General features: G+C 71.2%; 59 protein-coding genes and 1 pseudogene (1 of these 60 cut by a window edge). 31 read left to right on the forward strand and 29 right to left on the reverse strand.

Annotated elements, in window-relative coordinates:
* Positions 1-506: alpha/beta hydrolase family protein (locus E1291_RS00955; protein WP_370770917.1), on the forward strand; the 506-nt coding region annotated here is incomplete at its 5' end.
* 20 nt (positions 507-526) lie between these two features.
* Here the strand turns inward: E1291_RS00955 and E1291_RS00960 are convergent.
* From E1291_RS00960 to E1291_RS00970, 3 genes are all read right to left on the reverse strand, one after another.
* On the reverse strand, positions 527-1,129 hold the full coding sequence (locus tag E1291_RS00960) for a septal ring lytic transglycosylase RlpA family protein (RefSeq protein WP_242613863.1): 603 nt from the start codon (positions 1,127-1,129) through the stop codon (positions 527-529).
* Positions 1,130-1,589: 460 nt separating this feature from the next.
* Positions 1,590-2,750, reverse strand: coding sequence for a hypothetical protein (locus E1291_RS00965; RefSeq protein ID WP_131735589.1), 1,161 nt, complete (start codon positions 2,748-2,750; stop codon positions 1,590-1,592).
* A 950-nt stretch (positions 2,751-3,700) separates the two neighbouring features.
* Complete coding sequence (locus tag E1291_RS00970; RefSeq protein ID WP_131735590.1) at positions 3,701-4,804, reverse strand: ferritin-like domain-containing protein; 1,104 nt, start codon at positions 4,802-4,804, stop codon at positions 3,701-3,703.
* Between the two features lie 188 nt (positions 4,805-4,992).
* Between E1291_RS00970 and E1291_RS00975 the strand changes: the two genes are divergently transcribed.
* Positions 4,993-6,225: a sensor histidine kinase gene (locus E1291_RS00975; RefSeq protein ID WP_131735591.1), complete on the forward strand. Its 1,233-nt coding sequence runs from the start codon at positions 4,993-4,995 to the stop codon at positions 6,223-6,225.
* Here E1291_RS00975 and E1291_RS00980 read toward each other — a convergent pair.
* Complete coding sequence (locus E1291_RS00980) at positions 6,182-6,778, reverse strand: LURP-one-related family protein (RefSeq protein WP_242613864.1); 597 nt, start codon at positions 6,776-6,778, stop codon at positions 6,182-6,184. The genes E1291_RS00975 and E1291_RS00980 overlap by 44 nt on opposite strands.
* 97 nt (positions 6,779-6,875) lie before the next feature.
* Positions 6,876-7,499 carry a TetR/AcrR family transcriptional regulator gene (locus E1291_RS00985; protein ID WP_131735593.1) on the reverse strand — a complete coding sequence of 208 codons (624 nt, stop codon included), beginning with the start codon at positions 7,497-7,499 and terminating at the stop codon, positions 6,876-6,878.
* A gap of 263 nt (positions 7,500-7,762) precedes the next feature.
* On the opposite strand from E1291_RS00985, the gene E1291_RS00990 reads away from it, so the two are divergent.
* The 3 genes and pseudogenes from E1291_RS00990 (at position 7,763) to E1291_RS41705 (ending at position 9,903) form a co-directional block, all read left to right on the forward strand.
* Positions 7,763-8,071, forward strand: a complete 309-nt coding sequence (locus E1291_RS00990; protein WP_131735594.1) for a chorismate mutase — start codon at positions 7,763-7,765, stop codon at positions 8,069-8,071.
* A gap of 52 nt (positions 8,072-8,123) precedes the next feature.
* A pseudogene (locus tag E1291_RS43655) lies at positions 8,124-8,897 on the forward strand (serine/threonine-protein kinase); the annotation flags it as partial.
* Between the two features lie 562 nt (positions 8,898-9,459).
* Complete coding sequence (locus E1291_RS41705) at positions 9,460-9,903, forward strand: peptidylprolyl isomerase (protein WP_242613865.1); 444 nt, start codon at positions 9,460-9,462, stop codon at positions 9,901-9,903.
* A gap of 27 nt (positions 9,904-9,930) precedes the next feature.
* Here the strand turns inward: E1291_RS41705 and E1291_RS01005 are convergent, their stop codons facing one another.
* Positions 9,931-10,296 carry a MerR family transcriptional regulator gene (locus E1291_RS01005; protein ID WP_131735596.1) on the reverse strand — a complete coding sequence of 122 codons (366 nt, stop codon included), beginning with the start codon at positions 10,294-10,296 and terminating at the stop codon, positions 9,931-9,933.
* Positions 10,297-10,360: 64 nt separating this feature from the next.
* Here E1291_RS01005 and E1291_RS01010 point away from each other — a divergent pair, with 64 nt between their 5' ends.
* The 5 genes from E1291_RS01010 to E1291_RS01030 all read left to right on the forward strand — a co-directional run bounded on the left by E1291_RS01010 (position 10,361) and on the right by E1291_RS01030 (position 13,433).
* Positions 10,361-10,675, forward strand: coding sequence for a putative quinol monooxygenase (locus E1291_RS01010; protein WP_131735597.1), 315 nt, complete (start codon positions 10,361-10,363; stop codon positions 10,673-10,675).
* 18 nt (positions 10,676-10,693) lie between these two features.
* Positions 10,694-11,317 (forward strand): VOC family protein, encoded by a 624-nt coding sequence (locus E1291_RS01015; RefSeq protein ID WP_131735598.1) that lies wholly within the window; start codon positions 10,694-10,696, stop codon positions 11,315-11,317.
* Positions 11,318-11,410: 93 nt separating this feature from the next.
* Positions 11,411-11,785, forward strand: coding sequence for a VOC family protein (locus tag E1291_RS01020; protein WP_131735599.1), 375 nt, complete (start codon positions 11,411-11,413; stop codon positions 11,783-11,785).
* Between the two features lie 17 nt (positions 11,786-11,802).
* The gene (locus tag E1291_RS01025; protein ID WP_131735600.1) at positions 11,803-12,198 is read left to right on the forward strand and encodes a YciI family protein; all 396 of its coding nucleotides are present in this window, start codon (positions 11,803-11,805) and stop codon (positions 12,196-12,198) included.
* Positions 12,195-13,433: an RNA polymerase sigma factor gene (locus tag E1291_RS01030; RefSeq protein WP_131735601.1), complete on the forward strand. Its 1,239-nt coding sequence runs from the start codon at positions 12,195-12,197 to the stop codon at positions 13,431-13,433. The genes E1291_RS01025 and E1291_RS01030 overlap by 4 nt, the downstream gene beginning before the upstream one ends.
* Here E1291_RS01030 and E1291_RS01035 read toward each other — a convergent pair.
* From E1291_RS01035 to E1291_RS01045, 3 genes are all read right to left on the reverse strand, one after another.
* Entirely contained in the window at positions 13,430-14,854 is a 1,425-nt protein-coding gene (locus tag E1291_RS01035) for a M1 family metallopeptidase (RefSeq protein ID WP_207400486.1), read from the reverse strand. The two genes, E1291_RS01030 and E1291_RS01035, sit on opposite strands and share 4 nt — an antisense overlap.
* Positions 14,855-14,935: 81 nt before the next feature.
* Positions 14,936-15,493 (reverse strand): P-loop nucleotide/nucleoside kinase family protein, encoded by a 558-nt coding sequence (locus E1291_RS01040; protein WP_131735602.1) that lies wholly within the window; start codon positions 15,491-15,493, stop codon positions 14,936-14,938.
* Between the two features lie 77 nt (positions 15,494-15,570).
* On the reverse strand, positions 15,571-16,797 hold the full coding sequence (locus E1291_RS01045; RefSeq protein WP_131735603.1) for a low temperature requirement protein A: 1,227 nt from the start codon (positions 16,795-16,797) through the stop codon (positions 15,571-15,573).
* Positions 16,798-17,058: 261 nt separating this feature from the next.
* Here E1291_RS01045 and E1291_RS01050 point away from each other — a divergent pair, with 261 nt between their 5' ends.
* Positions 17,059-17,805, forward strand: coding sequence for an SDR family oxidoreductase (locus tag E1291_RS01050; protein ID WP_131735604.1), 747 nt, complete (start codon positions 17,059-17,061; stop codon positions 17,803-17,805).
* Positions 17,806-17,851: 46 nt separating this feature from the next.
* Here E1291_RS01050 and sigJ read toward each other — a convergent pair whose 3' ends face one another.
* The gene (gene sigJ, locus E1291_RS01055) at positions 17,852-18,766 is read right to left on the reverse strand and encodes an RNA polymerase sigma factor SigJ (protein WP_131735605.1); all 915 of its coding nucleotides are present in this window, start codon (positions 18,764-18,766) and stop codon (positions 17,852-17,854) included.
* A gap of 616 nt (positions 18,767-19,382) precedes the next feature.
* Here sigJ and E1291_RS44470 point away from each other — a divergent pair.
* Positions 19,383-19,517, forward strand: a complete 135-nt coding sequence (locus E1291_RS44470; RefSeq protein WP_278045218.1) for a hypothetical protein — start codon at positions 19,383-19,385, stop codon at positions 19,515-19,517.
* 70 nt (positions 19,518-19,587) lie between these two features.
* The gene (locus E1291_RS01065) at positions 19,588-20,358 is read left to right on the forward strand and encodes a hypothetical protein (protein ID WP_131735606.1); all 771 of its coding nucleotides are present in this window, start codon (positions 19,588-19,590) and stop codon (positions 20,356-20,358) included.
* A 91-nt stretch (positions 20,359-20,449) separates the two neighbouring features.
* Here the strand turns inward: E1291_RS01065 and E1291_RS01070 are convergent, their stop codons facing one another.
* A complete protein-coding gene (locus E1291_RS01070) occupies positions 20,450-20,767 on the reverse strand; it encodes a hypothetical protein (protein ID WP_131735607.1) in 318 nt (105 codons plus the stop codon).
* The gene (locus tag E1291_RS01075) at positions 20,760-21,122 is read right to left on the reverse strand and encodes a hypothetical protein (RefSeq protein ID WP_131735608.1); all 363 of its coding nucleotides are present in this window, start codon (positions 21,120-21,122) and stop codon (positions 20,760-20,762) included. Before E1291_RS01075 ends, E1291_RS01070 begins: the two co-directional genes overlap by 8 nt.
* Before the next feature lie 263 nt (positions 21,123-21,385).
* Here E1291_RS01075 and E1291_RS41710 point away from each other — a divergent pair, with 263 nt between their 5' ends.
* From E1291_RS41710 to E1291_RS01090, 3 genes are all read left to right on the forward strand, one after another.
* The gene (locus E1291_RS41710) at positions 21,386-22,678 is read left to right on the forward strand and encodes a helix-turn-helix transcriptional regulator (protein ID WP_165494907.1); all 1,293 of its coding nucleotides are present in this window, start codon (positions 21,386-21,388) and stop codon (positions 22,676-22,678) included.
* 141 nt (positions 22,679-22,819) lie between these two features.
* The gene (locus tag E1291_RS01085; protein WP_503108231.1) at positions 22,820-23,869 is read left to right on the forward strand and encodes an NsdA family TPR-like regulatory protein; all 1,050 of its coding nucleotides are present in this window, start codon (positions 22,820-22,822) and stop codon (positions 23,867-23,869) included.
* Positions 23,870-23,974: 105 nt separating this feature from the next.
* Positions 23,975-24,598, forward strand: a complete 624-nt coding sequence (locus E1291_RS01090) for a hypothetical protein (RefSeq protein WP_131735610.1) — start codon at positions 23,975-23,977, stop codon at positions 24,596-24,598.
* A 145-nt stretch (positions 24,599-24,743) separates the two neighbouring features.
* Here E1291_RS01090 and E1291_RS01095 read toward each other — a convergent pair whose 3' ends face one another.
* Positions 24,744-25,574 (reverse strand): helix-turn-helix transcriptional regulator, encoded by an 831-nt coding sequence (locus tag E1291_RS01095; protein WP_242613866.1) that lies wholly within the window; start codon positions 25,572-25,574, stop codon positions 24,744-24,746.
* 120 nt (positions 25,575-25,694) lie between these two features.
* Between E1291_RS01095 and E1291_RS01100 the strand changes: the two genes are divergently transcribed.
* The 3 genes from E1291_RS01100 (at position 25,695) to E1291_RS01110 (ending at position 28,824) form a co-directional block, all read left to right on the forward strand.
* The gene (locus E1291_RS01100) at positions 25,695-26,759 is read left to right on the forward strand and encodes an aldo/keto reductase (RefSeq protein ID WP_131735612.1); all 1,065 of its coding nucleotides are present in this window, start codon (positions 25,695-25,697) and stop codon (positions 26,757-26,759) included.
* Between the two features lie 83 nt (positions 26,760-26,842).
* Positions 26,843-27,559: a TetR/AcrR family transcriptional regulator gene (locus E1291_RS01105; protein WP_131735613.1), complete on the forward strand. Its 717-nt coding sequence runs from the start codon at positions 26,843-26,845 to the stop codon at positions 27,557-27,559.
* A 284-nt stretch (positions 27,560-27,843) separates the two neighbouring features.
* On the forward strand, positions 27,844-28,824 hold the full coding sequence (locus E1291_RS01110) for an NAD(P)-dependent alcohol dehydrogenase (protein WP_131735614.1): 981 nt from the start codon (positions 27,844-27,846) through the stop codon (positions 28,822-28,824).
* Positions 28,825-28,829: 5 nt separating this feature from the next.
* Here the strand turns inward: E1291_RS01110 and E1291_RS01115 are convergent, their stop codons facing one another.
* Positions 28,830-29,129, reverse strand: coding sequence for a hypothetical protein (locus tag E1291_RS01115; RefSeq protein WP_131735615.1), 300 nt, complete (start codon positions 29,127-29,129; stop codon positions 28,830-28,832).
* Between the two features lie 56 nt (positions 29,130-29,185).
* Here E1291_RS01115 and E1291_RS01120 point away from each other — a divergent pair, with 56 nt between their 5' ends.
* The gene (locus E1291_RS01120; RefSeq protein ID WP_131735616.1) at positions 29,186-29,911 is read left to right on the forward strand and encodes a MerR family transcriptional regulator; all 726 of its coding nucleotides are present in this window, start codon (positions 29,186-29,188) and stop codon (positions 29,909-29,911) included.
* A 48-nt stretch (positions 29,912-29,959) separates the two neighbouring features.
* On the opposite strand, the gene E1291_RS01125 is transcribed toward E1291_RS01120, so the two are convergent.
* The 3 genes from E1291_RS01125 to E1291_RS01135 all read right to left on the reverse strand — a co-directional run bounded on the left by E1291_RS01125 (position 29,960) and on the right by E1291_RS01135 (position 32,387).
* Positions 29,960-30,373, reverse strand: coding sequence for an SgcJ/EcaC family oxidoreductase (locus E1291_RS01125; protein WP_131735617.1), 414 nt, complete (start codon positions 30,371-30,373; stop codon positions 29,960-29,962).
* Positions 30,374-30,500: 127 nt separating this feature from the next.
* A complete protein-coding gene (locus tag E1291_RS01130) occupies positions 30,501-31,487 on the reverse strand; it encodes a sigma-70 family RNA polymerase sigma factor (RefSeq protein WP_242613867.1) in 987 nt (328 codons plus the stop codon).
* Between the two features lie 213 nt (positions 31,488-31,700).
* Positions 31,701-32,387: a TetR/AcrR family transcriptional regulator gene (locus tag E1291_RS01135; RefSeq protein WP_207400488.1), complete on the reverse strand. Its 687-nt coding sequence runs from the start codon at positions 32,385-32,387 to the stop codon at positions 31,701-31,703.
* A 158-nt stretch (positions 32,388-32,545) separates the two neighbouring features.
* On the opposite strand from E1291_RS01135, the gene E1291_RS01140 reads away from it, so the two are divergent.
* Positions 32,546-33,409 carry an NmrA family NAD(P)-binding protein gene (locus E1291_RS01140; protein ID WP_131735619.1) on the forward strand — a complete coding sequence of 288 codons (864 nt, stop codon included), beginning with the start codon at positions 32,546-32,548 and terminating at the stop codon, positions 33,407-33,409.
* Positions 33,410-33,422: 13 nt separating this feature from the next.
* On the opposite strand, the gene E1291_RS01145 is transcribed toward E1291_RS01140, so the two are convergent.
* On the reverse strand, positions 33,423-34,394 hold the full coding sequence (locus E1291_RS01145) for a GlxA family transcriptional regulator (protein WP_131735620.1): 972 nt from the start codon (positions 34,392-34,394) through the stop codon (positions 33,423-33,425).
* 72 nt (positions 34,395-34,466) lie between these two features.
* On the opposite strand from E1291_RS01145, the gene E1291_RS01150 reads away from it, so the two are divergent.
* Positions 34,467-35,858, forward strand: coding sequence for an MFS transporter (locus E1291_RS01150; protein WP_207400489.1), 1,392 nt, complete (start codon positions 34,467-34,469; stop codon positions 35,856-35,858).
* A gap of 47 nt (positions 35,859-35,905) precedes the next feature.
* Positions 35,906-36,139 (forward strand): hypothetical protein, encoded by a 234-nt coding sequence (locus tag E1291_RS01155; RefSeq protein ID WP_131735622.1) that lies wholly within the window; start codon positions 35,906-35,908, stop codon positions 36,137-36,139.
* On the opposite strand, the gene E1291_RS01160 is transcribed toward E1291_RS01155, so the two are convergent.
* The 5 genes from E1291_RS01160 to E1291_RS01180 all read right to left on the reverse strand — a co-directional run bounded on the left by E1291_RS01160 (position 36,136) and on the right by E1291_RS01180 (position 41,539).
* A complete protein-coding gene (locus E1291_RS01160; RefSeq protein WP_242613868.1) occupies positions 36,136-37,857 on the reverse strand; it encodes an SDR family oxidoreductase in 1,722 nt (573 codons plus the stop codon). The genes E1291_RS01155 and E1291_RS01160 overlap by 4 nt on opposite strands.
* A gap of 69 nt (positions 37,858-37,926) precedes the next feature.
* Complete coding sequence (locus tag E1291_RS01165; protein WP_165494908.1) at positions 37,927-38,466, reverse strand: GyrI-like domain-containing protein; 540 nt, start codon at positions 38,464-38,466, stop codon at positions 37,927-37,929.
* Positions 38,463-39,221, reverse strand: a complete 759-nt coding sequence (locus E1291_RS01170; protein ID WP_131735625.1) for a MerR family transcriptional regulator — start codon at positions 39,219-39,221, stop codon at positions 38,463-38,465. Before E1291_RS01170 ends, E1291_RS01165 begins: the two co-directional genes overlap by 4 nt.
* 42 nt (positions 39,222-39,263) lie before the next feature.
* Positions 39,264-40,358, reverse strand: coding sequence for a CapA family protein (locus E1291_RS01175; protein ID WP_131735626.1), 1,095 nt, complete (start codon positions 40,356-40,358; stop codon positions 39,264-39,266).
* 122 nt (positions 40,359-40,480) lie between these two features.
* The gene (locus E1291_RS01180; protein ID WP_131735627.1) at positions 40,481-41,539 is read right to left on the reverse strand and encodes a CapA family protein; all 1,059 of its coding nucleotides are present in this window, start codon (positions 41,537-41,539) and stop codon (positions 40,481-40,483) included.
* 160 nt (positions 41,540-41,699) lie between these two features.
* Between E1291_RS01180 and E1291_RS01185 the strand changes: the two genes are divergently transcribed.
* From E1291_RS01185 to E1291_RS01210, 5 genes are all read left to right on the forward strand, one after another.
* Positions 41,700-42,161, forward strand: a complete 462-nt coding sequence (locus E1291_RS01185; RefSeq protein WP_131735628.1) for a Fur family transcriptional regulator — start codon at positions 41,700-41,702, stop codon at positions 42,159-42,161.
* A 47-nt stretch (positions 42,162-42,208) separates the two neighbouring features.
* Positions 42,209-43,663 (forward strand): catalase, encoded by a 1,455-nt coding sequence (locus E1291_RS01190; protein WP_131735629.1) that lies wholly within the window; start codon positions 42,209-42,211, stop codon positions 43,661-43,663.
* Between the two features lie 454 nt (positions 43,664-44,117).
* On the forward strand, positions 44,118-44,705 hold the full coding sequence (locus E1291_RS01200; protein WP_242613869.1) for a DUF6879 family protein: 588 nt from the start codon (positions 44,118-44,120) through the stop codon (positions 44,703-44,705).
* A gap of 12 nt (positions 44,706-44,717) precedes the next feature.
* Positions 44,718-45,578 carry a helix-turn-helix domain-containing protein gene (locus E1291_RS01205; protein WP_131735630.1) on the forward strand — a complete coding sequence of 287 codons (861 nt, stop codon included), beginning with the start codon at positions 44,718-44,720 and terminating at the stop codon, positions 45,576-45,578.
* Between the two features lie 241 nt (positions 45,579-45,819).
* Positions 45,820-46,179 carry a hypothetical protein gene (locus E1291_RS01210; RefSeq protein WP_131735631.1) on the forward strand — a complete coding sequence of 120 codons (360 nt, stop codon included), beginning with the start codon at positions 45,820-45,822 and terminating at the stop codon, positions 46,177-46,179.
* A 115-nt stretch (positions 46,180-46,294) separates the two neighbouring features.
* On the opposite strand, the gene E1291_RS01215 is transcribed toward E1291_RS01210, so the two are convergent.
* Positions 46,295-47,335 (reverse strand): SPFH domain-containing protein, encoded by a 1,041-nt coding sequence (locus tag E1291_RS01215; RefSeq protein WP_131735632.1) that lies wholly within the window; start codon positions 47,333-47,335, stop codon positions 46,295-46,297.
* Complete coding sequence (locus E1291_RS01220) at positions 47,332-47,787, reverse strand: NfeD family protein (RefSeq protein ID WP_131735633.1); 456 nt, start codon at positions 47,785-47,787, stop codon at positions 47,332-47,334. Before E1291_RS01220 ends, E1291_RS01215 begins: the two co-directional genes overlap by 4 nt.
* Positions 47,788-47,937: 150 nt before the next feature.
* Here E1291_RS01220 and E1291_RS01225 point away from each other — a divergent pair, with 150 nt between their 5' ends.
* A complete protein-coding gene (locus E1291_RS01225) occupies positions 47,938-50,160 on the forward strand; it encodes a molybdopterin-dependent oxidoreductase (RefSeq protein ID WP_131735634.1) in 2,223 nt (740 codons plus the stop codon).
* 578 nt (positions 50,161-50,738) lie between these two features.
* Positions 50,739-51,656, forward strand: coding sequence for a Rieske (2Fe-2S) protein (locus E1291_RS01230; RefSeq protein ID WP_131735635.1), 918 nt, complete (start codon positions 50,739-50,741; stop codon positions 51,654-51,656).
* 31 nt (positions 51,657-51,687) lie between these two features.
* Here the strand turns inward: E1291_RS01230 and E1291_RS01235 are convergent, their stop codons facing one another.
* From E1291_RS01235 to E1291_RS01245, 3 genes are all read right to left on the reverse strand, one after another.
* Positions 51,688-51,936, reverse strand: a complete 249-nt coding sequence (locus E1291_RS01235; protein WP_131735636.1) for a DUF8836 family protein — start codon at positions 51,934-51,936, stop codon at positions 51,688-51,690.
* 100 nt (positions 51,937-52,036) lie between these two features.
* The gene (locus E1291_RS01240) at positions 52,037-52,807 is read right to left on the reverse strand and encodes a sulfite exporter TauE/SafE family protein (RefSeq protein ID WP_131735637.1); all 771 of its coding nucleotides are present in this window, start codon (positions 52,805-52,807) and stop codon (positions 52,037-52,039) included.
* A 103-nt stretch (positions 52,808-52,910) separates the two neighbouring features.
* A complete protein-coding gene (locus E1291_RS01245) occupies positions 52,911-53,699 on the reverse strand; it encodes an ABC transporter ATP-binding protein (RefSeq protein WP_131735638.1) in 789 nt (262 codons plus the stop codon).
* 146 nt (positions 53,700-53,845) lie between these two features.
* Between E1291_RS01245 and E1291_RS01250 the strand changes: the two genes are divergently transcribed.
* Entirely contained in the window at positions 53,846-54,631 is a 786-nt protein-coding gene (locus tag E1291_RS01250; RefSeq protein WP_370770919.1) for an Rv1486c family protein, read from the forward strand.
* 49 nt (positions 54,632-54,680) lie between these two features.
* Here E1291_RS01250 and E1291_RS01255 read toward each other — a convergent pair whose 3' ends face one another.
* Positions 54,681-54,853, reverse strand: the 3' portion of a protein-coding gene (locus E1291_RS01255; protein WP_131735639.1) for an RDD family protein. It continues 583 nt past the right edge of the window; only the last 173 of its 756 coding nucleotides appear in the window; its start codon lies beyond the right edge, outside the window; its stop codon occupies positions 54,681-54,683.

A 54,853-nucleotide genomic window follows, 5' to 3' on the forward strand; every position in this document is an offset into this window, starting at 1 on the left:
CCGCGGTCGTCGCGCCCGTCGTCGCGCCGTCGCGGGCGGCCCGCGCCGTGGAACAGCGGGCCGGCCGCGAACGGGGCTGGTCCGAGCGGGGCCGCGCGCTCGCCGAACGGCTCGACCTCGGGCCGCTGGCCGCCGACATCGCCGGCCGGGACACCGCGCTCCTGCTCATCGCCGGCGCGAAGGACCGCGTCGTCCCGCCCAACGAGGTCACCGCGCTGTACGACCTCATCCGCCGCACCCGATCCGCGGACGGCGGCTTCGCCGTCGAGTCGGTCACCTTCCGGATGGGGCACGCGCTGGCGCCGGAGCCGGGCACCGAGGCCCGCCCGCCGATCACCGAGGCGGTGCGCGTGGACGGCGTCCTCACCGACTGGTTCCGCGAGCACCTGGCGGGGATCCGCCCCGCCGACGACGGGCCGTCCGACGGCGTCCGGCTCACCGAACCGCCACCGGACGAGGCGCAGCGCACCCCTCCGGCGGCCCACACGGCGGCCCACACGCTCTGACGGCGCGGCCGCGCGGGACCTCACCTGCGCGACAGCACCTCGTAGTGCACGGGGATCACACCCGAGCCGGTCCCGCCGACCTTGACCATCGCCGCCTTGGACAGGTCCAGGCAGCGGCCGCCCGCGTACGGGCCCCGGTCGTTGATGCGGACGATGACCGACCGGCCGTTGTTGTCGTTGGTGACCCGCACCTTCGAGCCCATCGGCAGCGTCTTGTGCGCGGCGGTCAGCGCGTTCGGGTCGAAGGGCTCGCCGCTGGCCGTCATCTGCCCCTCCCAGTAGTAGGAGGCCTCGCAGGAGCCCGACTTCAGCACCTTGTAGGAAGGCGCCTTCTTCACGGGCTTCGCCTTCGCCTTCGGCTTCTGCTTCGGCTTGGCCGCCTTCGTGTGCGGGGGCTCGGGGGCACGGGTCCGGCCGCGGCTCGCGCGCGTCGGGGTGGCGAGAGGCGGGTCGGGAAGTGGCGCGGCGGCCGGCGGCGGTGTCCGCGGCGCGGTCTGCGCGGCCTGGGCGGACTCGGCGGAGCCGCCGCTGTTGACGAGGGTGAACACGCCCGCCGCGATGACCGCGGCGGCGATGCCGGAGACGAGCAGGACGGTGCGAAGGCGTGCGCGACGGCTACCCACAGAGGAGTCCTTTGTTCGGGGACAGGGCCCCGGACGCCCGGCGTTCTCGCGGCGTGGTCAGGTGACGGCGTCGTCCCTGGCACCCTGGCCGCGCGCGGGCCTCATCACCCGCTTTCGCGCCGTTCTCGAAGGCGCGTCCGCGTCATCGCGGAACCGGCGTCCGGCAGGTGCGGCGGGTCGCTTCTTCACTTTTGATCTCAACTGCGCCGCACAAGTCCCTGACCGTACGACGCCGCGGAGTCAAAACGGGCACCGGACCCCTTATTTGTGGGGTTTGTCACTACGTTTTTTGCCCTCCGACACTGATCCACTTCACCCGGTCACCACCATTGAAGATCATTTTGCGTGTTCCATAAGATGCCATCTCGGTCAGATAACAGGCACTTGGAAGTAAGGAAAACGGGGCGTTCCACTGGATGTGGAACGCCCCGTTCGGCCCGTCCGGCGGGTGTGCGCGGGCTCAGAGGAGCTGCGGCAGCTTCACGCCCTGAACGCCCTGGATGGGCAGGCCGCGGAGACCGGAGAGGGCGGGCAGGTTGCGCAGCGTCTCGGTGAGCGGGTCGGCGGCGGGCCGCGCGGCACGCCGCTCCGACGCCGTCCGGGACACGGCCGGAAGGTGCTTCTTGGCGACGGCCTTGCCGGTCTTCACGACGGGACGGCCGAGCGTGAAGGCGTGCTTGCCGGGCCGCGCCGCGTGCTTGCGGGGCCGGACGGGGCGGTCGTCGGTCTTCAGCACCTCGGCGATGTGGCCGATGCCGGACTGGGCGTCGTCGATGCCGTCACCCGTCGTGTCGATGGCCCGGCCCGTGGTGTCGATGACCCGTCCGGTGGTGTCGATGACCCGGCCCGCCGAGGTGACGATCCCGCTGGCCACGCCCGGACGTCCGACGCGGTGATGGGCCGCGGGGGCGCGACCGGCGTGGCGCCGGGCGGGCGGGAACAGCAGCTTGGACGGCAGGGGCACGCCCGCGGCCTCCAGCGTGCGGACGGCGCTCGGAATACTGGGCAGGCCGAGCGTGGCGGCGCTGCCCAGCGGGAGGCTGCCGCCCGGTTCGGGGGCCGCGTGCCGGCCGGTCGCGGCATGCCGCTCGGCGAGGGTCCGCCCGACCTTCTTGGTGACCGCGCCGAGCTTGCCGAGGTGGCCGCCCTTGAGGTTCCGGATGCCCTTCAGGACGCCCCCGGTCACCTTGCTCGGCCGGATCGGGGCGGGCAGTGCCGCGCGTCCGCGCTTCTTGCCGAGGCAGTCGTCGCCGACCGCGCGCCGCTCCGGGACGCTGAGCGTCATCTTGGCCTTGCCGGGCAGGGGCGTACCGGTGCCCTTCAGGGCCTTGCCGCTGTCCAGGGTGCACCGGCGCGGCGTCCGGCGGTCCGCCGCGGCGCCGGTGCGCAGGGCGGACGCGTCCCGGGCCTCGCGCAGGACCCCGTCCACGGCGTCGGCGGCCTTGCCGACCGGCTTGGGCACCGGCCGGGCGGCGATACGGCCGAGCGGCGCCCCGGCCGCCTGGCGGACGGGTCCGGCGGCCGGCCCCTGAACGGCGTTCGCCGGCAGCGCGGCGGCGAGGGCGGTGGCGAGCGGGACGAGGACGGAGACGCCCAGCAGGCTTCTAGCGGATCGGTTCATTTCTTGATTCCCCCGGGTTTTTGCGGATTGATCCGGCACGTGCGTGTGCGCCCGCGCGGGCAAGCGGCATTCCGGCGCACCGTCGAGCGGGGACAGTAGTACAAGCCGGGCCCGCGCACCCCCGATACGGGAACCAATTGGGAGAGAAAATAAAGATCGAGTGCCCAGATCAACGACATTCCCAAGGGCACCATATTGCGATAAAACTCAGTAAAACCGAACCCCGAATCCACCCCGCCCTCGCCGACAGCGCACCCACAACCACCCCAGAGACCAAGCCCCCAAGCACCCCACCCGACCACCGAGGCCAAAGCCGGAGGCGAGCCCCTCCACACAAGACCGCGAAGCAACACCACGCCACACGAGCACGGCACCCCCGAGAGCGAGGAACGCTTGTTCCAGCGCACGCGAAGGTCACCCCAAACAAGCGCCAGCGAAGCCCCTGACCTACCTCACGCGACGCTCAGCCGTCACGCGAGCGCCCTGCGGAGCGGCGGGGCAAAGCCGGAGGCGAACCCCAGGGAAGAGCGCGAAGCAATGCCACGCCACGCGAGCACGCCCGCCGCGCCGCACGGTCACGGCACCCCGCAGCTAGACGGGCGCCAGTGGAGGCTCCGGGGGTGCCTCACGCGACGCTCAGCCGTCACGCGAACGCCCCACCTGAGCGGCGGGGCAAAGCCGGAGGCGAGCGCCTTCCAGGGGAGAGCGCGAACGGTGCCGCGTCGCACGGTCACGGCACCCCGCAGCTAGACGGGCGCCAGTGGAGGCTCCGGGGGTGCCTCACGCGACGCTCAGCCGTCACGCGAGTGCGCTACCTGAGCGGCGGGGTGATGCCGGAGGCGAGCCCCGCCGGGAAGATCGCGAAGCGATTCGCGCTCGCACAAGGACGGTCACGGTCCGAGCCGCCAGGCGAGGACTGTGGGCCGGGCTTGCAATCAACACAGCCTGGGTTAGGCATCGCCTAGGGTGATGACTTCGTCGATCTCGTCTTTGCGGGCGGCCAGTTCGGTGGCGTAGCGCTCCTCGTCGACCTTGTCGGCGATCTCCTCGTCCTGGCGCATGAGTGCTTCGAGGTCGGCTTTGGCGTTGTCGAGGACGCCCATGTCGGCGTAGGCGGCCTGGACCTTGTCGCCCCACAGGCCGACGTCCCGGACACAGGGGACGATCCGGCTGAACAGCAGCGACTGATAGAGCTGGTACATCTCCGAGTTGTCGACATATTCCATGCACTTGTCGACCGGCATGTCGAGCTGCTCGAAGATCTCGCTGCCCTTGAAGCGGTCGCGCATGAGGTAGCAGCCCTCGACGACGAACTCCTCGCGCTCGGCGCGCTCCCGGTCGGTCAGTTCCGCGTAGTAGTCCTTGAGGGCGAGCCGGCCGAACGCGACGTGCCGTGCCTCGTCCTGCATGACGTACGCGAGGAGCTGCTTGACCAGCGGGTTCGTGGACATGTCGCGGTAGAGCCCGAACGCGGCGAGGGCCAGGCCCTCGATGAGGACCTGCATGCCGAGGTAGGGCAGGTCCCAGCGGGAGTCCTCCAGCGACTCGGCGAGCAGCTTCGCCAGGTCCTGGTTGACCGGGTAGTACATGCCGATCTTCTCGTGCACGAACCTCGTGTACAGCTCGACGTGGCGCGCCTCGTCCATGGTCTGGGTGGCGGCGTAGAACTTCGAGTCCAGGTCGGGGACGGACTGGACGATGCGCGCCGAGACGTTCAGGGCGCCCTGCTCACCGTGCAGGAACTGGCTGAACAGCCAGGCACCCTGGTGGCGGCCGAACTCGTCCCGCTCCTTCTGGGGCATCTTGTCCCAGATCTCGGAGCCGAAGAGGGGGTTGAAGCTCTCCGGCAGGCCCGCCACGTTGTTCGGATCGACCTCCAGGTCCCAGTCGATGCGTTTCTGGGCGTCCCACTGCTTGTCCTTGCCCTTCTGGTACAAGCTGAGCAGGCGGTCGCGTCCGTTGTCGTACTCCCAGGTGAAGCGGGCGTCGCCCGCCATGGGAACATTCCACGTGTCCGTGGGCACGGGCGTGGTGTAGAGGTCGTAGGAACTCACGAGGGGAAGCCTCCTCCGGGCCCGCGCCGCGGTCGCGGCGCGGGGATGTGGGTCCGCCCACCGGCTTTACATACCTTCGTAACATGTAAAGTGGGAGAGTGGCCAGGCCCAGCGACCCCTGATTTCCGCCCGTACGAGGTTTCACTCCTGGTCACGGGGCCCGCACGTCCGCGTACGATGCAGACCTCATGACGATGCTCTTCGGTGACCGGACGGACGGAAGCGACGCCGGGCGGTCCCGCTTTCGCCGGACGCTGTGGTCGGGTTTCGGGCTCGCCTACCTCATCCCCCTCGTGAACGTCGTCGCGGGGTACCGGGGAGTGCGACTGTGGCTCAGCCTGCTCGCGCTCGGGGCGTTCGTCGCCCTCTACCTGGCGACGCCGCTGAGCATCCGGAGCTGGATCCATCCGATCCGCGCGCGGAGCCATGCCCTGCTCGCGCTGTTCGCGGTCTTGTGCGCCGGGTTGCCGTTCGCGTTCGGGCAGGCGTGGATCGGCATGCCGATCTACCTGTCGACGGTCGCCGCGATGACCCTGCCGATGCGGTGGGTTCTGTGGGGCGTCGGCGCGGCCACGGCCCTGACGGCGGCGCAGTGCGCGCTGATCGACGGGGCGCGGTGGGCGCTGCCGAGCCTCCCGCTGACCGCGCTGACGCTGGGCGTGTTCATGTTCGGGTTCCGGCACGCGCGGCTGCTCGTCCAGCAGCTGCGCGAGGCGCGCGGCGAGGTCGCCCGGCTGGCCGCCGCCGACGAGCGGCTGCGCATCGCCCGTGACCTGCACGACCTGCTCGGCCGCAGCCTGTCGCTGATCGTGCTGAAGAGCGAGGTGGCGCGCCGCGTCCACGACCGGGACCCGGCGCGGACGCTCCGCGAGGTGGCCGGGATCGAGTCGGTGGCGCGCGAGTCGCTCGCCGACGTCCGCGCGGCGATCACCGGCTACCGGCGGCGGTGCCTGGGCGAGGAGCTGGACGGCGCCCGCGCGGCACTGTCGGCGGCGGAGGTCGAGGTGGACGTGCGGTCGTCCGGGCCGCCGCTGCCGGACGCGGTGGACGCGCTGTTCGGCTGGGCGGTCCGGGAGGGCGTGACGAACGTCGTCCGGCACGCGCGGGCCCGCCGGGTGCGCGTCACGGTCGGCCGCGGGCCGGACGGCGCGGCGCTGGAGATCGTCGATGACGGCGCGGGCCCGGCGGACGCGCCGGGACGGGACGCCGCGCCTCCGCCGGGGCACGGCCTGACGGGGCTCGGCGAGCGGGTCGCGGCGGCGGGCGGCACCCTGGAGTCGGGGCGGCGCCCGGAGGGCGGGTTCCGGCTCGCCGTCAGGGTTCCCCTGCCGCCGGACCCGGCGCAGGACGAGGGCGGGGGCAAGGGTGGGGACGAGGTCAGCGGGACTGGAGGGCGTCCAGCGCGACGGCCTGGGCGATGATCAGGCGCCGGTCCAGGCGCGGGTCCTTGATGTCGACGACGTAGCGGTCGCGGAGCCCGAACTTCTTGTCCACCGAGAAGACGATCTGGTCGCCGGCCCGGAAGTCGAAGTGGTAGGGCCAGGCGAACGGCAGGGCGTCCACGAGGGGGAGGAAGTCCCAGACCCGGCGCAGGAGCGCGACGAAGCGGCTGCGCTCGCTGCCGGTCGTCACGCCGAGGCCGGGCTGCTCCAGGTGCCAGGTGGAGGCCAGCAGCGACTTCTTGAAGTCCTTGCGGAAGACGCCGATCGGCTGCCCGGAAGCGTCGGTGACGTCGTAGGCCGAGGCCAGGTCGATGCGCTTGCGGGCCTTGAAGCCGAGGATGGGGCGGCTCTTGGTGTCGTCGCTGTAGAGGGTGACCTGCTCCTTGAAGGCCATCCTCTTCTGCTGGGCGAAGGCGATCAGCTCGCCCTCGCCGCCGCCGGGCGTCTCGGCGTGCACCTCGTACTGGTTCACCATGACCCGAACCCGCTGCCGGATCAGCAGCCGGTCGTGCGCCTGGAGCCGGTCGTCCACGAGCAAACTCCCCCTTTTCCCGCTTATGTCGATCAAGGGCGGAGTCTGCCACAAAGTTGACATTCGCGGCACAGGGTGAGAGGGGCCGGGCGCGCGGTCAGGACTCGTTGATGTGCCCGGCGAGGTAGCCGTGGATGAGGCGCTCGGCCTCGGCGAGGATCGCGGGGTCGCCGTCCGGGTCGTGGCGGAAGGCCATCTTCAGCACGGCGTCCCCGGCCTCGACCGCGATGGCGAGGGCGCGCGCGAGGCCGGGGGTGTCGTGCACGGCGAACGTCTCGACGATCATCTGCCGCAGCCGGTCGGCGACCACCGCGTTGTTGTCGGCGTCGGAGTCGAGCAGGTGGACGTCCGCGACGTCCCCGAACCGCAGGACGCGGAAGCCGGGGACGGTGCGGTGCATGTCCACGAAGATGTCGATGATCGCGCCGACGGTGTCGGACCAGTCGTCGAAGGTGCCCCCGGCGACCGCCGCGGAGACCCGCTCGCCGAAGACCTCCAGGTTGCGCAGCGCGAGCGCCTGCGCGACCGCCCGCTTGTCGGGGAAGAACTGGTACACCGAGCCGATGGCCACCTCGGCGCGCTGGGCGATGCGCGTGGTGGTGAGGCCGTCGTAGCCGTCCTCGTCGAGGATCTCCGCGCAGGCGTCGAGCATCCGCTGGACGCGTTCGGCGCTGCGGCGCTGGGCGGGGCGGCGGCGGAGCGGGGTCCGGATCTCGGTCACCTTCCCATTGTCCCCCTAGCCGGGCATCCCGGTGGCGGACGCGGAGCCCATCCGCGCCCCGGGGCAAGGGGACTCTTCCGCCGGAAGCAGAGCGGTGAGCAAGAACCGAAGGCCATTCGCGTTCCGGGGGACGGGGCGGAGGGCCGCCATCCCCGCTCCTGGCTCGTCCACGTGGGCTGCGAGAAGCGCACCGAAGGCGTCCTACGCCTGGTAGCGCACCCTGATGATCTCCTCGTTGGCCGTCCGGTGGCATGATCAAGGGCATGACCGCGCCCACGTCCCTGCCCGAGGTCCGCGCCCGGATCGACGCGATCGACGGCGAGATCGTCGGGCTGCTCGCCGACCGGCAGGCGCTGGTGCGCGCGGCCGCCGCCTTCAAGGCCGACGAACGGGCCGTCCGCGCGCCGGGCCGGGTCGAGGAAGTGATCGCCCGGGTCCGTGACCGCGCCGCCGCGGCGGGGCTGGCGCCCGAGGTCGCCGAGGCCGTCTGGCGGGCGATGATCGGCGCCTTCATCGAGCTGGAGCTCGCCGAGCACGCCGCCCACGACCGGCCGGACCGTCCGGAGCGCTGACCTGCCCCAACGTCCTGGATAGTCTGCTTCCGTCTTCCGGTGGAGGTCCCGCATGCCCGAGCCCCGTCCGCTTCGTCCGCACGATCCCCGCGAGGTCGGCGGCCACCGGCTGACCGCCCGGCTCGGCGAGGGCGCCCAGGGGACCGTCTACCTGGGCGAGAGCGGCGACGGGCGGCGCGTCGCGGTGAAGGTCCTGCACGGCGGGCTCGGCGAGGACGTCCGCGCCCGCACCAACTTCGAACGGGAGCTCTCCACCGCGCGCCGGGTCGCGCCGTTCTGTACCGCCCGGCTCCTCGCCGCCGAGGCCGACGCGGACCCGCCCTACATCGTCAGCGAGTACATCGAGGGGCCCTCGCTGAAGGATCTGGTCGCCGGACGCGGCACGCTGCCGCCGGACGAGATCGTCCGGCTCGCGATCGGCACCGCCACCGCGCTGGCCGCGATCCACGAGGCGGGGGTCGTGCACCGCGACTTCAAGCCCGCGAACGTGCTGCTCGGGCCGGACGGCCCGCGGGTCATCGACTTCGGTATCGCCCGGCCGCTGGACGCCACGTCCGCGACGCTCACTGGGGCCGTCGGCACGCCCGCGTTCATGGCGCCCGAGCAGGTGGCGGGCGGCAGCGGCGGACCACCGCTGGACATGTTCGCCTGGGGCTGCACAATGGCGTTCGCCGCCAACGGGGCGCCGCCGTTCCCCGGCCCGTCCATCCCGGCGGTCATGCACCGGGTCCTGCACGGCGAGCCCGACCTGGGGCTGCTCGAAGGGAAGCCGCGCGAGCTGGTCGCGGCGGCGCTGGCGAAGGACCCGGCCCTGCGGCCGACGGCGCTGGACGTCCTGACGACCCTGCTCGGCTCCGGGACGAACGACCTCCTCGCGAAGGGCACCCTCCGCCGCCGCGACCCTCACCGCGACATCGTTCTCGCCGATCCCGCCCCGGGACGGACCCGCCGCCTGGCCGCCGCCCGTCCCCGCGCCGCCCCCGGCCGGGCCGCCCGGCTGGCCGCCGCCGGGGGTTCTCCCGGGGATGAACCCGCAGGTCCCGGCGCCCCCGCCCTACGCGGGCGCCGCGCCGCGGCGAGGCAGGCGCCCGGTACTGATCGCCGCCGCGGCCGGAGCCGTGCTGGTGGTGGTCGCGGCGGGGGCGATGACGAGCGATTTCCTGCTCCCGGACGGCGGTGGAGAGGACGGCGGGAGCGGCGGCGCCGCGTCGGGACGCGGAGCGGCCGCCGGCGCGTCGCCGTCGAGCGGCGGAGGGACGGGCAGATGCTCCTACCCCCTTCGAGCCGCGAACACGGGGCCGGTGAAGAACGTCGGGACGCCGCCGTCCACCCCGCGGGCCCGGGGAACGGTCACCGCTGTCCTGACGACGAACCTCGGCAAGATCACGATGCGGCTGGACGCGGCCAAGGCGCCGTGCACCGTCAACTCGCTGATGTACCTCGCGGGCCGCACGTTCTACGACGGCACGTCCTGCCACCGGCTCGGAACGTCGCCGCAGCTCAGCGTCCTGCAGTGCGGTGACCCGACGGGCACCGGGTCCGGCGGGCCGTCCTACCGGTTCGCCGACGAGAACAAGCGGGACACCAGCTACAAGCGCGGCACCGTCGCCATGGCCAACGCGGGCGCCGACTCCAATGGCAGCCAGTTCTTCATCGTCTACAAGGACATACCGAAGCTGTCCACGCCGTACACCATCTTCGGGACCGTCACGTCAGGCATGGACATTGTGGACAGAGTCGCCGCGGCCGGGGCGACGAACGACGTCGGGAACGGCGACGGCAGGCCCAAGCAGAAGATCACCTTCCGCGAGGTCCGCACCGCCCAGGACTAGCGACGCCCGAGAGCGCGGGCGCGACGCTCAGGCGGGGACGGGCTCCGCCGCCCTGGTGGAGGAGGCGAGCAGGTCGCCGAGCGAGGCGCGGGCGCGGCTCAGGTCGGCGATGCGCGTGTCCAGCTCGTCCAGCTGCGAGCGGAGGTGGTCGAAGACGCACGCCTGGAGCTCGGTGCCGTCGCCGACGAAGCAGGGCATCAGCTCACGAATGATCTTGGTGGGGAGCCCGGCGGCCAGCAGCGTGCGGATCCGCGCGACGGCGACGGGCGCGTCCGCGCCGTACTGCCGGTGGCCGCCGCCGGTGCGCTCGGAGATCAGGAGCCCCTGCTCCTCGTAGTAGCGCAGCAGCCGGATGCTCACGCCGCTCTCGCGCGCCAGCTCACCGATCCTCACGTGGCCCACCTCACACCGGGACGACTTGAAACTCACATCGATGTCACATTCTAACGTTCTACCCATGACGACAACACAGAGCCCCATCTCTCTCTACGGCTTCCTCCGTCCCCGCCCCGACCGCGTTGACCAGGTCAGGGAGTTCCTCACTTCGCTGATCGAGCCCACGCGGAAGGAGGAGGGCAACCTGGAGTGGCACCTGCACGAGCAGGAGGACGGACGTTTCTTCCTGTACGAGGTGTGGCGCTCCCAGGAGGACATGGACCGGCACAACGAGTACCCGCCGCTCGTCGAGTTCTTCAACAACCTGTCCGAGTACCTGGAAGGACCCCCGGAGGCGTACGTCGGCACCATGACGAGCCCTTACCCGGTGTCCTGACCTCGACAGAATGAGCGCATGCCAGGTATCGACGAAGCGCTCGACCATCTTGTCTACGCCACGCCCCACCTCCAGGAGACGGTGGAGCAGTTCCACCGTCTCACTGGGGTGCGGCCGGCCGAGGGCGGCCGCCACGAGGGCCTCGGTACCCGCAACCACCTGCTGGGGCTCGGCGGCCGCCGCTACCTGGAGATCATCGGCCCGGACGAGGAACGGCCCGCCCCCGGCGCGGCCCGTCCGTTCGGCGTCGACGCCCTGACCACTCCGGCCCTGGTCACCTGGGCGATCCGCGCGGACGACATCGAGGAGCGGGTGGCGGCGGCCCGCCTGCGCGGCCACGATCCCGGCGACGTCCAGGACATGTCCCGGCGCACGCCCGGCGGTGATCTGCTCACCTGGCGGCTGGCCTACGCGGAGACCGGGCTCGTGCCGTTCCTCATCGACTGGGGGACGACTCCGCACCCCGCCGAGCGGGGCCTGCCGTCCGTCCCGCTCGTCTCCTTCAGCGGTACCGATCCCGATCCGGCCGGCGTCCGGACACGGCTGGACGCCGTCGGCGCCCACCTGGACGTGATGTCCGCCGACGCCACGACGCTCACCGCGATACTCGACTGTCCCGCAGGTCAGGTCATCCTGACCTGACAAAATCCTCGGGGACGATGTCCGGTCGGGATCCGCGGCTCCGACCTCTGCGCAAAGGTGCCCGACGGAGGCACCGGCGACGAGAGGACGGACATGGGTCGCGCAGTGGTGCATTTTGAGATCATCGGGTCCGATCCGGCCGCGCTCCGCGGCTTTTACGGTGCTCTGTTCGGCTGGGACTTCCAGGTGGGCGACGCGACCACCGACAAGGTCTCCCGTCCGGGCGAGTACGGCTTCGTCAGCTCCGCGGGGGACGGCATCGCGGGCGGGATCGGCGGCGGCGAGGGCTTCGAACCCCGCGTCCTGTTCTATGTGGGTGTCCCCGACGTCGACGCCACTCTGCGGAAAGCGGAGAACCTGGGAGGCAAGCGTGCGATGGGTCCCGCACGCGACCCGGAGCGTGACTTCGCGGTGGGACACATCATCGACCCGGAGGGCAACCTCATCGGCGTCGCGGGACCCTTCTGAGGGGGAAGGAAGACCGGATGAAGTACCTGTACCTGATCTATGGGAACGCGGAGAACTGGGGGCACCCCATCTTCATGCGGCACCCGGAGTACCTGGCGCTGCCGGAGGAGGAGCGCACCCGCATCGCCGAGGTGGCGGACCGCCAGTTCCGGGAGATCGAGAAGACCGGTGAGCTGATCTCCGGGACGGCACTGGCCGACCCCGTGCTCACCCGCACGACGCGGCCCCGCGACGGCGTCCCCGTCAGCACGGACGGCCCGTACATGGAGTCCAAGGAGCAGCTCGCGGGCTTCTTCGTGTTCGACTGCGAGACCCCGGAACGGGCCGACGAGATCGCCGCGATGTTCCCCGAGGCCCGCTTCGGCGCCATCGAGGTCCACCCGATCATGGACCTGTCCGGCCAGGAGATGTGAGCACCGCGCCCGCCGTCGAGGACCTGCTGCGCCGGCTGGCGCCGCGGGTCCTCGGCGCGCTCGCCCGCCGGCACGGCGACTTCGCCGCCGCCGAGGACGCCGTGCAGGACGCGCTGCTCGCCGCCGCGACGCGCTGGCCCCGCGACGGCGTGCCCGAGCGCCCGGACGGCTGGCTCGTCACCGTCGCGTCCCGGCGGCTGGCCGACCGGGTGCGCAGCGAGCGGGCGAGCCGCCGCCGCGAGCTGGAGGCCGCGGCCCGGACCCCGCGGGACGACCTGCTCGCCCCGCCCGCCGACGCCGCGGACCCGTCCGGCGAGGACGACACGCTGACCCTCCTGCTGCTGTGCTGCCATCCCGCCCTCACGCCGCCGTCACAGATCGCGCTGACGCTGCGCGCCGTCGGCGGGCTGACCACGGCGGAGATCGCCCGCGCGTTCCTCGTCCCCGAGGCGACCATGACCCGGCGCATCACCCGCGCCAAGGAACGCGTCCGGGAGGCGGGCGCGCGGTTCCGGATGCCGCCCGCGGCCGAGCTTCCGGGGCGGCTCCGCACCGTCCTGCACGTCCTCTACCTGATCTTCAACGAGGGGTACACCGCCACCTCCGGTCCCGACCTGCACCGCGGCGACCTCACCGGCGAGGCGATCCGGCTGACCCGCACCGTGCGCGCGCTGCTCCCCGCCGACGGCGAGGTCGCCGGGCTCCTCGCGCTCATGCTGCTCACCGACGCGCGCCGTCCGGCCCGGACCGGGCCGGACGGCGCCCTCGTCCCCCTCGCCGAGCAGGACCGAGATCGGTGGGACGGGGCGTCCATCGCCGAGGGCCTCGACCTCACCGCCCGCACCCTCGCCCGCAACCGGCTCGGCCCGTACCAGGTACAGGCCGCCATCGCCGCCGTCCACGCGGAGGCCAAGCGCCCCGAGGACACCGACTGGCCGCAGATCGTCGCGCTGTACCAGATCCTCGAAGACCTGGACCCGGGCCCGATCGTCACCCTCAACCACGCCGTCGCGGTCGCCATGGCGCGGGGCCCGCGGGCGGGGCTCGCGCTCCTCGACCCCCTGGACGAGCTGTCGCGCCACCACCGGCTGCACGCCGTCCGCGCGCACCTGCTGGAGATGGCCGGCGACCAGGCGGGCGCCCTGGCCTCCTACCGGACGGCCGCGCGCCTGACCACCAGCGTCCCCGAGCAGCGCTACCTGCAAGAACGCGCCGCCCGCCTCGCGAAGCCCTAGAGCGCGGGCTTGCCCTCCGAGTAGAGCCAGGTCGCGGCCCAGCGCTTGAGGTCCTCGCCGGAGAGCTTCTCGGCGAATCGGATGAAGTCCCGGGTCGAGGCGTTGCCGTAGCGGTGCGACGCGGGCCATTCCTTCAGCAACCGGTAGAACGTCCGCTCGCCGATGGATTTGCGGAGCATGTGGATGGCCATCGCCCCGCGGTCGTACACCAGGTCGTCGAAGATCTGACCCCGGCCCGGATCGGCGACCTTCCCCTCCCACAGGTCGTCATCGGCGGGCGTGCCGTACGCCTCGTCGAAACTGTCCTGGACGGGCTCGTCCTCGAACCGCTCGGCGTACAGCCACTCCGCGTAGGTGGCGAAGCCCTCGTTGAGCCAGATGTCCGCCCAGCGTTTCGGTGACACCAGGTCGCCGAACCACTGGTGCCCCTGCTCGTGCGCGATCAGGCCCCGGCTCGGGATCGGGCCGGCCTCGTCCGTCATGTTGTAGATCGGACGCCCCTGCGTCTCCAGCGGGTCGATCTCGCCCGCCTTGAACACGATGCCTCCGGTCGAGCTGAACGGATAACGCCCGAACAGCGAGGCCTCGAACTCCACGATCCCGCCCGTCATCGTGAAGAACTGCTTGGCGTCCTCTGGCTTGAGGCCCAGGGCGCGTTGGGTCGCGGTCAGGTTCGGTATGCCCTTCCCCGTCCGCCCGGTCAGCACGTCGAAATCGCCGAACGCGACCATCGACACCTCACTGGCCATGGGCTCGCGCATCTCCCAGCGCGACACCGTCCACCCGGACTTGGTCACCCGCCCCTTGAGGTCACCGTTGGCGAGGGTGGTGATGCCCTTCGGCGCCGACAGCGTGTAGGAATACGTCGCCTTGTCGGTCGGATGGTCGTTCACCGGGAAGACCGTCGCCGCGCCGATCGGCTGGTTCGCCATCACGCCGCCGTCCCGGGTCGGTACCCAGCCGGACGTCCCGAGCTCCGGATCGTCGCTCGTCTGCGGAACACCCCCGTAGGCGACGGTCACGGTGAACCGCCCGTTCTTGTGGATCCCCCTGCGCGGTGTGATGACGAGCTCCTGCCGTCCCGTCCGCTTGTACTCGGCCTTGTGACCGTCCACCTTGACGGACGAGACCTTCAAGCCGACGAGGTCGAGGTCGAACCGGGACAGGTTCTGCGTAGCGCGCGCGGTGACGGTGGTAACGGCCGCGAGTCCCTTCGTCTTCGGGTCGTACCTCAGCGCGATGTCGTAGTGGGAGACGTCGTATCCGCCATTGCCCATGTCGGGGAAATAGGGGTCGCCGACCCCGGGCGCGCCGGGCGTGAACCGCGCCGCGTCCGCCGGCGCCGCCGACGCCGCCGACACCAGGACCAGCCCCCCGGCCCCCACCGACAAGACGATCATTGCTCCGGACGTTCTGATCATGGACCCCGTCCTCTCGAGCCGCCCGGTCCCATCTAGCCACAACCGTGATCGCGTGGCGAGCGGCTCTCCGGGCGAGTCGGCTCACCGGGACCCGCCCCGCCCGAAAGCAATGACCTCCGCGAGGCCGGGCCGGTACCCCTCGGCGGTGTCCACGGGCATGACCGGTGTGTCGAGGGAGATCCAGACGAAGGAGTCGTTCGAATGGCGCCCCTCGGCGATCGCCTCCAGCAGGGCGCGGTCCCCATGGGCGGCCCGGTGGGCGTCGACGGCGACGCGCCGGGCGACCCGCTCGTGCGCGACCGCCGCCGGGACGATGCACCGGATGACGCGGATATCGGCGATGTCCTGGAGGGGTTCGAGGTTCGGACGCCAGAGGCGGTCTTGGAAGGCGGCCTCGGCGACCACGGTCACCCCTGCCTTCACCAGCACCGTCAGGGCATCGAAGAAGGCGGACAAAGCGTGGAGGTTGAGCCGGTCGATCCCGGTCTGGTCAAGGTCGGCGGCGGCCGGCACCATGCCCTGCTTGATCTCGTCCCGGATGACGGCGGGGCAGCCGAGGCCCTGTGCCAGCCGGTGCGCGAGCGTGGTCTTGCCGCTCCCGGGCGGCCCGCTGACAACGATCAGGGTCGGCTCGGTCACAGCGCCTTGTGACACCCAAGCCGGGGCGGGTCCCGGCCTCGGGACGGTCGCCGAATCCGGGGTGGGCGGGGCGGGCGTCAGGTCGGCGGTCGTCTCGGCCTGTCTCCCTCGTCCTGGACGCTGTCGGGGTCGCGGGCCGTCCCTCGCGGGGGGCGGCTGGACATGACGACGTACGCGGTCAGCAGGACGCAGGCGGCCGCGATACCGGCGACGACGGCGGTCATCCCGATCCACGGCACCGCCAGTGGCAGCAGCAGGACGGCTGCGGCGCAGCCCAGCGCCGCCGCCGGACGGACGGCGGGCTCGGCCACGAGAGGCGCGTGGACCAGCCAGAGGAGGGCGAGGAAGACGGCGACCGGGATCGCGACGGCCCAGCCGACCGCGAGAGGCGAGACCGGGAGGCCGTGCCCGGTCCGCTCGACCGCGACCTCCAGCCCGGCGCCGACGGCCGCGAGGGCGGCGAAGATGCCGTAGTGGCCGTATCCCCACAGGTAGGAGCGGTGACGGCGGTCGCTGAGGCCCTCCCCCGCCGGGGCCAGGAAGTAGAGCCACCACAGGGCGAACAGCAGCACGAGACCGGACCCGGCCACGACGACGAACGGGCCGCTGACCTCGGCGGCCTGGAGCGCCCCCGCGACGCCCCGCGACACGGCGAGGACGCTCTCCCCCAGCAGGATGATCGTGAACAGCCCGTACCGCTCGGCGATGTGGTGCGGGTGCCAGTTGGTGGTCACCGTCCGCTCGGCCCACCACGGCACCGCCAGTTCACAGACGACCAGAAAGGCGAAGGCGGGCACCTGTGCCCGGGACGGCAGCGCACCGTTCTCGGCGGCCACGAGGCGGAGCAGCCAGCCCAGCTGCACGAGGGCGATGCCGCCCGCGTAACGCAGCGCGGTTCCCCGGCTGGACGGGTCCTCCACACCTGCGCGGACCCACTGGGCGATGAGCCCGACCCGCATGATGAGGTAGCCGAAGGTGACGGCGCGGAAATCGGAATGTTCCGTCGCCGCGGGCACGCCCGCCGCCAGGACCAGGACCCCGGCCATCTGCACCATGGTCAGCAGCCGGTACGCGACGTCGTCCGTGTCATAGGACGACGCGAACCAGGTGAAGTTCATCCACGCCCACCAGATCGCGAAGAAGACCTGGAAGAACGGCACGAGCCCCGCCGCGCCGTGCCCGGCGGCGATCTCGTGGGCGAGCCGCGCGGTGACGGCCGCGACCCCGACCACGAAGGTCAGGTCGAACAGCAGCTCCAGTTGGCTGGAGACACGATGCGGCTCATCGATCGGACGTGCGCGCATCCGAATCCGGATGCTGTTTCGTTCGTTTCCTGATGCCACAACGATGCTCCCGTCACTGCGTGGGCTCATCTTCCACGACAGGACGGCGTGCCCGATCACGACACCCGCCTTCCGCACCGTCCATCGGCGACTGACCTGGGAGAACACCGGGAAGGACCCGAAAGGCACGACGGCCCTGTCACAGATGCGGCGGCCACCTTGTCGTAGATGCCGTAAGCCCCGTCCCAGGACGGGATCGACCGGAAACACCGCGGAGGCGCAATGAAGATCGTGGTCATCGGGGGCAGCGGGCTGATCGGCGGCAAGGTCGTCGCCAGGCTCCGCGATCAGGGGCACGAGGCCGTGGTCGCCACCCCCCGGACCGGCGTGAACACCGTCACCGGGGAGGGCCTCGCGGACGCCCTTAAGGGAGCGGCGGTGGTCGTCGACGTCTCGAACTCGCCGTCCTTCGAGGACGCGGCCGTGCTGGAGTTCTTCACCGTGTCCAACCGCAACATCCTGGAGGCCGAGGCCGAGGCCGGGGTGGGCCACCATGTCGCCCTGTCGATCGTGGGCACCTCGCGGCTGACCGAGAGCGGCTACTTCCGCGCGAAGATCGCACAGGAGGAGCTGATCGCCGGGTCCCCGATCCCGTACTCGATCGTCCACGCCACCCAGTTCTTCGAGTTCGCCGGGGCCATCGCCGACGCGGCCACCGAGGGCGGCGCGGTCCGCGTCCCGGACGCCCTGATCCAGCCCATCGCGTCCGACGACGTCGCCGACGCCGTGACGCGGGCCGCGCTCGGCCCGCCCACCGGCGGCATCACCGAGGTCGGCGGCCCCGACCGCTACACCTTCGACGACCTGATCCGCGAATACCTCCGATCCCACGGCGACGACCGCACGGTGACCGCCGATCCGCAGGCCCGCTACTTCGGCGCGCTCCTCCAGGAGAAGAGCCTGGTCCCCGCCGACGGCGCCGACCTCGGCCACATCCGCTTCACCGACTGGCTGGCGTCATCGAAGTAGCACCACCGGACGTCCACCGGCCGGGTCCACCGGCCGGTGGACGGAGTCAGCCCTTCTTTTCGAAACGCTTTCTCGACAGGGCGAACCCCTTGAGCTTCTCCGGGCTCATGATCCACATGAGCTGGTAGATGCCCGCGCCGGACGCGGCGGCCGTCACGAGCACGAGGTCCGTCCCGTCCCGGGAGAACACCACCCCGGGCAGCCCGTTGACCTCGACCGCCGTGACGTCGGCGCCCGGCCAGAACTTCGGCACGGCGGACACCAGCATCGCCACGCGCGCGGCCCCCACCACCACGGTGCGGGCGGCGCCCCTCGCCCCGTTGCCGTCGGCGTAACTGGCGGCGTCGGCCGTCAGCATGGTCTCCAGGGCGGCGACGTCCCCCAGCCGCGCCGCCGCGACGAACGCCTCCAGCAGGCGGCGGTGCTCCGCCGCGTCCACCCGCTCGCGCCGCTCCGCCGCCAGCCGCTTGCGCGCCCGGCTGACGATCTGCCGGACGTTGGCCTGCGAAAGCCGGAGGATCTCGGCGATCTGCGGGTACGGATAGTCGAACGCCTCCCGCAGGACGTAGGCCGCCCGCTCGTTCGGGGTCAGCTTCTCCAGCAGGAGCAGGACGGCGAACTCCACCGCCTCGGCGCGCTCGGCGCCCACCGCCGGGTCGTCGCTGGTGTCGACGGGCTCCGGAAGCCACGGCCCGACATAGGTCTCACGACGAGAACGGGCGGACTGTGCGACATTGATGGCCAGCCGCGTCGTGATCCGCGCCAGAAACCCCGCCGGATCCACGACCACGGAGCGATCCGCGTTCTGCCACCGCAACCACACGTCCTGGACGACGTCCTCGGCCTCGGTCACGCTCCCCAGTACTCGGTAGGCGATCCCGAACAGGTGGGTCCGCAGCTCGTCGAAGGCGGAGGCCACGTCATCGAGCGCACGGGCCGGTGACGTCCGTTCGGAGTCCACTCTGATGACCTCCGTAGCTCGCGGCCACTCATCCTATGCACGCCCGCCCGCGCCCCAAGGTGATCATGGCCGGGGACGAAGGATCAGGCTGGTCATGTTCGGTTTCGCCCGCCTCGCCCGGAGTGCCGTGTGCCTGACCGTCGCCGTCACCCAACCCCGCTGCGTCGACCTGGACGTCGCCGCGAACGCCGTCCTCCATTCCGAGGCGGTGCTGAGCGCCGACGCACGCCTGGTCGTCCTCCCGGAGTTCTCGCTCACCGGGTACGACCTCACCGCACCGGCCGTGGCCGTGGACGATCCGGGCCTGGCCCCGCTCATCGACGCGTGCCGCAGCACGGGCGCGAGTACATCGCGCCCCTGGCCGTCACGGGCGAGGGAGCACCGATATACGCCAAGATGCACGTGTACGGCCCCGAACTGGTCCGCTTCACCCCGGGCGAGAAGCCGGTGGTCCTGGAGTTCGACGGGTGGCGGCTGGGGCTCGCCGTGTGCCGCGACGCGGCGGAAACGGCGGCGCTGGGCATCGACGCGTACGTCACCAGCACGATCTACGGCTCAGGCCCGCCGGGACGGGCACGGGCGCGAGCGGGCGGAGACGCACGGCGTATGGGTCGTGATGTCGACCGTGGCGGGGCCGAGCGGCGAGTTCCGGGAGACCTCCGGCGGCTCCGGCGTGTGGTCACCCGACGGCCCGCTGGTCGTGCAGGCCGGCCCCGAGCCCGATGCCGTGGTGAAGGCGACCCTCAGCTGACGGTCCGGGCCCGCCATTCCGGATCATGCACGCGATCCGGAATGACGGCCCCGGACTATACGGTCCCGTCATGAACTCCGCTTCTGCGAACGCTTCCGGCTCGTGGCCGGAGCAGCTGACCGGCGCCTTCGAGATTCTCCTCGACCGTCCCCTGGCGAGCTTCGACGCCGACGCGGTCTATGCGACGTTCTTCGGCGGCGAGCTCATCAACGAGCTCGGCTTCACGCGGGACGCCGCCTGGCTGGCCCCGGCTGCCCTCAGCGGCGCCGAACCGGTCGTCTGGGCCTGCCCGATCTTCGACCTGGAGGAGCCGCTCCCGGAGTTCGACGCGAGCCGGTCGGTCTTCGAGTTCGACAAGGCCGGGCTGCCCCCGGAGTTCGAGACGGATCTCGCGGCGGCGTCCTTCACCGGCCGGCTCGTCCTGGGCGCCGACCTGGCCCCCCTGCTGGCACGGCACGACCTCACCGCGACCGATCTGGGCGCCACCTGGACCGTCTGCTACCCCCGCCTGCCCTCGGACGGCACGCTCTTCGACGCGATGCGAGTCGCCACCGCGCTCGGCACGGGCCCCGAGACCCTCCTTCCCTTCGAGGTGGACGCGGCCGAGGAGTGGCGGGAGAAACTAGCCGCCGTCACCTCCCCCGAACTGTTCGCCCACCTCAGCTTCTTCTGCACCGAAGGCGAAGAGGGCCTGATGTACCTGGGGACTGAGCGGACGGGCGGCGACCTGCTCGCCGCCGAGGGCTGCACCCTGATCGCCAACTGGGAAGAGGGCCAGAGCCAGGTCGAGTTCGCGGTCGTCCAACTCGGCGAGCTCATGACAGGCCCCCACCGGACCTGAAGGACACCTGCTGGAAGGCGCGGTGGTGCGGGGACCTCGGGGGCGGCGTCAACCCGCACCACCGCGCCGGTCTGAAAGGGTTCGCAGGGGACTAGACGGGTCGCAGCCCGAGCGTCCGCCCGATCGTCTCGGCCGCCTGCTCGGCCGTGACACCGAGCTGCGCGCCGTGGTCGGGCCCGCAGTACCAGAGGAACGCCTCCCGATGCCGAGCCCACACCACGTAATGCGGCCCGAGCCCCGACCGGATGAGATGCAGAATCTCCGTCCCGTGCGGAAGTATCGGCGCCACACCCGAGAACCGCCGGCTCACCAGCACCGCCAGCTCGGCCAGCCGCTCACCCGGTGAAGTGGACGCGGGGGGCTCTGCCGCGTCACCCGTCCCCCCGCGCCCACGCCCGAACTCACTCACCGCCACACCCATGTCCCATCGGTGCGCCGAGAGTGGTGGCCACGACCAACGCCGCGTCCACGATCCGATCGGCCTCGGCGATCGGCTCACCCCACGAGTGGAAGAGCCACAACCGCCCACCGTCCTCCTCACGCGCCCGGCAGGTGACCGTGTCCGCCGGATGCGGCACCTCCGCACAACACCCCGCCGCCCTCGCATTGACCACGATCAACCCGCGCGGTTGAAGATCGGTCTCCAGCCCATAGGCGTGAAGCCGGGACATCAACGCCCCAAGCCGCCCAAAAGCCTCCGAATGCTCAATATCATCGGGGTATTCCTCCACGCCCGTCTTGTCCGCTTCGTTATCCTCGCTCATAACCGGACCTCGTTTCCGGCCAGGCCCCGGGTTCCCTGGTGTGAGCGCACCAGCCGGGGTCGTTCTGTCTTCAGGGACACGGCGATCATTAACTCCGGGGGTGCGGAGTCCGGCCGTGCCCTCAGTGAACTGCCGCGAAAGCGGTCACAGCCAGCCCACAACTCGTGCATCATTGGCCTGTCGACGAGGCAGTCCCCCAGCGCGACCACCGGACATGCCTTTCAAGGAACGGTCTCGAAGTAGACCTGAAAGAAAGGTCATAAATGGGGTTAAAGCGGCGCCGTCTGGCCGAACGACGACGATCAATGGGCTACAGCCAGGAGGGCTTGGCCGAGCGGATCCACGTGGAACGATCAACGATCGGCCGCTGGGAACGCGCCGACGTTGATCCAATCCCATGGGTCCGTCCCAAACTCGCCCAAGCGTTGGAGATCACGCTCGACGAGCTGACCGACCTCCTGAACGACATCGAAGAAGTCCAGAAGCAGCAGGACGCACCCGGCATACCCAGCGGTACCGTGGATCGGAGTCCAACTCCCAACCCCGGGGACGACGACGTGAACCGCAGAGATCTTCTTCAAGGCGCCGCAGTCTTAACGGCAGGCGCAGCAGTCACACCAGTGCTCGCCGCTCTGGACAAAGGCTGGCGAGACAGTGAACCGCCCCTCCCGGGGGCGAGCATTTCCCAGGCCATGATCGACGACTGGGAGAACGCCTACCCCGTCCACGTGGCAAGTTATTGCACCGCCCCTCCAGCCGTGGTCCTGGCCGCTCTCGCGGCGGACTGGACCGAGATCGCGCCCCACCTCCGTCACAACCAGCCCGGCTCCGTTGGCCGCGATCTCGCACATGCGGCCGCCCGGCACGCATTCTTGATCGCCGGTGAACTGACGGAGATCGGGGACCGTCGTCGCTCGCTCCGATGGTGGTACAAGGCCCGAAATCTCGCGGACAGAGCAGAAGATCATCACATCGCCTCGTACAGCCGTAGCTGGGAGGTGACCACCAGGCTCTCGGACGACCGCGAAGATCCCAAGAGCCTCATCCCGCTCGTTCAGGAGGCGCGACGGCTTGCGGGAACACGCCCCACATCCCCCCTGATCTACGCGGTTGCCGTCGAAGCGGAGACCCACGCGGCGGCCGGGGACCTTCCGCTGGCCCTCAACGCCGTCCGTGACGTCGAAGAACTGTACTCCCGGCTGCCCTCGACAGGGCGACAATGGGGCGAAGATCGCTTGCGGTACATCCAGAGCCAGGTCTACGCATGGGCCGGTGATGCAAAGCGTGCCGACGAAGCCCAAGACGCTGCCCGCGCCCACTTCAGGCCAGACGATTACCAGGCGGTCCAACTCAGCCTGCATGTGCCCATGCTCCACGCCCGAACCGATCCAGAACACGCCCTCGAACAAGCACTCAACATCCTCGACGCGCTTCCACCAGAACGACGCGTCGCACGTGTCCGATCAAATGCTCGCCGAGTCATCACGGTGCTCCCAGAAAAGGCGCGAGAACTCCCGGCCGCACGGGATTTGCGTGCGCTGACCACCGCCACCTGACCCGAGACACGACAACGCCCCCCGATCGTCCAGCACGATCGGGGGGCGTCGCCCATCAGCTACGAAGGCGACGCGAGAAGACTTCTTCGCAGTCGAGACGAGCGCATAGCACATCAGGACCCTCATCAAAACACGCCAGGCATGCCCGACTGTGCCGGTTATCGGGGTTCAGCTCCAAACCAGGGGAATGACATGAACCGCAGGGATCTCCTCCAAAACACCACAGTGTTAACCGCAGGCGCAACCATCGCACCGGTCCTCGCCGCTCTCAGCCGCGCCTGGCAGGACGGCGAGCGCCCCCTCCCCGGCACGACCGTTTCCCAAGGCATGATCGACGACTGGGAACGCGCCTATGATTTCCACGCGGCGAGTTATCGCTACGACCCTCCCGCCGTAGTACTGGCCGCCCTTGCGGCGGCCTGGACCGACATCGCGCCCCACCTCCGCCAGAGCCTGCCCGGCTCCGTAGGCCGCGATCTCGCACATGCGGCCGCCCGGCACGCATTCTTGATCGCTGGCGGTCTAACCGAGATCGGGAACCGCCGTCACTCACAACGCTGGTGGAGCACGGCCCGGCAACTCGCGGACAAATCACAAGATCGTGACCTCGCGTCTCTGACCCGCAGTTTTGAGGTGCTCTCGCGGAGCAACGATGACCGCGAGGACCCTGCCCGTCTCATCCCCCTGATCCAGGAGGCGCGACGTCTTGCGGGAACCCGTCCCACGTTCCCGCTGATCTACGCGGTGGCCGTCGAAGCGGAAGCACACGCAGCGGCCGGAAACTTCCCGCTGGCGATCACGGCGATCCGCGAAGTCGAAGCACTCTTCGGGCGGCTTCCAGCGACGGGACCGCACTGGGGTGAAGATCGCTTGCGGTGTATCCAGAGTCAGGTCTACGCGTGGGCCGGTGATGCGAAGCGCGCAGGCGAAGCCCAGGACGCTGCCCGCGCCCACTTCAAGCCACATGACTACCAGGCGATCCAACTCAGCCTGCATGTGCCGATCCTCCACGCGCGAACCGATCCGGAACACGCCCTCGAACAAGCGCTCAACATCCTCGACGCGCTTCCACCAGAACGACGCGTCGCACGTGTCCGATCAAATGCTCGCCGAGTCCTCGCGGTGCTCCCAGCAAAGACACGAACGCTCCCGGCCGCAAGGGAGCTGCACGCGCTGACCGCCGCCACCTGATCCGGGGCACGACAACGCCCCCCGACCGTCCAGCACGACCGGGGGGCGTCGGCCATACTTGGGGATGGTCCGGGCCTACAAGCCGTCGGCGAGTTCTTTGACGGGATGTTCGCCGGTGACCTTGACGGCGGGATCGGGGGCGCCGTGGGCTGGGACGCCGTCCCCGTCCCGCCGCTGATGGGCGAGATCGCGGAGAAAGGCGGGATCATTCCGGCATCGGATGAGCGTGCGGGCCGCAGTTGCTACGTGCTCGAAAACGCACATGATGTGCAGGTGACCTCAAGCGTCTTCTTCGTCTACGGGGACCGAGAGCACATCCGCTTCCTGCTGCGGAGCATCTTCGTCGACAACGACGATCAGGATTTCGTCAACGCGCACCTCGGCCAGACGGCCGACCTCTGGTTCATCGAGAACGGGCGTCGCGCCGGACATGTTGATCTACATTCCCTCATCTCGGTGTATGACGACGCGGGCTCCAGGAGGGTGGAGCTCGACTGGCTCCGTTTCGATGAGCTCGTCCCGGTCGCCCTGAGCGGTTCGGTTCTGCGCCACGGCGAGGAATTGCGGCTTCTGGCCGCTCACGAGGATTTCGCCGAAACCCGGAGCAACCTGCCTCTGTTGTATCCCGACACACCTATCGGCTACGGAATGCAGGTGTGGGTCGAGGGAGACCTGACCGACGAGCCATACGAGGTCTATCCGGATCCCGACCCCGCAGAGAGGGGCTGATACGTGCCCCCCGGTCATGCGCTCTTGGCTTGCCCGATGGCAGACGCCGCCTCGCCTTCAAGTCCCCGAGTGAGCATCCCTGGAGCCAGGTTCCGGCGACTTCGTGACCACGGGCGGGTCCGATAACCGCAGGGGACGAACGGGCTCAGCTCGCGTACAGGCGGTTCATCGCGGACTGGCTCTCGTCGTCCGCCGCGCGGTAGATCAGCAACCGCTGGTCCTCGTCCTGAAGTGGCATGAGCATGTCGAAATCCAGCGCGATCACACCGACGTCGGGATGCCTCAGCTCTTTGCGACCTCGGCCGTTGACCTTGACGTCCCGCTCGGCCCACAGTCGCGCGAACTCCTCGTCATGAGCGGTGAACTCGGCGATGAGGTCGGTCAGCGCGCGGTCGTCCGGATGCCTGGCCCACGCGGCGCGCAGGTGGGCGATCCCCTGCCGTATGACGCGTTCGCGGTCGACGTAGAGCGCACGCGTCCCCGGATGCATCAGGCACAGCCACATCGCATTGCGCTGCGACGGCGGCAGGGTGTCGAAATCCAGGTGCAGCCGCGTCATTTCGCGGTTCCAGGCCAGGATGTCGTAGCGGTGGTTCATCAGCATGGCGGGCAGCGGCGACAGGTCGGCGACGAGCCGGGCTAGCGGCGGCGGGGCGGCGGTCGCGGCCTTCGCGGCGTTGCCGCGGCGCTGCCGGGCGAGATCGAAGAGGTAGGCGCGTTCGTCGGGGGCCAGGCGCAGCGCCCGGGAGAGCGCCTCCACCACCTCCGCCGAGGGCCGCAGCCCCCGGCCCTGTTCCAGCCGCACGATGTAGTCGATGCTGACCCCGGCCAGTTCGGCGACCTCTTCGCGGCGCAGTCCGGGGGTCCGCCGAGGCCGCCGGCGCAACGGCAGGTCGAAATCCCGCGGGTCCAGGCGTTCGCGCCGGGCCCGCAGGAACGCGGCCAGTTCATGTGTCGTGTCCACGGCGCGGGTCATCACGTTCGAGCGTACATCCAGGGTGGTACTGGGATTCCCAGGAGATTCTTGCCCTTTTCCCTTGTTCACGGCGGTCGCAGAGTTGATTTCGACAACGGAGCGCAAGGACGGGAGAACACGATGTCGCTCACCCTCGACGCCTACAGGCTGCTGGGCCGTTCCGGACTGCGGGTCTCACCGCTGGCACTGGGCGCGGCGACCTTCGGGACCGAATGGGGCTGGGGCGCCGAGCGGGACGAGTCGCGCAAGCTGTTCGACCTCTACGTCGAGCGCGGCGGCAACTTCATCGACACCGCCGCCACCTACACCAATGGCAGCTCCGAGCGCATGCTGGGCGAATTCACCCGCGACAACCGCGAAAGCCTGGTGCTGGCGACGAAATACTCGACGCTGCGGCGGCCCGGCGACCCGAATTCCGGGGGCAATCATCGCAAGGCGCTGTTCGCGTCGGTGGAAGGCAGTCTGCGCAAGCTGAACACCGACTACATCGATCTGCTGTACCTGCACCTGTGGGATTTCATGACGCCGGTCGAGGAGATCCTGCGGGGCATGGACGACCTCGTCCGGCAGGGCAAGGTCCTGTACGTGGCGGTCTCCAACGTCCCGGCCTGGCAGGTGTCGCGCATGCAGGCGATCGCCGACCTGCGCGGCTGGTCGCCGCTGGTCGCGCTGCAGATCGAGTACAACCTGATCGAGCGCACCGGGGAACGTGACCTGATCCCCATGGCGCGCGAGATGGGGCTGGGGGTGATCCCGTGGTCACCGCTGGCCGGCGGGGTTCTCACCGGCAAGTACGGCCGCGACGACCTGACCGCCGCGAACGCCGCGTCCGGCGACGGTACTCGCAAGAGCCTCACCATCGCCAACGGCACGATCACCGAACGGAACCTCGCCATCGTGGACGTCGTGAAGGAAGTCGCCGTCGAGCTGGGCCGGACCCCCGCCCAGGTCGCGCTGGCCTGGACCCTGCGGAACCCGGACGTGACGGCACCGATCATCGGCGCGCGCACCGTCGCTCAACTGGAGGACAATCTGGGCGCCCTGGAGGTCGGCTTCACCGCCGCCCAACTCGCCCGCCTGGGCGAGGCCGGCGCGATCGAGCCGGGCCACCCGCACGACATGCTCGCCCGCGACTCGTCCCTCGCGTTCATCCGCGGCGACCTCACGATCGAACCCCGCCGCTGACACCGGATCCTCGGGGGGCGGACGGCACGGCCAAGCCGGGGAGACTCATCCCAGACGGGTAGGCTGCGTCGGGAGGAAGATCCATGACCCCACGGACCGAGGCCGACGAGCAGACCGAGCAGCCCCGTATTCCGTTGAGCCGGAGGCGGGTGCTGCGTGCGGCCGTGGGGCTCGCCGACCGCGAGGGCCTCGACGCGCTCACGATGCGCCGGCTCGCGCAGGAGGTCGGGGCCGAGGCGATGTCGCTGTACCACCACGTCGCCAACAAGGAGGCCGTCCTCGACGGCGTCGTCGAGGTGGTCCTCGGGGAGGTCATGGCGGCGGTGGACGAGGTCGAGGCCCCGCCCCCGGAGGACGACTGGCAGGCGCTGATGCGCGCGCGGATCCTCGCGGCCCGGGAGGTGTTCCTGCGCCACCGGTGGGCCCCGCGGGTCTTCGAGACCCGCGCCAGTACGAGCCCGCTCTTCATCGCCTACTACGACGACATCGTCGCCATCCTCCGGGCGGGCGGGTTCTCCTTCGACCTGACCCACCGCGCCCTGCACGTCCTGGGCAGCCGCGCCCTCGGGTTCACCCAGGAGCTGTTCCAGCCCGACGGCGCCCAGACCGCGAACGACACGGCCGCCGCGATGATGGAGCAGATGGCCGACCGGTTCCCGAACATCGTCGGGATGCTCGCGGACGCCGTCCACGACGATCCGGACGGCACCCTCGGCTTCTGCGACGACCAGTTCGAGTTCGAGTTCGCGCTCGATCTGATCCTCGAAGGGCTCGAACGGCGCCGCGTCGCAGGTTCGTGACCCGTTCCAACGGCGATTAGCGCGCCGGACGCGCCGCCGCTTCCGTTCACCGGCCGAGATCCCCTCCCCTGCGGCCCTTGACTCCCTTACGCCGTACGATAGCCTTACGACGTACGAAAGCCTTACACAGTACGACGGCGCGCCGACCGGACGGCATGCGGACACCGGTCGCGCCGGGCCGAAGCCGATGAGCATCCGCGGGAACCAGAGCCCGCGTCCGCACGGGTCGTCCCGATCTCCCCTTTCCCTCACACGGGTGTGACGCCCACCGAAAGGAAGACGCCGTGAAAGCCTGGAGCTGGGACCGCTACGGCCCTCCCGACGTGCTGACACTCAAGGACATCGACGAACCCGGCATCGCCCGGGACGAGGTGCTCGTGCGGGTGCGCGCCGCGTCCGTCAACCCCTACGACTGGCGCCACATGCGGGCCGACCCGAAGCTGATACGGCTGACCATGGGCCTGCGGCGGCCGAGATCGGGCCTTGTCCTCGGCGCCGACCTCGCCGGGGTCGTCGAGCGGGTGGGCGACGAGGTGACCGGGCTGCGCCCCGGCGACGAAGTCTTCGGAGAGGTCAAGCTGGGCTCGTTCGCCGAGACCGTCGCCGTCCCGCGGGACAGGCTGGCCGTCAAGCCCGCCCGCCTCACCTTCGAGCAGGCGGCGTCGGTGTCGATGGCCGCGCACACCGCGCTCCAGGGACTACGGGACGTGGGGAAGATCTCCGCTGGGGGACGGGTCCTGGTCAACGGGGCCTCCGGCGGCATCGGCACGTTCGCCGTCCAGCTCGCCAAGACGTTCGGAGCCGAGGTCACCGGTGTGTGCAGCACCCGCAACGTCGATCTGGTCCGCTCGCTCGGCGCGGACGACGTCGTGGACTACACCCGCGAGGACTTCACCGAACGGGCGGGACGGTACGACCTGCTCATGGACATCGTGGGCGACCGGTCGCTGGCGAAGCTGCGGCGCCCGCTGACCTCCCGCGGGACGCTCGTGATCGTGGGCGGCATCGCCTCGGGCCGCGGCGGGTGGCTCGGCCCGGCCGCGCAGGTACTCCGCGGGATCCTGGCCTCCCCCTTCGTCAGCCAGCGCATTGTCACCGTCCAGTGGAAGCCCAACTCCACGGACCTGCGGTTCCTGGCAGAGCTCATGGAGAAGGAACAGATCACGCCCGTCATCGACCGGACCTACCCGTTCGCGGAGATCCCCGACGCGCTGCGCTACATGGAGCGCGGCCACGCCCGGGGCAAGGTCGCCATCGCGTTCTGATCACCTCAGTCCTCGTCCTCGTCCTCGGCCTCGTCCTCCTCCTCGCCGGGCGCGGACAGGATCCGTTCCAGTTCCTCGCCCGCCTCGTCGGCTCCGGCGTCCGCCAGCCGCTGCAATTCGCGCAGGTCACCCGCCGCGACCGCGCGGCGGGTGAGCAGCCGCCCCGCCCGCTCGCAGCCCTCGTCCAGCAGGTCGCTCAGCTCGGCCAGATCACCACGGGCGTCGGCCAGATCCGCGAGCCGGTCCAGGGCCGGTTCGTTTCCCTCGTCGGCCAGGGCGCGCAGGGTATCCCGATCGTCGGTCATGACCCCATGCTTCAACCCTGCCCCTGGGGCAAGGTCAACCGCGAGAGCATGGGCAGGTGATCACGATCGGCCGGCTCGCCCGGTACGCGGGTGTGACGATCAAGACGATCCGGGTGTACCACGCCAAGGGGCTGCTGCCCGAGCCCGAGCGCGACTCGTCCGGCTACCGCCGGTACACCGCCCGGCACGCCATCGACCTCATAAAGATCCGCTCCCTGGCCGACGCGGGAGTCCCCCTCGCCCGCATCCGGGACCTCCGCGCGGCCCCCGCCGCCGACCTCCGCCGAGCCCTCCACGAGATCGACGGCGACCTCACCGCCCGCATCGGTGAGCTCCGCCGCGTCCGGCGACGCCTGCGCCGCCTCGCCGCCGGCGACGACCTGCTCCCCACCGGAGTCGGCGCCCACCTCGACCGGCTCCGCGAGTACGGGTTCAGCGACCACTGGGTCGCGTTCCAAGCCGACCTGTGGATCCTCGTGTTCGCCACCCATCCGGAAACAGCCACCGAGCTGCTTCAGGACCAGGCGCAGGCCCTCACCGAACCCGCACTACGGCGGATCTTCCTCGACTACGACGGCGCCCACGACCTCGCGCCCGGCGACCCCCGCGTCGACGAGCTGGCGGACCGCATGGTCAGGGCCATCCGAGACCGGTACGACCCTGACCACCTGCCCGGACAAGACCCGAGCTCGGACATTCCCACCCTCATCCAGGCGACCGTCAACGCGTCGTCACCCGCGTGGCGGCGACTCGACGCCCTCGTCCGCCGGCGACTCGGCTGACCACCCAGAGCACGGAACTCGGCCCGGTCTATCCGCGAGCGGCGTGACTCACTGCGCGGGCACCAGCTTCGGGCTGTTGTGGTAGGCGGCGATCAGCCACTGGCCGTCCCGCTTCTCGAAGACCCAGGTCGCGTTCACCCTCTGCTCATCGTCCGGAATCTCGGCGCCGCCGGGGAAACGGATGGCGGACTCGCTGATGACGATCGCGCCGTCCTTGCCGAGGAAGCGGATGCTGACCTGATCGTTGTAGGTCGAGGTGCCCTTCAGCGGCCCCTCGAAGGCCAGGGCCATGTTCTGACGGATCACGTCACGGCTGCCGCGGAACGAGCCGGGCATGATGGCGGTCGCGTCCGAGGTGTAGTTGGCGACCATGCCGTCGGCGTCGCCGGCCTCCCACGCCTTGTAGGAGTCGGCCAGCACGGCCTGGATCGCGGCCTCGTCTTCGACACGACTGTTCGACATCGGGATGCTCCCTTGTGATCGGCTCGCCCGGGGTGTTCCGGCGAGCTCGTCAGTACATACCGGCGGCGTGGTCCGAACTCATCGCGCGCCGGCCGGGAGATTTCTCGGCGGGCCGCATCCCTGCGGCTCACGCCTCCGCGATGGCGACTCCCTGGCTGTCGAGCCTGGACGCCAGGCCGAACGTCGCGAAGACGTCGGGGTCCTGGAACACCGAGTTCCGGCTGATGCCCTGGCCGGTGACGGTGAAGATCTGGAGCGTGTGCAGGCCGTACCCGTCGCCGGCGCGCTGGTAGGCCGCGAATCCGGGCTGGCCGCCGTTGGCCGTGACCTCCCTGAGAAGCCAGTCCCTCCCCGCCGCCTCGAAGACCCACCCCATGAACAGGCCGTAGTTCCGGCGGCCGGTGAACCAGTTGAGCATCGGCGGCATCTCCATGATCACGTCCTCGGTGAGCAGCCGCTTGAGGCCCTCGACGTCGGCGAGCTCGAACGCCTTCATGTAGCGCTCCACCCAGGCGCGCTGGTCGGCCGCCGACAACTCGCCGACCCGCTCCTGGCGGACCCCGGCCTCCTTCACGCGGGCACGCGCCCGCTGCAGCGAACTGTTCACCGACGCGACGGTGGCGTCGAGGATCTCCGCCGTCTCGGCCGCGGAGAAGCCGAGCACCTCGCGCAGGACCAGCGCACCGCGCTGACGCGCCGACAGGTGCTGCAGCGCGGCGGCGAACGCCAGGCGCAGGGTACTGCGGTCGATCACGGTCCCGGCCGGATCGCCCGCGCCCAGCAACGCGTCCGGCAAAGGCTGAAGCCAGGCGGCGTGCTCCCCCTGGACGAAGGGCGCGAGCGGCTCCGACTCGGCCACCAGCCCCGACGGCAGCGGCCGCCGGCCGCGAGCCTCCAAGGCGGTCAGGCAGACGTTCGTCGCGATCCGGTAGAGCCAGGTGCGCAGTGAGCTGCGGGTCTCGTCATACTGCTCCCGCGCCCGCCACGCCCTCAGGTACGTGTCCTGCACCAAGTCCTCAGCGTCATGGGCCGAGCCGAGCATCCGGTAGCAGTACGCCAGCAGCTCCGTCCGGAACGGTTCGATCCGACGCTCGAAGCCCTCGTCCTTCGCCATCACGCCACGTCCCATCTACGCTGCGACAACACCATAATGACGGTCACGGTCAGCCACCACCGAGCCGCCGGGCTCCGGCCACGCCTCACACCCCGTCACCGCCGGGCCGCCCAACATATCCCCGCCCCCACCGGCACCAGTCCAAGGCTCTGATCGGTGGAGTGAGCCTGCGGTAGTCCTGGGCACGCTCGTGTGTTCGTGGGCGGGGCCGGATCAGCGTTGCAGCCACTCGTCCAGGAGTGCGGCCTCGGCTTCGGTGAGGTTGGGCAGGTCTGGAAGGAGGCTGCGGAAGGACGCTATGACGGCCGCCGGGTCCTGGGCGGGGGCGGCGGGCTCGTCCGTGAGGACGGCGCGCGCGATCGCTTCGAAGGCGGCGTCGGCCAGGTGCGGGTCGCTTCGCTCCGGCGGCAGGGCCAGCAAAGTGTGGACGGTCCCGATGCCCGCCGAGTGGATGAGGTTGATGGCGCGTTCCTCGCTCACCCTGAGGCGTCCGGCGGCGGCGATCCGGTGCACGCGCTCGGCGAGGATCAGCAGGCCCTTGGCCTGTCCAGGGGTGTCGCGCGCGCGGGCGGGGTCGAGCAGCAGGCCGAAGACGTACGGGTTGGCCAGGCCGAAGCCGATCTGCAGGTTCCATCCGGCGCGGAGGTCTTCCACAGGGTCGTCCGAGGGCGCGGTGGTCAGCTTGTTCGCCAGGTGTCCGGCGAAGACATGCTCCGCGGTGGCGTCCAGCAGGTCGTCCTTGTCCTGGAAGAGACGGTAGAGAGCCGGCGGCTGAAGCCCGGCCTCGTGCGCGACGCGGCGCGTGGTCACGGCGGACGGCCCCTCTTCGCTCAGCAGACGGGCCGCCGCCTTCAAGATGCGCTCCCGGGTGACGTCCCGTCGCTGCGCGTTCGATGCCACGAGAACGATGATATCGCTGATACTGCCAACCGACCTGCCCGAAGCCACAGGCAGAAGCAGTTAGGGCCGTGGGTCGGCTCGCGCTCTGGATCCAATGGAAGTATCAGTGTTAACGTTTTCTTGTTCCGTTGGAGACACCACCAGACTGGAGCCGTCGGATGCTGATCGTCACGGGCGCCACCGGACATCTCGGGTCCCTGATCGTCAACAGCCTGCTGGAACGGGTGCCGCCCGGCAGGATCGCCGTGAGCGTGCGCGACGTGAGCAAGGCCGCCGGCCTCGCCGCGCGCGGCGTCCGGGTCCGCGCGGGAGACTTCACCCGGCCCGGCGATCTGAAGTACGCCTTCGAGGACGCCGAGCGCGTCCTGGTCGTCTCCGCGGCCATCCGAGGCGATGGCGCGCTGGCCGCCAACACCGCCGCCATCGACGCCGCGCGGGACGCGGGCGCCCGGCGCATCCTGTACACCAGCCACCAGGCCGCCTCCCCGATGTCGCTCTTCCCTCCGCAGAAGGTTCACGCGGCCACCGAGGAGCACCTCAGGCGGCAAGGAGTCCCGTACACCGCTCTTCGCAACGGCTTCTATGCATCCACCCTGGGCTACTACATCGGCGCGGCGGTGGAGACCGGCACGCTCGCCGTGCCGCGGGACGGCCTGGTGTCCTGGACGGCCCACGAGGACCTGGCGGAGGCCGCGGCCGCGGCCCTGACCGAGAACGACGTGCTCAGGGGGATCACGCCGCCGCTGACGGCCCCCCGCACGCTGGACTTCGCCGACGTCGCCGCGATCCTCGGCCGCGTCACCGGCCGGACCGTCACCCGGGTCGTCATGGACGACGACGAATGGGTGTCCGCGGCGGTCGCGGGCGGGATGCCCCGGGCCGCCGCGGAGTTCTCCTTGACGATGTTCGCCGCCTCGCGCAAGGGCGAGTTCACCGCCACCCACCCCGCCTTGGAGGCCAGCATCGGGCACCCCGCGAAGACCGTCCACGAAGTCTTGGAGGCCATCTTGCGCTCCCGGTGAACCCGGCCGTCCCCTATGCGCTGTGGTGGGTTCGGCGGTATTCGCTGGGGCTGACGCCCACTTCGCGGGCGAAGTGGGCGCGGAGGTTGGGGGCGCTGCCGAGGCCGCTCCGCTCCGCGACGAGGTCGATGGGCAGGTCGGTGGACTCCAGGAGCTCGCGGGCGCGGATCACGCGCTGGGCGAGGAGCCAGCGCAGCGGCGTGGTCCCGGTCTCGGAGTGGAAGCGGCGGATGAGGGTGCGCTCGGTCAGCCCGGCCTGAGCGGCGATCTCGGAGGTGGTCAGGGGACGGTCGAGCCGGGTCAGGGCCCACTGGAGAAGGGGACCGAGGCCGTCGTCGCGGCCGGGCGGCGGGAGGGGCGACTCGACGTACTGGGCCTGGCCGCCCGTGCGATGGGGCGGGACGATCATTTCGCGGGCGACGGCGTTCGCGGCGTCCGAGCCGAGGTCCTGGCGGATCAGGTGGAGGCAGAGGTCGATCCCGGCGGTGTTGCCCGCGCCGGTGAGCAGGTCGCCGTGGTCGATGTACAGGACGGCCGGGTCGATCTGGACGGCCGGGAAGCGTTCGGCGAAGAACGGGGCGTGCCGCCAGTGCAGGGCCGTGCGGCGGCCGTCCAGCAGGCCCGCGGCGGCGAGGACGAAGGCGCCCGAGCACAGCGAGACGACGCGGGCGCCGCGGGCGTGCGCGGCGCGGACGGCCTCGACGATCGCGGGGGACGGGTCGGACCGGATGTCGCCGCTGGCCGGGACGATGACGGTGTCGGCCGTCTCCAGCGCGTCGAGGCCGTGGGTCGTGGCCATCTGGAACGCGGCGGGCAGGTCGGTGTGGCTGGAGGAGCCGCGGAGGGCGGGCGGCCGTTCGGCGCAGAGCCGCACGTCGTACCAGGGGCCGGTGTAGGACGGCGGTGGCGTGCCGAAGATGTGGCAGGGGATCGCCAGCTCGAAGATCGGCGCGCCCTGGAGGGCCAGCACGGCGAGGGACCTCATGTCAGTAATCTAGCGGACAATGTCAATCCTGCCACTCGTGGGAGAGGGGACGGGCTCCGCAGGATGGAGCCCATGAGTGTCGATCACAAGCGGTGGCGCGTCCTCGCGGTGGCCTCGGCGGCCCAGTTCCTCGCCATCCTCGACCTGTTCGCGGTGAGCGTCGCGTTCCCCGCGATCGCGGGGTCGTTCCAGGACGCGGCGCTGCCACGGGTGTCATGGGTGCTCAACGCCTACACGATCGTGCTGGCCGCGCTGCTCGTCCCGGCGGGCCGGTTCGCCGACGACACCAGCCGCAAGAAGAGCTTCCTGGCCGGGATGGCGCTGTTCGGGCTGGCGTCGGTCGGCTGCGCGGCGGCGCCGACGCTGGGCACGCTGATCGCGGCGCGGGTCGTGCAGGCGGCGGCCGGGGCGGTGCTGATCCCGACGTCGCTCGGCCTGGCGCTGCCCGCGTTCCCGGCGCGCGAGCACCCGACCGTGATGGGCATCTGGACGGCCGTCGCGGCGTTCGGCGCCAGTTGCGGGCCGGTGCTCGGCGGGGTGTTGCTGCTCGCGGGCTGGCGGTGGATCTTCTTCATCAACGTGCCGGTCACGGCCCTCGCGATCGTCGCGGGACGGCGGCTGCTGCCGGACACGCCCCCGCGCCCCCGGCAGCGGCTCGACCTGGTCGGGTCGGGGCTGGTGCTCGCCGCGACGACCGCCCTCACCGCGGCGCTCGTCCAGGGGACGGAATGGGCCTACACGCCCTACGCCGCCGCGGCGTTCGTGGTGCTCGCGGTCCTGGCGGTGGTGCACATGAGGCGGCACCCGAACCCGGTCATCGGGTTCGACCTGTTCCGGCACAGGCTGTTCTCCGTCGCGGTGTCCGGGGTGTTCCTGTACTACCTGGTGTTCGCGGCGATGCTGCTGGCGTCCACCCTGTACCTCACCCAGGTGTGGGGATACAGCGTGGTCCGGGCCGGTCTCGGGATCGCGCCGATCCCCGCGATCTGCGTGCTGCTGTCCCCGTTCTCCGGACGGGTCGTGGCGCGCATCGGCGGGCGGGTCTCGGCCGTGCTCGGGGGCCTGACGCTCGCCGCCGGGTGCGGGTGGTGGATCGTCCTGGCGTCGTCCGAGCCGTCCTACCTGGTGATGTTCGTGCCGGGGGCGCTCCTCGCGGGGGCGAGCACGGCGCTGCTCCAGCCGCCGCTGTTCGGGTCCGCGACGTCGCTCCCGGCGGACCGGCTGTCGCTGGGCTCGGCGGTGCTGATGATGTCCCGGCAGATCAGCTCGGCGCTGGGCGTCGCCGTCCTCACCGCCGTGCTCGGCGACACCGCGGACCTGTCGGTCACCGACTTCCGGCACGGCTGGACGCTCATGGTCGCCGCGGCGCTGGCGTCCGCGCTGGCCGGCCTGCTGTTCCGGCCGGGCCGCGCGGCGCCGCCGGCGCCGGTCGCGGCGTTGGAGACGACCGGACGGGCGGCATAGACCTTGGTCGCTACCGGGGCCCTCCCGGGCGCGCGAACATCGACGTCATGAACGACCCGAAGTCCTACGACGGGCTGTCCAGCCTGGTGTTCTTCCTCGGCGCCTACGAGGGCGCGGTCCCGTTCCTCGCCAAATGGCTGGGCATGACGCCGCTGCTGTCGCTGCCGTCGCGGCTGCCGGGCCCCGCGTGGTGGATCGTCTCGGTGGCCGCGCTGGTGATCGCCTTCCTGCTGCTGTGGTGGATCGACGTGGCGAAGAAGCGCCGCTTCCCCACCTCCTAGCGCCGTTCGTCGAGGCGTTTCGCGAGACCGGTCAGGGAGCGGGCCGCCCGTCCGGCGCCCCGGGCGGAGAGGGCGGCGATCGTCGCCTCACGGCCGACCGCCGCCACCGGGACGTCCCGCCGGACGGCGCGCAGCACGGCCCGCGCGACCTTCTCCGGCGAGTCCCCGTACCGCTCCAGGCCGCGGGCGGCGACCTTGCGCATGCGGGCGGTCGAGTCCGCCGAGTGGCCGGCGAACCGCATCCGCTGGGAGATCGGCGTGTTGATCACGCCGGGGCAGATCGCGGTGACGCCGATGCCGTGCCGCTCCAGGTCGAGCCGCAGGCACTCGCTGAGGTGCAGGACGGCGGCCTTGGTGGCGCCGTAGGCGGGCGTGTCGACGCTCGGGACGAGAGCGGACATGGACGAGATGACGACGAGGTGGCCGCCCTCGCCGCGGTCGGCCATCTGCCGGCCGAACAGGCGGCAGCCGCGGTACACGCCGTCCACGTTCACCGACCGGAGGAGGGCCCAGTCCTCCTCGGACGTGTCCAGCAGCGAGCCCGCCATGGCCAGCCCGGCGTTGTTGACCACGATGTCCGGGACGCCGAACGAGTCGCGGACGTCGCGCGCGAACCGTTCCATGGCCTCGGCGTCGGACACGTCCACCTCGTAGGGGTGAGCCTCGCCGGGGAGTTCGGCGGCGGTGGCCGCGGCCGCGTCCCCGTCCAGGTCGGCGACGACGACGCGGGCGCCCTCGGCGGCGAACGCCCGCGCGGTGGCGCGGCCGATGCCGCTGCCCGCGCCGGTGACGACGACGAGCCGGCCGCCGAAGCCCCCGCCCGCCGCGCGGGCACGGGCCAGCTCGGTGCTCTCCGGCGCGCCCTCGATGTGGCCGGCGAACTCGGCGACCCAGCGGGCGACGAGGTCGGGGTGACTGCGCGCCACCCAGTGCCCGCCGGGCGCGCGCCGCACGTACAGGCGGGACGCGTGACCGCGCGCCGACAGCAGCAGCGGCTCCGAGCCGTACCGGTCCCGCACCGGGACGATCAGCTGGACGGGCACGTCCGTGCTCCCGTCGCCGCCCGGCAGGCCGCCGCGCCCGAGGTTGGCGCGGTACAGGCCGAGGCCGTTGCGGGCGTCCCGCGGCAGGGTGGGGGCCGGGTGACCGGGACGGGGCTCGGTGCCCTCGCGCCGCTTCAGACCGCGCGCGAACGTCACCGGCAACAGCCGCGCCACCAGCTCGCCCGCGCGCGGCGCCCGGAGCACCGGCATGTAGGCGCTGCGCAGCGCCTGGTCGAGGACGTCCACGACGCCGCTCGGCCCGGACCGCACGGACTCGCCGACCCACTGGGCCATGTGCCGCCGGTCCGGGCCGGAGATCGAGGTGAACGAGGCGATCCTGCCCCTGAGCCGGTCGCCGATGACGGCCTCCCAGCCCTGGACCGACCCCCAGTCGTGGCCCACCAGGTGGACGGGCCGGTCCGCGCCCGCGCCGTCGAGGACGGCCGCGAGGTCGCCGACGAGCGCGTCCAGCCGGTAGGCGAGCGGGTCGGCGGGGGCGGTGGAGGCGCCCGCGCCGCGCACGTCGTAGCTGAGGACGCGGAACCGCCCGGCGAGCCGCTCGGCCACCTCGTCCCACATGGCGCCCGTGTCGGGATAGCCGTGCACGAGGACGACCGTGGGATCGTTCCCCTCGCCGCGCTCCCGCACGGCCAGCTCGACACCGTCCGACGCCACCCGGAATTCCCGCAACCCGTTCACCCCGTCCGCTCGTAGGTCCTCTGGTCGAACCTACGCCCCGGGGCGCTACCGGACGGGCTGGCGGAGGATCGTCCGCATCTTCTCCGGGTCCTGCTCTCGGGGGTCGGACAGGTAGATCTCGTGGTGCAGTCCGCTCCGGACCAGGCCCTCCGCCTCGATCAGCGCGTCCATCCGGGCGAGGCTCGCGGGCTCGTCGGAGTAGGGGCCGCGATGCAGCATCTGCACACAGCTCCCATCGGCGAACGTCACCAGCTGGACGCGGGACGCGGCGGGGGCGGTGGTGCGCACGTCCTCGCGGGCGCGCCGCACGGCCGCCGCGTCCGTTCCGTCCGGGAGGCGGAGGAACAGGTGCCACCACCACTCCTCGCGCGGGACGTCGAAGGGCGGCCGCTCGTCCTCCACCCACCACTGTCCCTCCAGCGGCGCCATCGGCGCGCCGACGGCGCCCAGCACCGCGTACAGGGCTCCCACTGCCGTGCCGTAGGCGGCGCCGCCGGGCTCGCCGCGCCCGGTGATCGCCAGGCCCGTCACCGGCCCGAACTCGGCCAGCTCCGGCTCGTGCGCCGCGTCGTACCAGTTCTTCACTCGTCCTCCAGTCGGATCATCACCTGGGTCTTCAGGCGTTCGGGGGCGGTGGTGGCGGGGTCGTCGAGATAGACCTCGCGCACCGGGCCGCCGGGGACGTGGCCGTGGTCGCCGAACCACGCGAGCACGCCGTGCACCGTGAGCGGGATCTCCTCGTACGGGCCGGTATGGGTGGCCGCCGCGAACGCGCCGCCGGGCAGCAGGTCACCGCCGTCCGGGGCCTCCATCACCACGCGGACGTCGAACTCCTCGGCCATGTCCAGCGGGAACAGCCCGACCAGCGCGCCGGACGGAGCCCGGCCGGACAGCAGCCGCCGCACGCACGCCGACGTCGCCGCGGCGATCGTCGTGGGCGTCGCCGCCTCGCGCGCCGTCGCGACCCGGCGGGCCGGCTCGCGGACCACCGACACCGCCGCCTCCGGCAGCCCGCCCGCCAGCACGCGCTCCAGCAGCGCGAGGGCACGGCGGCGCCGGGCGATGTCGTCCTCGATCCGGTCCCGCGCGGCCCGCAGCGCCTCGGCGCCGCCGTCACCGGACAGCACCCGCGCCACCGCGGGCAGGGGCACCTCCAGCGTCCGCAGCAGGCCGATCGTCAGCGCGTCCCGGGCCTGCGCGGGCCGGTAGTACCGGTAGCCGGAGGCGGGGTCGGTCCACGCCGGGGCGAGCAGCCCCAGATCGTCATAGTGCCGCAGCTGCTTGACGCTCAGCCGGCACAGCCGCGCGAAGCGCCCGATGGGCAGGAGATCGTCGCTCACACCCCAAGCCTGGACTCTCCCACTGTGGAAGAGTCCAGCTCATCAGGGGCGCGCCTTCAAACCGGTGCAGGCGCGCAGGCCGTTCCAGCGCGTGACCTCCGCCGCCGCGGCGGCGCCCGTCAGGGGGATCGGGATGCCGCCGGAGATACGGGCGGGCTTCCATTTCGCGGCGGTGACCTTGGCGCCCTGCACGCGCAGGAGCAGCACCCCGGAGTTGGCCGTCTGGCCCGACGCGGACGAGAACACGAAGTTGCCCATGCCGTAGTGCACGTACTTGCCGTCCATGAAGCCGCCGCCCAGCGGGACGTGCGCGTGGCCGCCGACCACGATGTCCGCCCCCGCCGCGGTGAGCTGCCTGGCCAGCTCCTGCTGGCGCGGCAGCGGGCACGCGTTGAGCTCCTGCCCCCAGTGCAGGTGGACGATCACGACGTCCGCGCCCTTGCGCGCGTCCTTCACCGCCTGGACCATCCGGGGGATGTTCTTGGCGGAGGCGAGGCCGCCCTTGGTGTCGGTCGCCGTCCACGCCTCGATCAGGTTGTCGTCCAGCACCTGCGTGGCGCCGACGACCGCGACGCGGTTGCCCTTCACGGTGAAGCGCCGCGCGCGGTACGCCTCGTCGGCGTTGCGGCCGATCCCGACGACGGGGAACCCCGTCCGCTTGATCGCGGCGAGGGAGTCGCGGAGCCCGCCCTCCATGTAGTCCATGCCGTGGTTGTTGGCCATGGACGTGACGTCGACCCCGGCGGCCTTCAGCGCCGTGAACGCCGTCGCGGGGGCGCGGAACGTGAACTCCTTGCCCGGCGCCCTCGTCCCGCCGGTGGTGATCGCGGTCTCCAGGTTGACCATCGCGAGGTCGGCGGCGCGGAGCGTCGTGGCGACCGGGCCGAGCGCCGTCTTCGGGGAGGCGAGGCGCGAGCGCAGCGATCCCTCGAAGTGGGTGTCGCCGCCGAACGCGATCGTGAACGCCCGCTGGGCGACCGGCGCGGCCTCCCGGCCGCCGCCCTTGGCGGGGGCGGACGGCGGCGCCGGCGGCGGCGTCCCCTTGGCCCCGGATCCGCCCGAGCCACCGCCGCACGCGGCCGCCACCAGCGCCGCGACCCCCGTCACGGCCGCCAGGGCCCTCGTGTTCCCCCGCATCGGGCCTCCCCTGATCGGTTCGGCCCCAGCATCCCACGCCCCCGTCGCGGCCCGGCCGGACGGCTCCACCCGGGAGGTTTCACCGCACGGTGCGGGCGATGATTCACGTGAAACCGGCCGGATCAGGCCACATCCGCGCAGCGGCGCAGGGCCTGCCACTGCGTGCGGGCCTGCTCGGCGGCCGTCCCGGTGAGCGGCCGCGGGACGCCACCGGAGATCTCCGCGGGCGCCCAGTCCGCCCGCGTGACCCGCCTGCTCTTGGCGTTCGGGTCGAACGCCAGGGTGAGGACGCCGCTCTGGGCCGTCCGCCCGCTGGCGTTGTAGAAGACGAAGTTGCCGAGGCCGTAGTGCACGTACGCGCCGCTCTTGGCGTAGCCGCCCGCCAGCAGGACGTGCGCGTGGCTGCCGACGATCGCGTCCGCCCCGGCACCCGCGAGCTGGGCGGCGAGCTCCCGCTGAACGGGGGTGGCGCACGAGTTGAGCTCCTGCCCCCAGTGCAGGTCGACGATCACCACGTCGGAGTCCTCGCGGGCGTCCTTCACCGCCTGGACCAGGCGCGGGACGTTCTTGGCGGAGGCCAGCCCGGCCTTGGCGTCGGTCGCCGTCCACGCCTCGACCAGGTTGTCGTCCAGCACCTGCGTGGCACCGATGATCGCGACCTTGGCGCCCTTGACGGTGACGCGGTGCGGCCGGAACGCCTCACCGGAGTTGCGGCCGATGCCGACGACGGGGAACCCGGCCTGCCGGGCGGCGGCGAGCGAGTCCTGAAGGCCGGTCTCGCCGTAGTCCATGCCGTGGTTGTTGGCCATCGTCGCCACGTCCACCCCGGCGGACTTCAGCGCGCGGAAGGCCGTCGGCGGCGCCCGGAACGTGAACTGCTTGGCGGCCGGGGTACCGCCCGCGGTGACGGCGGTCTCCAGGTTGACCATCGCGAGGTCCGCGCGCCGCAGCTGATCCGCGACCGGGCCGAGCGCGGTGCCGGGGGACGTGTCGAGCCGCGTGCGCAGCTCCCCCTCGAAATGGACGTCGCCGCCGAACGCGATCGTGAACGGCTTGCCCGCCGCCTTCTCCTGGCCGGTGGCCGACGACAGCGCCCCGCAGCCCCCCGCCGTGAGGGCCACGGCGAGGGCGAGCCCTCCCATCAGGGCGGACGCCCGTCCCGTCCCGCGTGCGACTGCCATGGCGGCCTCCCCTTTCGACATCCTTCGCAAGGCTTGGACACCGGTGATCATGGGGAGGTTCAGGACATGGCCGCACGGGCACGGGGGACGCGGCACCACTCCTAAGACGTATGATTCGTTCTCTTGAATCATTCATGTTTGAGGGGATAGGTTGAGCCGCATGACCGCGTCCGGTAACCGGGGGACGACGACCGCCGCCGAGGAGCTCCGCGCCGCGGGCCTCCGGGTGACGGCGGCCCGCGTGGCGATCCTCGACACCGTCCGCGCCGGGGACCACCTCGGCGTCGACGCCATCGCCGAAGGCGCGCGCGAACGCGTGGGCCACGTCTCCCTCCAGGCCGTGTACGAGGCCCTGCACGCCATGACCGGGAAGGGCATCGTCCGCCGGATCGAGCCCGCCGGAAGCCCGGCCCGGTTCGAGGGACGGGTCGGAGACAACCACCACCACCTCGTCTGCCGCAGTTGCGGAGCGGTCGCGGACGTCGACTGCGCCGTGGGGAACAGCCCCTGCCTGGAACCGATCAGCGATGCCGGTTTCCTGGTCGACGAGGCGGACGTCACCTTCTGGGGCCTGTGCCCCGCCTGCCGCGAAGCCGCGCCGCCCCGGCAGACGGCCGGATGAGCCTTCGCGAATCAGCATCACCCACGGAGCAAGGAGGAACCGCGCACATGTCCGAGAGGCCCACCACCACGACGGACGCCGGCATCGCCGCGCCGAGCGACGAGCACTCGCAGTCGATCGGCCCGAACGGCCCGCTCCTGCTGCAGGACCACTACCTCATCCAGAAGATGGCGCACTTCAACCGCGAGCGCGTGCCCGAGCGGGTGGTGCACGCCAAGGGCGGCGGCGCCTTCGGCGTCCTGGAGATCACCGAGGACGTCAGCCAGTACACCAAGGCGGGCCTCTTCCAGCCCGGCGCCCGCACCGAGTCCCTCGTCCGCTTCAGCACGGTCGCGGGCGAGCTCGGCAGCGCCGACTCCGGCCGCGACCCGCGCGGATTCGCGATCAAGTTCTACACCGAGGACGGCAACTACGACCTCGTCGGCAACAACACGCCGGTCTTCTTCATCCGCGACCCGCAGAAGTTCTCGGACTTCATCCACTCGCAGAAGCGCCGCGCCGACAACCACCTGCGCGACAACAACATGCAGTGGGACTTCTGGACGCTGTCCCCCGAGTCGGCCCACCAGGTCTCGTTCCTGATGACCGACCGCGGTACCCCCTTCTCGTGGCGCCACATGAACGGGTACGGCTCGCACACGTTCCTCTGGTACAACGCCGCCGGCGAGAAGTTCTGGGTCAAGTACCACTTCAAGACCGACCAGGGCATCAAGAACCTCACCGGCGAGGAGGCCGACGCCCTCCTGGCCGTCGACGCGGACGTGCACCTGCGCGACCTCTACGAGACCATCAAGCGCGGCGAGCACCCGTCCTGGACCGTCCAGGTGCAGGTCATGCCGTTCGAGGACGCGGCGGACTACCGCTTCAACCCGTTCGACCTGACCAAGGTCTGGCCGCACGCCGACTACCCGCCGATCACCATCGGCACGTGGACGCTCAACCGCAACCCGGAGAACTACTTCGCCGAGATCGAGCAGGCGAGCTTCGAGCCCGCCAACCTCGTCCCCGGCATCGGCGCCTCGCCCGACAAGATGCTCCAGGGCCGCCTGTTCTCCTACCCCGACGCCCACCGCTACCGGATCGGCCCGAACTACCTGCAGCTTCCGGTCAACCGGCCGAAGAACGCCGTGCACTCCTACAACAAGGACGGCGCGATGGCCTTCGTCAACCCGCCGGACCCGGTGTACGCGCCGAACACTGTCGGCGGCCCCGCCGCCGACCCCGAGCTGTGGAAGGGCGACAGCTACGAGGTCGCGGGCGAGATCATCCGCAGCGCCTACACGCTGCACCGCGAGGACGACGACTTCGGCCAGCCGCGCGCCCTGTGGGAGAAGGTCCTGTCCGACACCGACCGCGACCACATGGTCTCCAACATCGTCGGCCACGCCTCCGCGGCCGAGGTGACCGCCGACACCAAGAAGCGCGTCGTGGAGTACTGGCGCAACGTCCAGAAGGACCTGGGCGACCGCGTGGCCAAGGGCCTGGGCGTCAACGGCGCCTGACAAACCCAGTCCCCACGCAAGCCCCCAGATTCGGCCCGGCCACTCTCCAGAGTGTTCCGGGCCGTTTCGCCTTTTACAGCCCCTTATGGCGACTTGCCGGTGACCGGGAAGACCGGATTGCGGGCCCGTCGAACGGCCTCTCTCCTTCGTGCTTCGGACCGCCTCTTGACGCGCTCTCTCGGACGGCGGAAGCTACCTGGAGACAACATCAGGCAACCAAACTCGCTGGGAGCCCGCATGGCATTAGATTTCGTGGGCGTTGATCCAGGAAACCCCGACGACGACTGTCCCGCCGTTTGGGTGGACGCCGAGACGGGTGACTTCTACTTCCAGGGCGAAACGGTTACCGACCCCGACACCCTGGCATGGGTCAACTCCGACAGTCGGCTCAAGGACACGGAGTCGGTCGTACGGCTTCCCGCCGCAATGGCGCAGATCATCATGGAGGCGGCCCGTGGGCGCTACGAGCGCGGCAAGCGGCGCTTCACAGCAGAGAACCATCCCCGCCCGGCTGAGGACGTACGGACGCGGCGAGAGCAAGCCGAGCTTCGCTGAACTGATCGGGGAATGCGCGTCCTCGGCGTTCCATCTGGAAATCCATGACTGGCACATCACTGACGACCCTCGATTCCTGGCATGGAAGGAAGGCCGCCGTCAACCCGAGGTGCCGGCGGGCAGGGCCTTCCAGGAAGCCGTACAGGACGCGGTGGCGCGAGGCGTGCAGGTTCACCGCGTCCGGCTGGTCTCCGAGCCCGTGAACGAGTACGTGCGATGGGAGCACAGCATCACGACCGAACACAATCTCGCCATCGGCGAAGCCGTTCGCTGGCTTCCTCGCGCATTCGCCTCTACGCTTACACTCCCTGGAAACCCGTTCTGGGTCTTTGACGGCCGACTTGTTCGCTTCTCCATCTTCGACGGAAATGGAAGCGTCGTCGGTCACCAGTTCAGCGAATCCCCAGAGGTGGCCTCGCTCTGCTCCGCTGCCTTCGAGGCGGCATGGGACCTCGCCACCGATCACGAGGACTACACGCTCGACTGATTCCGCAGACCAGTGCCGTCCTCTTCGTCCTCCAGCGCTCAGCAAGCCCGGCAGTCGCTGGCCGACCAACTTCGCGAGATCCGGCAAAGCGCGGGTCTGACCGCCAAGGATCTCGCGCAACGCGCGGGCTGGCATGGGAACTCCAAGGTGAGCAAGATCGAGCATGGCGCTCGGCCCGCCTCGGCCGAGGACGTCAGGATCTGGTGCAAAATCTGCGGCGTCTCCGAGCAGCGCACTAGTGAACTGCTTTTCGAACAGCGCTCAGTCGCCGGAATGTGGGTCACCTATCGGCGACTCAACCGCGCCGGCCTCAAACGGGCCCAACAATCGGTCAGGCCGATTTACGAGCGAACATCCTTCATTCGCGCTTATCAGTCGCGAACCTTCCCAGGGTTGATCCAGACCGCAGCCTTCACGACCACGACGCTGCGACAGGTACGTCTACGGCAAGGAGTCCACATCGATGATGTGGACGCTGCCGTCGCCGAGAGGATGGATCGTCAACGAGTCCTGAGAGAGGGCAACCGACGTTTCGCGTTCATCCTCGAAGAGGCCGTACTTCATTACCGCCTCACGGGACCGGCCGCCCACGCCGAGCAACTTGGGCATCTTCTCGAAGTGATGAAACTCGCAGCGGTGTCACTTGGAATCATCCCGCTGGATGCCGAACGCCTACGGGCGAGACCCGCTGAGGGCTTCGTCATCTTTGGCGATGAGCAGGTGTCGGTAGAGCTCATCTCCGGCTACCTGAAGCTCACCCAACCGAGCGAGGTCGAGGCCTACGCGCGGGAGTTCATCGGCCTGGCGGACGCAGCTGTGTCCGGCCAGGCCGCCCGAGCTCTCATCGCCAACGCCCTGGCTGCCCTCGCCTAGCCGGGGGCAATACTGGGCAACCTCATTGAGCCGGCCTACGCCAGGTCCGTAGCGTCGTGGTCATGAGTTTCGGTAGTCCGCGGCATGCCCGGGTTTTCGCTGGTCAGCCCGCCCGAACGGGGTGCCCGGCCGGCTCGCCGGCCTTGGCCATCGTCTCCGCCTGACGGACCCCACATCGCCCACGAAGCAGGTCCTCCCTGGGCGCGAGGCGGGACCTGCCCTCCTTCAGAGGAGGCCATCGATGGCCTTTCATTGCTACCTCTGGCTCGGTGACACCGCCACGGCCCAAGGCCCCAAGCGCGACCAGTTGTGCGGCGACCTCAGCATGGCGACGCCCCCGGTCCTGACGCGGGACTGGTTGAGGAAGCCGCAGAGCATGGTGCAGCAGAAGGCCGCCACCCCGGAAGCGGCGGTGAGCTGGCTGGAAAAGGTCTTCGACCAGCACGCGGCGAAGATGGCTCACTCGCAGGCCACGGGGATCAGCCGAGACGACCGGTTCGGGCAGGCTCTGGCGGACCTCAAGAGCGGTACCGATCTGTCGTGGGGCTTCCCGCTGGTGGGATCCAAGTATCTGGCCCTGGCCGTCATCGTCGTCGGCTGAGCCACTTCGCACCACCGCCGACCCGGCGAACCCTGGAAGACCGGACGAGCCGACCAGCGTCACGCCGGACCGCCTTTGTAGAGCCCCCGAGGGGCCGCCCTCCTTGGTGTCTTGGTCATCTGCTCCTTGGGGTGGGCCTGTCGGCATGGTCGCCGGGGGCTAGTTCGAAGGGTGGGGTCACTTCCGGTAGCTCCGGGGACTCGGCCTGGGCGGGGACCCCGGTCGGGAACGTGGAGGGGTTCGCCGCGCGGGTGAGTGCCGACGTGGCCTCGTCCAGGGAACCGCCGAACGCCTTCGAGACGGCCTGCAGCGCGGTCGTGACCTCGCTGGGGATGACCCAGAACGTGCTGCCCTCCCCCTCCGCGAGCTTCGGCAGCGTCTGCAGGTACTGGTAGGCGAGCAGCTTCGGGTCGGGATCGGCGGCGTGGACGGAGGCGAAGACCTGCTCGATCGCCGCCGACTGGCCCTCGGCCTCCAGGATCGCCGACCGCTTGGCGCCCTCCGCCCGCAGGATCGCCGACTGCTTCTCGCCCTCCGCCGTGAGGATCTTCGACTGCCGGGCGCCCTCGGCGGTCAGGATCGCGGCGCGCTTCTCCCGCTCGGCGCGCATCTGCTTCTCCATCGCGTCCTTGATCGACCCCGGCGGCTCGATCGCCTTGATCTCCACCCGGGTCACCCGGATGCCCCACCGGCCCGACGCGTCGTCCAGGACCCCGCGCAGCGCCGTGTTGATCCGGTCGCGGGACGTCAGCGTCGCCTCCAGGTCGAGGGTGCCGAGGACGTTGCGCAACGTCGTCGCGGTGAGCTGCTCGATCGCCTTGATGTAGTTGACGATCTCGTAGTCCGCCGCGCGCGGGTCGGTGACCTGGAAGAACAGCACGGTGTCGATGTGCACGACCACGTTGTCCTCGGTGATCACGGGCTGCGCCTTGAACGAGACGACCTGCTCGCGCAGGTCGATGAGGGACTTCACGCGGTCCACGAACGGGACCACGAAGCTGATCCCCGGCTCCAGCGTGCGGTGGTAGCGGCCGAGGCGCTCCACGTTGCGGGCCCGCGCCTGCGGCACGATCCACACCGCGCGCAGCACCGCGGTGGCCAGGACGACCGCCCCCGCGATCACGACCACGAGCGCGGCGATGGTGATATCGGTCATGGTGGCTCCTCATCCCGCCCGTCCGGGAACGGGTACAGCAGGGCCGTGGCGCCCTCGATGGCGAGGACGTCGGCGAGGACCCCCGGCGGAATGACCAGGTCGGGGTCGTAGGGACGCGCCGTCCACTCCTCGCCGCCGATCCTGGCGCGGCCGCCCGCGCGGCTGACCTCGGTGAGCGTCACGGCCTCGCGGCCGACCAGCGCGGCGGCGCCGGTCCGCAGCGCGGGCGGCCGCGCGAACTGGCGGCGCGCCAGCGGGCGCACCACGACCAGCCCGGCGACCGCCCAGGCCGCGAACACCGCGCCCTGGACGCCGAGCGGCATCCCCAGCGCGCCGGTCAGACCGGCGGCCAGCGCCGCGACGGCCAGCAGCCCGAGCGCCAGGGTCAGCGTGAGAAGTTCGGCGATCCCGAGCAGCGCCGCCAGCAGCAGCCAGGCGACCCACGCCTCCATGACAGCTCCCTGAGGCGGCCGAAAGTCCTCTTTCCCAAGGTAACTCCGGAAAGGGAATCCGGGCCATGCCCGTCCTTTAAAGAAGGAATGGCGCGGGGGGGTAGGAACGGGCCATCATGGGAAACGGTCCCGTTCACAAGGAGCGTCTCCATGGGCGAGCGCACGGCCTACCGCACCTGTCCCCTCTGCGAGGCCCTGTGCGGCCTGGAGCTGACCTTGAACCGGGCGGGGGCGGTCACGGCGGTCCGCGGTGATCGCGAAGACCCGCTCAGCCAGGGGTTCCTCTGTCCCAAGGGCGCGGCGCTCGGCAGCCTCGACGGCGACCCCGACCGGCTCCGCGAGCCCCTCGTCCGGGACGGCGCCGAGCGCGCCCCGGCGGGCTGGGAAAGCGCATTCGAGATCGTCCGGCGGAACATCGGCGATGTGATCGCGCGATACGGCAAGGACGCGGTCGCGGTTTATGTCGGCAATCTCACCGCCCATTCGATCGCGGGACCGCTCTACACGGGCGCCATCGTGAAGGCGATCGGCACCCGCAACCTCTACACCGCCAGCACCGCCGACCAGATGCCCAAGCGCGTCAGCGGCGGCCACATGTTCGGCGACCCGCTCGCCGTCCCCGTCCCCGACCTCGACCGCACCGGACACCTCCTCATGCTCGGCGCCGACCCGCTGGCGTCCAACGGGAGCCTCTGCTCCGCCCCCGACTTCCGCAGGCGCCTCAAGGCCATCCAGGCGCGCGGCGGCAAGGTCACGGTCGTGGACCCCCGCCGGACCCGCACGGCCGCCCTCGCCGACGAGCACGTGTTCGTCCGCCCCGGCACGGACGCGTTCCTGCTCATCGCGCTCGTCCACACGCTGTTCGCCGAGGACCTCCTCACCACCGCCGACCACCTCGCCGGCCGCGTCAACGGCCTGGACGACCTGCGCGCCCTCGCCGTCGACTTCGCGCCCGAACGCGTCACGGACGTCACCGGCGTCCCCGCCGCGACGATCCGGCGCACCGCCCGCGAACTGGCCGCCGCCCCCCGCGCCGCCGTCTACGGCCGCGTCGGCACCTGCACCCAGGCGTACGGCACGCTCAACAGCTGGCTCGTGGACGTCCTCAACACGCTCACCGGCAACCTCGACCGCGCGGGCGGCGCCATGTTCCCGCGCCCCGCGCACGCCCCGGTGTACCGCCGCAAACGGCCCTTCACCACCGGACGGTGGCGCAGCCGCGTCCGCGGCCTCCCCGAGATCAACGGCGAGCTGCCGGTGGCCACCCTCGCCGACGAGATCGAGACGCCCGGGGAGGGGCAGATCCGCGGGCTCGTCACCCTCGGCGGCAACCCCGTCCTGTCGGCCCCCAACGGCGCCCGCCTCGACCGCGCCCTCGCCGGGCTCGACTTCATGGTGAGCGTCGACCCGTACCTGAACGAGACCACCCGGCACGCCCACGTCGTCCTGCCACCGCCGCGGCCCGTGCAGACACCCCACTACGACATCGCCCTGCTCGGCTTCGCCGTCCGCGACTACGCCCGCTACTCACCGGCCGCCGTGCCGCTACCCGGCGGCCGGCCCAGCGAGACCGCGCTACTCGCCCGGCTCGCCGCGCTCGCCGCCGGGACGGACGCCGACCCCGCCGCGCTCGACGAGGCGATCATCACCGCGACGCTGGCCCGCGCCGTCGCGCACGACGGGTCGCCCGTGCACGGCCGCGAACCCGACGAGCTGCGCAAGATGCTCGACCCGGGTCCCCTGGCCGAACAGCGGCTCGACATGATGCTGAGGCTCGGCCCCTACGGCGACGGCTTCGGCGCCGACCCGTCCGGCCTCACCCTCACCCGGCTGCGCACCGAGCACCCCCACGGCCTCGACCTCGGCCCCCTCAAACCGCGCCTGGACGAGGTGCTGTGCACCACGTCCGGCCGCATCGAGCTATGCCCGCCCACCTTCGCCGCCGACGTCGACCGGCTCCATTCGGCGCTGCGCGACGCCCCGCCCACCGGCCTCGTCCTGATCGGCCGCCGCCACCCGCGCTCGGACAACGGCCGGACGCACACCACCCCCGAACCGGCGCGCGGCTCCGGTACCTGCACGCTCCAGCTCAACCCCGCCGACGCCGACCGCCTCGGCATCACCGCGGGCGCCACCGTCCGCGTCGTGTCCCGCACCGGAGCCGTCGAGGCCGTCGCCGAGCCCACCGACACGCTCATGGCGGGCGTCGTCAGCCTCCCCCACGGCTGGGGCCACGACCGCCCCGGCGCCGCCTCACACCACCCCGTCCTCAGCGCCGTCACCGACGACCACGCGATCGATCCCCTCTCCGGCAACGCCGTCCTCAACGGAGTTCCTGTACTCATTCAATCTCGGCCCACTGCGCTCGCCTAACGGCTCGCTTCGTGACCGATCTTGGTGCGAGCGCGAATCGCTTCGCGATCTTCCCGGCGGGGCTCGCCTCCGGCATCGCCCCGCCGCTCAGGTAGCGCGCTCGCGTGATGGCTCAGGTCGCCACTTCACATGCCACTCCACACGATCTTGGCCCCGGCTATGCCTCACTTCTGCTGGGCACGCGCTCGTGTGCACGCCGTGGTCGCTCTTTACGTCTACCCCGCGCGGCTTCGCATCCAGGTTCGCCCCTGCTGGGGACGTCACGTTCTCGGTGTGGGGCGGGACGTGGCGGGGCGGTCGTGTGGTGGGTGGGTGGGCGGGGGTGTCTCGGCTTGGTGGCTCGGGGTCTGGGCGGGGGTTGGTTTAGGGGGTCAGACCTGCAGGTAGGTATTCCTCGCCGTGGGCACGGGCCGCCGCCGCGCGCGACGCCCCGGGGATCGCGGGGCCGCAGGAGGGCCCTCCCCCGGGTGGCCGCCGGAGGACGCGGCGGCTAGGGTCGCAGGTACGCCCAATTACGGCCGTCTCTAACTGAACCGGACGCAACGATCTGAACCGGAGGCACGCACCCGAGGAGGGACATGAACCGACGGGCGAGCAACATCTTCCGGCGGACCGGGCCGCAGGCCTCACAGCGGCTGGTGGACGCGACCGAGGGCCTTGAGCACGCCAGCGGGCTCGACCGCGTGATCGGCGTGCTCTCGGGCGCCGTGCGAAGGACGCTGCGGCCCGGGCCCGTCAAGGACGCGCTGCACGGCGTCCCGGCCGGGCACCCCGCGCACCCGCCGCTCACCGACGTCCCGATGGGCTGCTGGATCTCCGCCGCCGTCCTCGACCTGATGCCCGGCACCCGGCGCGCCTCGCAGGCCCTCGTGGCCGTGGGCCTGGCGGGGGCCGTGCCGGCGGCGCTCACCGGCCTAGCCGACTGGTCGGCGCTCCACCGCGAACAGCAGCGGGTCGGCCTCGTCCACGCGGCGGGCACCGCCACCGCGAGCGTGCTGTACTCGGCGTCGCTCGTGGCCCGCTCCCAGGGCCGCGACGGCGCGGGACGGGCGTTCGGATTCGCCGGGCTCACCGCGCTCATGGCCGGCGGCTACCTGGGCGGGCACCTGGCGTTCCGGCAGGCCGCCGGCGCCAGCCACGCCGACCAGGTCGCGCACCTCGTCGGCCTCGGCTGGCACGACCTGTGCCCCGCCGACGACCTGCCGGACGGCTGGCCGGTGCACCGCCGCCTCGGCTACATCAGCCTGTTCGTGCTGCGCTCGGGCGACGAGATCCACGTCCTCGCCGACCGGTGCAGCCACCTCGCCGGCCCGCTGCACCAGGGCCGCATCGTCACCGACGACGCCGCCGAGGCGTGCGTCGTCTGCCCCTGGCACGGCAGCACGTTCCGGGTCAGGGACGGCTCGGTCGTGCACGGGCCCGCCACCGGCCGCCAGCCCGTGTTCGAGTCCCGCGTGACCGACGAGGGGCTCGTCCAGGTCCGGCCGCTGGGCTGACCGAGGTTTCGGTCACCGACCCCGGTTTCGGTCAGGTCGGCCCGGTGTCGTCGGCGTGCGGCTCGTCGGCGATGGGGTACTCGACGAGCGCCAGCACCCGGCTCGCCATGAACCGGGCCGTCCGGACGGGACTGCCCGTCCGGGTGACCTCGCTGACCTCCACCACCCCGCGCCGGTTCGCCACCTCCACGCGGCGCCCGGCCCGGCTCGCGACGACCTCGTACGTCCGCGATCCCTCGCCCCCGGCGTCGATCACGATCTCGACCCTGTCGCCCTTCATCGGCGCGAACCTCCGATAGTCGAACGTATATTCGACTTATACCCCGCGGCGAGGTCGGCGAACCCTGTGCGGGGCCGCCGCGGAACCCGGAAAGTGCTGGTCAGCGCAGCAGGTTGACGATCGCGACGAGCCCCACGGCGACGATCACGCAGCGCAGCACCAGCGGCGGGATGCGCCGCCCCGCCCGCGCGCCGAGCAGCCCGCCGACCGTCGACCCGGCGGCGATCAGCAGCACCGCCCCCCAGTCGATGCGCGTGTCCGCGACGATCGACATCGTGATGAACAGGACGGCCGCCGACCCGTTCACGATCGCCGACAGGACGTTCTTGGCCGCGTTCAACCGCTGCAGGTCGTCGTCCAGCGCGATGCCGAGCAGCGCGATCAGCACGATGCCCTGCGCCGCGCCGAAGTAGCCGCCGTACATGCCCGCGAGCAGGACCCCGGCCCACAGCCAGGGGCCGCCGTGCGGGCGGTGCTCGCCCTCCCGGCGGCGCAGCATCCAGCTCTGCAACCGGGGCTGGAGCACCACCAGGACCAGCGCGACCACGATCAGCGCCGGGACGATGACCTTGAACGCCCCGGCCGGCAGGCCGAGCAGCAGCAGCCCGCCGATCACCGCGCCGGCCAGCGACGCGCTGCCGAGCCGCAGCAGCCGCTCGCGCTGCCCCTTCAGCTCGTTGCGGTACCCGTACGCGCCGGTCACCCCGCCGGGGACGAGCCCGATGTTGTTCGACACGTTCGCCACGACCGGCACGTATCCGAGGGCCAGCAGCGTCGGGAACGTGATCAAGGAGCCCGAGCCGACGATCGTGTTGATGCCCCCGGCGGCGACTCCGGCCGCGAACACCGCGACCGCGTCCCACACGTCCAAGTCCGCCCCATCCGCGCGCTACGAGTTCTGAACAGCGCTCACGATGGTAGAGACCGGGCGGTACGAAACCCCGCGCGGGGGTGCCCGGAACGTCCGAAAGGGGTCAGCGGGCGGCGCGGGCGTACCACCGGCCGTTCTGCCGGTCGACCTCCAGCGGCAACCCGAAACACGACGTCAGATGCTCACCGGTGAACACCTCGTCCACCTTGCCCTGCGCGACGACCTCGCCCTTGCGCAGCAGCAGCGCGTGGGTGAAGCCGTCCGGGACCTCCTCCACGTGGTGCGTCACCATCACCATCGTGGGCGCGCCGGGGTCGTCGGCGAGCGCGCCGAGCCGGGCCACCAGGTCCTCACGGCCGCCGAGGTCGAGGCCCGCGGCCGGCTCGTCCAGCAGCAGCAGCTCCGGGTCGGGCATCAGCGCGCGGGCGATCTGCACCCGCTTGCGCTCCCCCTCCGACAGCGTGCCGAAGGTGCGGCGCAGCAGGTCGGCGCAGCCCAGCGCGTCCAGCAGCTCGACCGCCCGGGTCACGTCGGTGGAGTCGTACTCCTCCTGCCAGCGCCCGAGGATCGCGTACGAGCCCGTCAGGACCAGGTCGATGACCTTCTCGCCCTCCGGGACCTTCTGCGCCAGCGCCGAGCTCGCCAGGCCGATGCGCGGCCTCAGCTCGAACACGTCGGTGCGGCCGATCTCCTCCTCCAGCACCTCGACCGAACCCTCGGTCGGATGCAGCAGCGTCGCGGCGATCTGGAGCAGCGTCGTCTTGCCCGCCCCGTTCGGGCCGACGATCACCCATCGCTCGTCCTCGTCCACGGTCCACGTGACGTCGCGCAGGAGGGTGGCCCCCTCGCGCCTGACCCCGACTCCGCGGAGCTGAAGTACCTCGCCGGCCATAGCGCGCCTTCGTCCCCAATCCCGCAATCCAGGTGGTGCGTTCTCCAGAAGAGAACCTATGTGATTCCCGCGCCGCGTGGCCCCCCGGCCTCCCATCGGATCGCCGCCCGATGGCGCCGGCGACGGGAGCGCTTATGGTGGATCGCATGCCCACTAGGGGATTTGCTGGGGACGAGATGAGCAAGGACGTGGCGACCGCGCTGGTCGCCTGGGGGAACGCGTGGCTGACCGGGCACGTCGGCCTGGACGAGGCCGTCGACGCCGTCGAGAAGTCCGCGGGGCCGCAGATCCTCGGCGGCGCGCCCGTCGAGGTGCCGCTCCGCCGCGGCCTCGGTGACCTGCGGGTCGGCGGCATGACCGGGTTCCGGCTGGCCCTGCCCGAGGCGGGCGACCCCCTCGGGCTGACCGGCCCGCCGGACTTCAACCGCGCCGCCATCGAGGCGGGCGCCGGCGTCGTCGCCGTCCTCGGGAACCGCGCCACCGGCCTGGTCCCCGCCGAGGACCGGCGCGGCTCGTCCTACGTCGGCGTGCGCTGGGCGGTCTGGAACGCCTCCGCCGGGCTGCCGGACGTGCCGTCGCTCGCCGACGCCGACCGGCAGCTCACCCTGGCGATGCGCGAGGCCACCGAGGCGCTGCTGACCGTGGACGACGTGTCGGGCCCGCCGCCGGAGATCGCCGGCGCGCTGGTCGACCTGCGCGATCCCGACCGCGGCGACCACCCGCTCGCCCCGGGCTACCCGCAACGGGCGCACCGCGTCGCGGCCCTCGCCGGACGGCTGTCCCTCGTCGTGGACCTTGCCCGGAGGATGGATGATCGTGGCCTGACCGCGGATCAGATGTTTCGCCGTGGTGAGGCGCTGCGTCTGCTGGACCGTGCCGTCCGGCGGGCCCTGGTCGCGGCCTGCAACAGCGCGTTCGATCCCGTCCCATGACAAAGCGGGGCGCCCCCGAGGGGACACCCCGCCTCAAGCCGCCGCCCGGTCAGGCCCGGACGACGAGGGTGTTGCAGATCTTGTCGGCGAACGTCTGCTTGCGCTCGTCGAACAGGGGCCAGAAGAAGCCGACGTAGCAGGCGAAGCTGTCGGCGAAGTGGGCCAGCCGCCGCACGAACGCGCCACCGAACCCGAGCACCTGTCCCGTCTGTGCGCTCACCA

The organism is Actinomadura roseirufa (assembly GCF_900659635.1).
Classification (GTDB): domain Bacteria; phylum Actinomycetota; class Actinomycetes; order Streptosporangiales; family Streptosporangiaceae; genus Spirillospora; species Spirillospora roseirufa.

What these genes read in the sequence shown, in the direction of transcription:
- E1291_RS01220 (WP_131735633.1), bottom strand. Translation starts at nt 47,787, where the DNA reads ATGGAGGCGTGGGTCGCCTGGCTGCTGCTGGCGGCGCTGCTCGGGATC.
- E1291_RS01180 (WP_131735627.1), bottom strand. Translation starts at nt 41,539, where the DNA reads ATGGCAGTCGCACGCGGGACGGGACGGGCGTCCGCCCTGATGGGAGGG.
- E1291_RS01035 (WP_207400486.1), bottom strand. Translation starts at nt 14,854, where the DNA reads ATGATCAGAACGTCCGGAGCAATGATCGTCTTGTCGGTGGGGGCCGGG.
- E1291_RS44470 (WP_278045218.1), top strand. Translation starts at nt 19,383, where the DNA reads ATGTCGACCGTGGCGGGGCCGAGCGGCGAGTTCCGGGAGACCTCCGGC.
- E1291_RS01125 (WP_131735617.1), bottom strand. Translation starts at nt 30,373, where the DNA reads ATGTCGAACAGTCGTGTCGAAGACGAGGCCGCGATCCAGGCCGTGCTG.
- E1291_RS41705 (WP_242613865.1), top strand. Translation starts at nt 9,460, where the DNA reads ATGCGGCTGGACGCGGCCAAGGCGCCGTGCACCGTCAACTCGCTGATG.
- E1291_RS01115 (WP_131735615.1), bottom strand. Translation starts at nt 29,129, where the DNA reads ATGACCGACGATCGGGATACCCTGCGCGCCCTGGCCGACGAGGGAAAC.
- E1291_RS01020 (WP_131735599.1), top strand. Translation starts at nt 11,411, where the DNA reads ATGGGTCGCGCAGTGGTGCATTTTGAGATCATCGGGTCCGATCCGGCC.
- E1291_RS01045 (WP_131735603.1), bottom strand. Translation starts at nt 16,797, where the DNA reads ATGCGCGCACGTCCGATCGATGAGCCGCATCGTGTCTCCAGCCAACTG.
- E1291_RS01015 (WP_131735598.1), top strand. Translation starts at nt 10,694, where the DNA reads ATGCCAGGTATCGACGAAGCGCTCGACCATCTTGTCTACGCCACGCCC.
- E1291_RS00965 (WP_131735589.1), bottom strand. Translation starts at nt 2,750, where the DNA reads ATGAACCGATCCGCTAGAAGCCTGCTGGGCGTCTCCGTCCTCGTCCCG.
- E1291_RS01175 (WP_131735626.1), bottom strand. Translation starts at nt 40,358, where the DNA reads ATGCGGGGGAACACGAGGGCCCTGGCGGCCGTGACGGGGGTCGCGGCG.
- E1291_RS01085 (WP_503108231.1), top strand. Translation starts at nt 22,820, where the DNA reads ATGCCCGACTGTGCCGGTTATCGGGGTTCAGCTCCAAACCAGGGGAAT.
- E1291_RS01010 (WP_131735597.1), top strand. Translation starts at nt 10,361, where the DNA reads ATGACGACAACACAGAGCCCCATCTCTCTCTACGGCTTCCTCCGTCCC.
- E1291_RS01230 (WP_131735635.1), top strand. Translation starts at nt 50,739, where the DNA reads ATGAACCGACGGGCGAGCAACATCTTCCGGCGGACCGGGCCGCAGGCC.
- E1291_RS01185 (WP_131735628.1), top strand. Translation starts at nt 41,700, where the DNA reads ATGACCGCGTCCGGTAACCGGGGGACGACGACCGCCGCCGAGGAGCTC.
- E1291_RS01090 (WP_131735610.1), top strand. Translation starts at nt 23,975, where the DNA reads ATGTTCGCCGGTGACCTTGACGGCGGGATCGGGGGCGCCGTGGGCTGG.
- E1291_RS01215 (WP_131735632.1), bottom strand. Translation starts at nt 47,335, where the DNA reads ATGACCGATATCACCATCGCCGCGCTCGTGGTCGTGATCGCGGGGGCG.
- E1291_RS01095 (WP_242613866.1), bottom strand. Translation starts at nt 25,574, where the DNA reads ATGACCCGCGCCGTGGACACGACACATGAACTGGCCGCGTTCCTGCGG.
- E1291_RS01100 (WP_131735612.1), top strand. Translation starts at nt 25,695, where the DNA reads ATGTCGCTCACCCTCGACGCCTACAGGCTGCTGGGCCGTTCCGGACTG.
- E1291_RS01050 (WP_131735604.1), top strand. Translation starts at nt 17,059, where the DNA reads ATGAAGATCGTGGTCATCGGGGGCAGCGGGCTGATCGGCGGCAAGGTC.
- E1291_RS01245 (WP_131735638.1), bottom strand. Translation starts at nt 53,699, where the DNA reads ATGGCCGGCGAGGTACTTCAGCTCCGCGGAGTCGGGGTCAGGCGCGAG.
- E1291_RS41710 (WP_165494907.1), top strand. Translation starts at nt 21,386, where the DNA reads ATGGGGTTAAAGCGGCGCCGTCTGGCCGAACGACGACGATCAATGGGC.
- E1291_RS01145 (WP_131735620.1), bottom strand. Translation starts at nt 34,394, where the DNA reads ATGAGGTCCCTCGCCGTGCTGGCCCTCCAGGGCGCGCCGATCTTCGAG.
- E1291_RS00975 (WP_131735591.1), top strand. Translation starts at nt 4,993, where the DNA reads ATGACGATGCTCTTCGGTGACCGGACGGACGGAAGCGACGCCGGGCGG.
- E1291_RS01140 (WP_131735619.1), top strand. Translation starts at nt 32,546, where the DNA reads ATGCTGATCGTCACGGGCGCCACCGGACATCTCGGGTCCCTGATCGTC.
- E1291_RS01155 (WP_131735622.1), top strand. Translation starts at nt 35,906, where the DNA reads ATGAACGACCCGAAGTCCTACGACGGGCTGTCCAGCCTGGTGTTCTTC.
- E1291_RS01065 (WP_131735606.1), top strand. Translation starts at nt 19,588, where the DNA reads ATGAACTCCGCTTCTGCGAACGCTTCCGGCTCGTGGCCGGAGCAGCTG.
- E1291_RS00990 (WP_131735594.1), top strand. Translation starts at nt 7,763, where the DNA reads ATGACCGCGCCCACGTCCCTGCCCGAGGTCCGCGCCCGGATCGACGCG.
- E1291_RS01105 (WP_131735613.1), top strand. Translation starts at nt 26,843, where the DNA reads ATGACCCCACGGACCGAGGCCGACGAGCAGACCGAGCAGCCCCGTATT.
- E1291_RS01150 (WP_207400489.1), top strand. Translation starts at nt 34,467, where the DNA reads ATGAGTGTCGATCACAAGCGGTGGCGCGTCCTCGCGGTGGCCTCGGCG.
- E1291_RS01235 (WP_131735636.1), bottom strand. Translation starts at nt 51,936, where the DNA reads ATGAAGGGCGACAGGGTCGAGATCGTGATCGACGCCGGGGGCGAGGGA.
- E1291_RS01210 (WP_131735631.1), top strand. Translation starts at nt 45,820, where the DNA reads ATGGCCTTTCATTGCTACCTCTGGCTCGGTGACACCGCCACGGCCCAA.
- E1291_RS01025 (WP_131735600.1), top strand. Translation starts at nt 11,803, where the DNA reads ATGAAGTACCTGTACCTGATCTATGGGAACGCGGAGAACTGGGGGCAC.
- E1291_RS01225 (WP_131735634.1), top strand. Translation starts at nt 47,938, where the DNA reads ATGGGCGAGCGCACGGCCTACCGCACCTGTCCCCTCTGCGAGGCCCTG.
- E1291_RS01075 (WP_131735608.1), bottom strand. Translation starts at nt 21,122, where the DNA reads ATGAGCGAGGATAACGAAGCGGACAAGACGGGCGTGGAGGAATACCCC.
- E1291_RS01130 (WP_242613867.1), bottom strand. Translation starts at nt 31,487, where the DNA reads ATGGCGAAGGACGAGGGCTTCGAGCGTCGGATCGAACCGTTCCGGACG.
- E1291_RS01190 (WP_131735629.1), top strand. Translation starts at nt 42,209, where the DNA reads ATGTCCGAGAGGCCCACCACCACGACGGACGCCGGCATCGCCGCGCCG.
- E1291_RS01250 (WP_370770919.1), top strand. Translation starts at nt 53,846, where the DNA reads ATGCCCACTAGGGGATTTGCTGGGGACGAGATGAGCAAGGACGTGGCG.